Origin of the sequence: Streptomyces sp. NPDC052396 (assembly GCF_044593195.1) — a bacterium.
Taxonomy (GTDB): Bacteria; Actinomycetota; Actinomycetes; order Streptomycetales; family Streptomycetaceae; genus Streptomyces.
In genome coordinates, this window is the sequence record NZ_JBIUAW010000010.1 from 57672 (window position 1) to 114608 (window position 56937).

The 56937-nt window shown below is 71.7% G+C and carries 46 protein-coding genes and 4 pseudogenes (2 of these 50 running past the window's edge); 20 read left to right on the plus strand and 30 right to left on the minus strand.

Features of this window, described 5'->3' with window-relative positions; all coding sequences use genetic code 11:
* Nucleotides 1-571 carry the 5' portion of a TetR/AcrR family transcriptional regulator gene (locus ACIHFE_RS25040; RefSeq protein WP_400109819.1) on the minus strand. The gene continues 65 nt to the left of window position 1, outside the view, so the window shows 571 of its 636 coding nt (coding positions 1-571); its start codon is at nt 569-571; the stop codon falls past the left edge of the window.
* A gap of 93 nt (nt 572-664) precedes the next feature.
* On the opposite strand from ACIHFE_RS25040, the gene ACIHFE_RS25045 reads away from it, so the two are divergent.
* Complete coding sequence (locus ACIHFE_RS25045; protein ID WP_400109820.1) at nt 665-1786, plus strand: Gfo/Idh/MocA family protein; 1122 nt, start codon at nt 665-667, stop codon at nt 1784-1786.
* Between the two features lie 338 nt (nt 1787-2124).
* Here ACIHFE_RS25045 and ACIHFE_RS25050 read toward each other — a convergent pair whose 3' ends face one another.
* Entirely contained in the window at nt 2125-2352 is a 228-nt protein-coding gene (locus tag ACIHFE_RS25050) for a nuclear transport factor 2 family protein (protein WP_400109822.1), read from the minus strand.
* 96 nt (nt 2353-2448) lie between these two features.
* Nucleotides 2449-2895, minus strand: coding sequence for a MarR family winged helix-turn-helix transcriptional regulator (locus ACIHFE_RS25055; protein WP_400109824.1), 447 nt, complete (start codon nt 2893-2895; stop codon nt 2449-2451).
* Nucleotides 2896-2953: 58 nt separating this feature from the next.
* Here ACIHFE_RS25055 and ACIHFE_RS25060 point away from each other — a divergent pair, with 58 nt between their 5' ends.
* The gene (locus tag ACIHFE_RS25060) at nt 2954-3361 is read left to right on the plus strand and encodes a VOC family protein (protein ID WP_400109825.1); all 408 of its coding nucleotides are present in this window, start codon (nt 2954-2956) and stop codon (nt 3359-3361) included.
* A 511-nt stretch (nt 3362-3872) separates the two neighbouring features.
* Nucleotides 3873-4355 (plus strand): nitroreductase family deazaflavin-dependent oxidoreductase, encoded by a 483-nt coding sequence (locus ACIHFE_RS25065; RefSeq protein WP_400109827.1) that lies wholly within the window; start codon nt 3873-3875, stop codon nt 4353-4355.
* 34 nt (nt 4356-4389) lie between these two features.
* Here the strand turns inward: ACIHFE_RS25065 and ACIHFE_RS25070 are convergent, their stop codons facing one another.
* Nucleotides 4390-4578 carry a hypothetical protein gene (locus ACIHFE_RS25070; protein WP_400109829.1) on the minus strand — a complete coding sequence of 63 codons (189 nt, stop codon included), beginning with the start codon at nt 4576-4578 and terminating at the stop codon, nt 4390-4392.
* A gap of 428 nt (nt 4579-5006) precedes the next feature.
* On the opposite strand from ACIHFE_RS25070, the gene ACIHFE_RS25075 reads away from it, so the two are divergent.
* The 3 genes and pseudogenes from ACIHFE_RS25075 to ACIHFE_RS25085 form a co-directional block, all read left to right on the plus strand.
* The gene (locus ACIHFE_RS25075) at nt 5007-5462 is read left to right on the plus strand and encodes a ricin-type beta-trefoil lectin domain protein (protein WP_400109831.1); all 456 of its coding nucleotides are present in this window, start codon (nt 5007-5009) and stop codon (nt 5460-5462) included.
* A gap of 69 nt (nt 5463-5531) precedes the next feature.
* Entirely contained in the window at nt 5532-6029 is a 498-nt protein-coding gene (locus tag ACIHFE_RS25080; protein ID WP_400109832.1) for a hypothetical protein, read from the plus strand.
* Between the two features lie 136 nt (nt 6030-6165).
* Nucleotides 6166-6333: pseudogene (locus ACIHFE_RS25085) on the plus strand (DUF4440 domain-containing protein); the annotation flags it as partial.
* Nucleotides 6334-6512: 179 nt separating this feature from the next.
* On the opposite strand, the gene hemC reads toward ACIHFE_RS25085, so the two are convergent.
* On the minus strand, nt 6513-7445 hold the full coding sequence (gene hemC, locus ACIHFE_RS25090; RefSeq protein WP_400109834.1) for a hydroxymethylbilane synthase: 933 nt from the start codon (nt 7443-7445) through the stop codon (nt 6513-6515).
* A gap of 317 nt (nt 7446-7762) precedes the next feature.
* On the opposite strand from hemC, the gene ACIHFE_RS25095 reads away from it, so the two are divergent.
* From ACIHFE_RS25095 to ACIHFE_RS25115, 5 genes and pseudogenes are all read left to right on the plus strand, one after another.
* Entirely contained in the window at nt 7763-8197 is a 435-nt protein-coding gene (locus ACIHFE_RS25095; RefSeq protein ID WP_400109836.1) for an SRPBCC family protein, read from the plus strand.
* The gene (locus ACIHFE_RS25100) at nt 8194-8664 is read left to right on the plus strand and encodes an EVE domain-containing protein (protein WP_400109838.1); all 471 of its coding nucleotides are present in this window, start codon (nt 8194-8196) and stop codon (nt 8662-8664) included. Before ACIHFE_RS25095 ends, ACIHFE_RS25100 begins: the two co-directional genes overlap by 4 nt.
* A complete protein-coding gene (locus tag ACIHFE_RS25105) occupies nt 8651-9115 on the plus strand; it encodes a MarR family winged helix-turn-helix transcriptional regulator (protein ID WP_400109840.1) in 465 nt (154 codons plus the stop codon). The genes ACIHFE_RS25100 and ACIHFE_RS25105 overlap by 14 nt, the downstream gene beginning before the upstream one ends.
* Nucleotides 9116-9744: 629 nt before the next feature.
* Nucleotides 9745-9948 (plus strand): hypothetical protein, encoded by a 204-nt coding sequence (locus tag ACIHFE_RS25110; RefSeq protein ID WP_400109842.1) that lies wholly within the window; start codon nt 9745-9747, stop codon nt 9946-9948.
* Nucleotides 9949-10414: 466 nt separating this feature from the next.
* Nucleotides 10415-10657: pseudogene (locus tag ACIHFE_RS25115) on the plus strand (transposase); the annotation flags it as partial.
* Here the strand turns inward: ACIHFE_RS25115 and ACIHFE_RS25120 are convergent.
* Together ACIHFE_RS25120 and ACIHFE_RS25125 are read right to left on the minus strand one after the other, a co-directional pair.
* The gene (locus tag ACIHFE_RS25120) at nt 10651-11451 is read right to left on the minus strand and encodes an alpha/beta fold hydrolase (RefSeq protein ID WP_400109844.1); all 801 of its coding nucleotides are present in this window, start codon (nt 11449-11451) and stop codon (nt 10651-10653) included. The pseudogene ACIHFE_RS25115 and the gene ACIHFE_RS25120 sit on opposite strands and share 7 nt — an antisense overlap.
* Nucleotides 11452-11521: 70 nt before the next feature.
* Entirely contained in the window at nt 11522-11884 is a 363-nt protein-coding gene (locus tag ACIHFE_RS25125) for a MerR family transcriptional regulator (RefSeq protein WP_400109846.1), read from the minus strand.
* A gap of 75 nt (nt 11885-11959) precedes the next feature.
* On the opposite strand from ACIHFE_RS25125, the gene ACIHFE_RS25130 reads away from it, so the two are divergent.
* The 3 genes from ACIHFE_RS25130 (at nt 11960) to ACIHFE_RS25140 (ending at nt 15735) form a co-directional block, all read left to right on the plus strand.
* Nucleotides 11960-13174 (plus strand): MFS transporter, encoded by a 1215-nt coding sequence (locus tag ACIHFE_RS25130; protein WP_400109848.1) that lies wholly within the window; start codon nt 11960-11962, stop codon nt 13172-13174.
* 677 nt (nt 13175-13851) lie between these two features.
* Nucleotides 13852-14343: a hypothetical protein gene (locus ACIHFE_RS25135; RefSeq protein ID WP_400109849.1), complete on the plus strand. Its 492-nt coding sequence runs from the start codon at nt 13852-13854 to the stop codon at nt 14341-14343.
* A gap of 162 nt (nt 14344-14505) precedes the next feature.
* A complete protein-coding gene (locus ACIHFE_RS25140) occupies nt 14506-15735 on the plus strand; it encodes a protein-glutamine gamma-glutamyltransferase (RefSeq protein ID WP_400109851.1) in 1230 nt (409 codons plus the stop codon).
* A 126-nt stretch (nt 15736-15861) separates the two neighbouring features.
* Here the strand turns inward: ACIHFE_RS25140 and ACIHFE_RS25145 are convergent, their stop codons facing one another.
* Nucleotides 15862-15996 (minus strand): hypothetical protein, encoded by a 135-nt coding sequence (locus ACIHFE_RS25145; protein ID WP_400109853.1) that lies wholly within the window; start codon nt 15994-15996, stop codon nt 15862-15864.
* Nucleotides 15997-16072: 76 nt separating this feature from the next.
* Here ACIHFE_RS25145 and ACIHFE_RS25150 point away from each other — a divergent pair.
* Nucleotides 16073-16306: pseudogene (locus tag ACIHFE_RS25150) on the plus strand (FAD-dependent monooxygenase); the annotation flags it as partial.
* 32 nt (nt 16307-16338) lie between these two features.
* On the opposite strand, the gene ACIHFE_RS25155 reads toward ACIHFE_RS25150, so the two are convergent.
* Complete coding sequence (locus ACIHFE_RS25155) at nt 16339-16737, minus strand: winged helix-turn-helix transcriptional regulator (protein WP_400109854.1); 399 nt, start codon at nt 16735-16737, stop codon at nt 16339-16341.
* A 183-nt stretch (nt 16738-16920) separates the two neighbouring features.
* On the opposite strand from ACIHFE_RS25155, the gene ACIHFE_RS25160 reads away from it, so the two are divergent.
* The 5 genes from ACIHFE_RS25160 to ACIHFE_RS25180 all read left to right on the plus strand — a co-directional run bounded on the left by ACIHFE_RS25160 (nt 16921) and on the right by ACIHFE_RS25180 (nt 20025).
* The gene (locus ACIHFE_RS25160) at nt 16921-17889 is read left to right on the plus strand and encodes an NADP-dependent oxidoreductase (RefSeq protein WP_400109856.1); all 969 of its coding nucleotides are present in this window, start codon (nt 16921-16923) and stop codon (nt 17887-17889) included.
* A gap of 28 nt (nt 17890-17917) precedes the next feature.
* Nucleotides 17918-18238 carry an NIPSNAP family protein gene (locus ACIHFE_RS25165; RefSeq protein ID WP_400109858.1) on the plus strand — a complete coding sequence of 107 codons (321 nt, stop codon included), beginning with the start codon at nt 17918-17920 and terminating at the stop codon, nt 18236-18238.
* A gap of 10 nt (nt 18239-18248) precedes the next feature.
* Nucleotides 18249-18692 (plus strand): heme-binding protein, encoded by a 444-nt coding sequence (locus ACIHFE_RS25170; protein ID WP_400109860.1) that lies wholly within the window; start codon nt 18249-18251, stop codon nt 18690-18692.
* Between the two features lie 103 nt (nt 18693-18795).
* Complete coding sequence (locus tag ACIHFE_RS25175; RefSeq protein WP_400109862.1) at nt 18796-19764, plus strand: alpha/beta hydrolase; 969 nt, start codon at nt 18796-18798, stop codon at nt 19762-19764.
* Nucleotides 19765-19896: 132 nt separating this feature from the next.
* A complete protein-coding gene (locus ACIHFE_RS25180) occupies nt 19897-20025 on the plus strand; it encodes an SDR family NAD(P)-dependent oxidoreductase (protein ID WP_400109864.1) in 129 nt (42 codons plus the stop codon).
* Here the strand turns inward: ACIHFE_RS25180 and ACIHFE_RS25185 are convergent.
* The 21 genes and pseudogenes from ACIHFE_RS25185 to ACIHFE_RS25285 all read right to left on the minus strand — a co-directional run.
* Nucleotides 20003-27919, minus strand: a complete 7917-nt coding sequence (locus tag ACIHFE_RS25185; protein ID WP_400109866.1) for an SDR family NAD(P)-dependent oxidoreductase — start codon at nt 27917-27919, stop codon at nt 20003-20005. The genes ACIHFE_RS25180 and ACIHFE_RS25185 overlap by 23 nt on opposite strands.
* Nucleotides 27920-28231: 312 nt before the next feature.
* Nucleotides 28232-29980: an ABC transporter ATP-binding protein gene (locus tag ACIHFE_RS25190; RefSeq protein WP_400109868.1), complete on the minus strand. Its 1749-nt coding sequence runs from the start codon at nt 29978-29980 to the stop codon at nt 28232-28234.
* Nucleotides 29977-30957 carry a dimethylarginine dimethylaminohydrolase family protein gene (locus ACIHFE_RS25195; RefSeq protein WP_400109870.1) on the minus strand — a complete coding sequence of 327 codons (981 nt, stop codon included), beginning with the start codon at nt 30955-30957 and terminating at the stop codon, nt 29977-29979. The genes ACIHFE_RS25190 and ACIHFE_RS25195 overlap by 4 nt, the downstream gene beginning before the upstream one ends.
* Nucleotides 30958-30995: 38 nt before the next feature.
* Nucleotides 30996-31886 (minus strand): GNAT family N-acetyltransferase, encoded by an 891-nt coding sequence (locus tag ACIHFE_RS25200; RefSeq protein WP_400109872.1) that lies wholly within the window; start codon nt 31884-31886, stop codon nt 30996-30998.
* Nucleotides 31879-32268 carry a DUF5990 family protein gene (locus ACIHFE_RS25205; protein ID WP_400109874.1) on the minus strand — a complete coding sequence of 130 codons (390 nt, stop codon included), beginning with the start codon at nt 32266-32268 and terminating at the stop codon, nt 31879-31881. The genes ACIHFE_RS25200 and ACIHFE_RS25205 overlap by 8 nt, the downstream gene beginning before the upstream one ends.
* Nucleotides 32265-32813, minus strand: coding sequence for an ankyrin repeat domain-containing protein (locus tag ACIHFE_RS25210; RefSeq protein WP_400109875.1), 549 nt, complete (start codon nt 32811-32813; stop codon nt 32265-32267). The genes ACIHFE_RS25205 and ACIHFE_RS25210 overlap by 4 nt, the downstream gene beginning before the upstream one ends.
* Nucleotides 32814-32850: 37 nt before the next feature.
* On the minus strand, nt 32851-33219 hold the full coding sequence (locus ACIHFE_RS25215) for a bleomycin resistance protein (protein ID WP_400109877.1): 369 nt from the start codon (nt 33217-33219) through the stop codon (nt 32851-32853).
* Between the two features lie 87 nt (nt 33220-33306).
* Nucleotides 33307-34209 (minus strand): aspartyl/asparaginyl beta-hydroxylase domain-containing protein, encoded by a 903-nt coding sequence (locus ACIHFE_RS25220; RefSeq protein ID WP_400109879.1) that lies wholly within the window; start codon nt 34207-34209, stop codon nt 33307-33309.
* 21 nt (nt 34210-34230) lie between these two features.
* Nucleotides 34231-35505 carry a coproporphyrinogen-III oxidase family protein gene (locus ACIHFE_RS25225; RefSeq protein ID WP_400109881.1) on the minus strand — a complete coding sequence of 425 codons (1275 nt, stop codon included), beginning with the start codon at nt 35503-35505 and terminating at the stop codon, nt 34231-34233.
* The gene (rfaE2, locus tag ACIHFE_RS25230; protein ID WP_400109882.1) at nt 35505-36968 is read right to left on the minus strand and encodes a D-glycero-beta-D-manno-heptose 1-phosphate adenylyltransferase; all 1464 of its coding nucleotides are present in this window, start codon (nt 36966-36968) and stop codon (nt 35505-35507) included. The genes ACIHFE_RS25225 and rfaE2 overlap by 1 nt, the downstream gene beginning before the upstream one ends.
* 5 nt (nt 36969-36973) lie before the next feature.
* Nucleotides 36974-37210: a phosphopantetheine-binding protein gene (locus tag ACIHFE_RS25235; protein WP_400109884.1), complete on the minus strand. Its 237-nt coding sequence runs from the start codon at nt 37208-37210 to the stop codon at nt 36974-36976.
* Nucleotides 37207-38835, minus strand: a complete 1629-nt coding sequence (locus tag ACIHFE_RS25240) for a carbamoyltransferase C-terminal domain-containing protein (protein ID WP_400109886.1) — start codon at nt 38833-38835, stop codon at nt 37207-37209. Before ACIHFE_RS25240 ends, ACIHFE_RS25235 begins: the two co-directional genes overlap by 4 nt.
* Entirely contained in the window at nt 38832-39971 is a 1140-nt protein-coding gene (locus tag ACIHFE_RS25245) for a glycosyltransferase family 9 protein (protein WP_400109887.1), read from the minus strand. Before ACIHFE_RS25245 ends, ACIHFE_RS25240 begins: the two co-directional genes overlap by 4 nt.
* Nucleotides 39972-40371: 400 nt before the next feature.
* Nucleotides 40372-40575: pseudogene (locus tag ACIHFE_RS25250) on the minus strand (MbtH family protein); the annotation flags it as partial.
* A complete protein-coding gene (locus ACIHFE_RS25255; RefSeq protein WP_400109889.1) occupies nt 40572-41873 on the minus strand; it encodes a hypothetical protein in 1302 nt (433 codons plus the stop codon). The gene ACIHFE_RS25255 and the pseudogene ACIHFE_RS25250, both read right to left, overlap by 4 nt.
* A complete protein-coding gene (locus tag ACIHFE_RS25260; protein ID WP_400109891.1) occupies nt 41870-42889 on the minus strand; it encodes a TauD/TfdA family dioxygenase in 1020 nt (339 codons plus the stop codon). Before ACIHFE_RS25260 ends, ACIHFE_RS25255 begins: the two co-directional genes overlap by 4 nt.
* The gene (locus ACIHFE_RS25265) at nt 42886-45357 is read right to left on the minus strand and encodes an AMP-binding protein (RefSeq protein WP_400109893.1); all 2472 of its coding nucleotides are present in this window, start codon (nt 45355-45357) and stop codon (nt 42886-42888) included. The genes ACIHFE_RS25260 and ACIHFE_RS25265 overlap by 4 nt, the downstream gene beginning before the upstream one ends.
* Nucleotides 45358-45371: 14 nt before the next feature.
* Nucleotides 45372-53084, minus strand: coding sequence for an amino acid adenylation domain-containing protein (locus tag ACIHFE_RS25270; protein WP_400109894.1), 7713 nt, complete (start codon nt 53082-53084; stop codon nt 45372-45374).
* The gene (asnB, locus tag ACIHFE_RS25275) at nt 53081-54988 is read right to left on the minus strand and encodes an asparagine synthase (glutamine-hydrolyzing) (RefSeq protein WP_400109896.1); all 1908 of its coding nucleotides are present in this window, start codon (nt 54986-54988) and stop codon (nt 53081-53083) included. The genes ACIHFE_RS25270 and asnB overlap by 4 nt, the downstream gene beginning before the upstream one ends.
* A 6-nt stretch (nt 54989-54994) precedes the next feature.
* Nucleotides 54995-56443 (minus strand): aspartyl/asparaginyl beta-hydroxylase domain-containing protein, encoded by a 1449-nt coding sequence (locus ACIHFE_RS25280; RefSeq protein WP_400109897.1) that lies wholly within the window; start codon nt 56441-56443, stop codon nt 54995-54997.
* On the minus strand, nt 56436-56937 hold the 3' portion of the coding sequence (locus ACIHFE_RS25285) for an NAD-dependent epimerase/dehydratase family protein (RefSeq protein ID WP_400109899.1). The gene runs 476 nt beyond the window's last position; the window shows 502 of its 978 coding nt (coding positions 477-978); its start codon lies off the right edge, out of view; its stop codon occupies nt 56436-56438. The genes ACIHFE_RS25280 and ACIHFE_RS25285 overlap by 8 nt, the downstream gene beginning before the upstream one ends.

A 56937-nucleotide genomic window follows, 5' to 3' on the forward strand; every position in this document is an offset into this window, starting at 1 on the left:
TGAGATTGCGCTCCCACTGCTGATCGCTTGCCTGGATGCCCAGCGTGTGCTCACCCGTCGCAGCGGCAGCGAACAGGAAGGGGATGTCCTGCCAAGCGATGTCCGCACGCATGACACCGCTTGACTGGGCGCGCTCCACGAGCCGCCGGATCCGTCCTCGCAAGTCCTCCAGGCGCTGGGCAAGGGCGTCGCCACAGGCGCCGCCGAGCGCCTCGCTGACGCCGCAGCTCTCGGCCCGCAGGCGCACATAAGCCGCCGCGAATACGCAAAGCCCGCTCCAGGGGTCCGGGTCCTCCAGAGCTTGATCGGCGACGTTCGCGATCTCGTCGAGGAGATCATCGAGGACCGTCTCGAGGAGCATCTCCAGGGAGGGGATTCGCCGATAGAAGGTGCCGACGCCCACACCTGCCCGGCGCGCGATCTCGTGCGCGGATACGCCAACGCCGATCTCGGCGACTGCGGTCCGAGCGGCCTCCACCAGACGCTCGAGATTGCGCCGCGCATCCGCGCGCGGGCGACGCCCCGACTCGTCGGCGAGCAGGCGATCCACTGTGCTGTGCGGCTGGCTCATGACCTGATCCTAGCCATAACTGGACCAATCTTGTCCGGTTAGCTAAGGTCTCAAGCGGACAAGATCTGTCCGCTTACGCGGGGAGTCGAAGTTATGCAACCGAAGAAGATTCGGGTGGGCGTCATCGGAGCGAGCCCCGAGCGGGGCTGGGCCGCTCGGGCACATGTGCCGGCCTTGATGGCGCTACCGGAGTACGAGATCAGCGCAGTCGGCACCAGCCGCCCTGAGAGCGCCCGTGCGGCAGCACGGCAGTTCGGAGCCGCACACGCCTTCACCGACGCCCGGCAACTCGCCGAGCATCCCGAGGTGGACTTGGTCGTCATCACCGTCAAGGTGCCCGCGCACGCAGAACTGGTCGAGGCAGCATTGGCCGCCGGCAAGCATGTGTACTGCGAGTGGCCGCTGGCCCGAACGACCGAGGAGGCCGACACCCTCACGCAATCAGCCCGCACCGCAGGCGTCCACCACGTGATCGGGCTGCAGGCGCGATTTGCCCCCGCGATCGCCTACGCCCGCGACCTGGTCGCAGGCGGCCATGTGGGACGCGTGACTTCAGCAACCGTTTACGCCGCCCGGGGCAAGGGCGCCGGGGGCCGGATCCCTGCCTGGGCGGCCTACACCCTCCAGCACGACAACGGCGCCGGGACACTTGAGGTCGCGGGCGGGCACACCCTCGACGCGCTACAGCATGTGCTGGGCAACGTCAGCGATCTCTCGGCCACCTTGTCCGTCCAACACCCCGTCTGCACCATCGCCGAAACTGGCGAGGTGGTCGAGGCGACAAGCCCCGATCACCTTCTCCTCAACGCGACTCTCACCGACGGTGCCGTCGTGTCGGCTCATATCCACGACACCAAGGGCACTGACGCCCGGACCCGACTTGAGATCTCCGGCACCAAGGGAGACCTGGCCATCACCTCCACCGCAGCGGGTGGCCCGGCAGGAATCCAGATCGGTGAACTGCGCCTGCTCGGGACAGACGTCTCGGACGGCACCTGGCGAGAGCTGCCGATCCCCAGCCGGTACCACTTGACCTCCGGGATCGGCCCTGCCGCGGAAGGCGTCAATGTAGCCCAGATGTACGCCCGACTGGCCCTCGATCTCCACACTGGCTCCCGCAGCGTTCCGGACTTCGAGGCCGGCCTGCGGCTGCACCGCCTTCTTGATGTGATCAGGCTCTCCGCGAGTACGGGCACCCGCCAGACCCTGGGCTGACCGACGCTGAAAGGCGAGGGGCGGTCGAAGCCGTGGACGTTCGACCGCTCCGTCGATCAACGGTATCGGTGACGAGAATTCCGCCATCATCGCCGCCCGACCAGACCTGGCCTGGGCGCTGTTGGAAAACGGTGAGCTGACGGCAGCCGACGAGCCCTACCTTCCAAAAGGGCATCCGCATCTGCAGTCGGCCCGAACCGAACGGGTTCGTACCCTGTGGACTTCGGGACGATACGAAGCCGTCGAGGCGGAGTCACGCGCGTCGCTCGCCATGCTTTGGCGGCATCCGCACGCCAAACAGCGCAGCGTACTGCGCGTCCGGTACGAGCTGGCGAGGCTCACGCACCAACGCGGCCGGTTCGAAGATGCGGCCACCGAACCGGGCTCGCGCTCCAGGCGGCGCGGTAGGCGTCGCGGATCTGGTCGCGACCCTCGAAGCGTGGCGGGAAGCCAGGTGCGGTGAACGGGAACTCGTGGACCGCGTCCGGGGCGTAGAGGTCCGCCAGGTCGTCGACAGAGAGCCGGGCCCGCGAATGGACCGCTTGCCCTCTCGCCCCTGTGCACACTCAAACTCATCAGCGGGCAACTTCGTGGCCGTCAGGTCGTCCGTTGCCAACGCCGAACACCTACTGCTCATCAGCTCGGATGGCAGATGAGCGAACTCACGCACTCAGGTTCGCGAAGACCCGTCCGAGCATCGTTGCCAGTTGCTCCCGCTCGGCCGCGGTCAACGGCGCCAGGAGTTCGTCCTGCACTGCCTCTGCCTCGGCGTTCAGCTCACCGAGCACCGCGCGGCCGGCCTCGGTCACGACGACCGTGACCCGCCGCCGATCGGCCGGGTCACGCGCGCGCTCGACGTAGCCGAGCGCGCCGATTTCCTCGACCACCTTCGTCACGTCGCTCGGATCGATGGCCAGTCGCAGCGCCAGGTCGCGCTGGGCGTGCGGCCCGAAGTCGGCGAGTGCGGCAAGTACTGCCATGTGCCACAGCCGCAGCCGCCGCGCCGCCAGCCGCTCGGCCAAGCGCTGCCGCGCGATCTTGCCGGTTCGGGACAGCAGATAGGTCGTGAGCGCGGTCAGGCTCGGCGGCTGCAGCGGGGTTTCGTCCATGGCAATACTATAGGTGCCAACCTATAGTAGGTGTAGACCTACTAATTGGAGGATCCCCATGGATGCCCTGCACCCTCGCCTGCTCGTGGACCGCTTCGCCGACAGCTTCGAGTTCTACGACGCCGTCCTCCCAGAACTGTTCGGCGCCCGGCTGATGAAGGGCACGGCCGCCGGCCCCTACGCCAACTGGGACGTCGACGACCAGGGGATCCTCGTGCTATTCGACCGCGCCGCCCTGGCCGCGGCCGTCGGGAACGCCGGCATGCCGACCTCCGCCCCTGTCGCACGGGACCGCGTCATGTTCGTCTGCCGCGTGGCCGACGTCGATGCGGGCCTGGCGCTGTGCCTCCGGCACGGCGGAACGCTGGTCGCCGAGGCGACGGACCGCCCCGAGTGGGGTCCCACTATGCGCACCGCGCACCTGCGAGACCCCGAGGGACACCTCATCGAACTCCAGTCCTATTAAGGTGGGTTTCGAAGGTGGATCACGTGTGGTGGTCGGCGAGGGGGCGCGGCTCGTCCGTCCGGTCGCGGCTCAGGGGCAGCCGGCCCGAGCAATGCGCCTCGCGCTGTTCGGCCACCCACTCCCCGCCCACCACCCGGCCGCACACCGCGGGTTGCCGGCCACCGCGTGTCGCCGCCTGGCTGCGAGAGCACCCGGGAGCGGAGATCGCCTGCCGGGACCGGGCCGGTTCGGCTGCCTGGCACGTCAGTTGATCTCGCCGCCGCAGGTCAAAGTCCTACCCGCAGACCAGATCAATGGAGACAGGACAACACCGACCGCAACCGTCCTGTCTCATTCGACCTTACTGCCGCGGTACGCGCTGACCTGCGGAGACACAAAGCCGGGTGCGGCACCGGAACCTTGCCAACTCACTGGAAGTTGTGGGCGGATCGAAAACGGCGCTCTCCCCTTCGCGCGAGGCTTGTGCTGGACTGTCCCGGCATAATCCGTACACGACGATGGGGTGCATGCGATGCCTCTTGAGGGCGAGTACGAGCCCAGTCCGGCGCAGTGGGTGCGCGAACAGGTCGAGCTGTATGAGAGTTCGGGTGGCACACAGGGCACAACGCTCTGGGACACGGGCCTGCCGGTCGTCATTGTCACGATGCGCGGCGCGAAGAGCGGCCGGATCCGCAAGATTCCGCTGATGCGCGTGGAACACGAGGGGCGGTACGCGGCGGTGGCCTCGAAGGGCGGCTTCCCGCGCCACCCGGTCTGGTACTTCAACCTCAAGGCCGACCCTCGGGTGGATCTCCAAGACGGACCCAAACGCCAGAGCATGATGGCCCGTGAGCTCACCGGGGACGAGCGGGCCCAGTGGTGGCAGCGCGCGGTCGCCGCGTATCCGCCGTACGCCGAATACCAGGAGAAGACCCACCGCGTGATCCCGGTCTTTGTACTCGAACCCGAGCACCTGGCCGAGCCGGCGAAGGCCCCGGCGCCGACGGGGAACTGAGCTGGGTGCGGCTCTTCTTGAGGGAAGTTCCCGGTCAATCGGTGAGCTGGTAACGGTGCCGGCCGGGGGTGGGGTGGCGACGGTGGTGCTCGCGTTCGGGGCAGTAGGCCCAGCAGGCGTCGAGGTCGCCGTTGTCGATGAGCGCGCGGAGTTCGAGGACGGCTTCGGCCCCGTCGAGGCCCCCGCGGGCTGATGCCGCGGCCAGGACCGTCCTGTCACGCACCGCTTGTCCTGGGCGGAGTGCTGCCGCAGCGCACCTTCCGAGGATGCCGGTGCGGCATCTGGCGTGGCCGGATCCGGCTTGGCCGTACCGGACTCGGTATCCCCCGGGCGCACGGTCGTCGATGTCCATGGGTGCCCAGCTCCAATTGGCCGTGCAACGCAGGCTGGTTGGAGTGTTCCAGCACATCTGGGCCGGATGACCGCCAAGCCGGAGGGCGTATCCGCCGTGACGAACGGATACCGGTGGCATCAAGACCAGGTGGCTCGCTGTGCGTTCCCGCACCGGAATGATCGCTTCACTGTGCAAACAGAGCCTCCGCACGGCGCCGTCGCTGCCGTAGGTTCCCTCATGGACCGGCGGATACCAGCCTGGTCTTTCGCCTGCAGGGCACCACACAACAATGGGGAACTGAATTGATTCGGAAGCGTATGGCGCGCACCCTGGGCCTGGCCCTTGCCGCACCGCTGCTGGTTGTGGCGACGAGCACAGCGGCGCACGCCGACGGTGATGTGAAGTGGGTCCACAACAACGGCGGTGGCTGCCTCACCGCCATGTCGGACCCGCCCCGCGGCTGGAAGGAAGTGGGCCTCTACCCTTGCTGGTTCGGTGCCGCGAATTGGCACGACGTCAATGTCGGCGGTGACGTCTGGATCGAGCGGATGGCCGATGTTCCCAGCGTCTGCCTGGCCGCCTACAAGGACCACGACGCATACGTCGAGGGCTGCTCCGACGGTGTCAACGACTATCAGCGCTGGCGGGAGCAGCGGGTCAACGGCGGCTGGAAGCTCCAGAACGTAGCGACCGGCGAGTGCCTCGACAGCGACAACACCGGTGTCTACACGCGCCCTTGTGGCGACGACAACACGTACCAGGTCTGGCGTTGACCGTCGGCGACACCGGCCGATGCCTCTGTCTGCGATCGCGATGAAACGAGAGGGACCACCATGTCGAAAATGACGCTGAAAAGCGGAATGGCCCGGGTCGCCACCATTGCGGTGACCGCTTCGGCGCTCGCGATGACGATGGCCACTTCGGCCTCGGCATCGACCCAGGATAATGTTGTCTCCTGGTGGAACGTTGCCACACACGCCTGCCTCAACTGGAAGGACAGCCACGGCAACCTCCAGCCCAAGTCAGGCGTTTGTGACAACGCGAACTCCCGCGGTTTCTCGCAGTGGAGAGAGACGCCGGTGGACGGAAAGTACTGGACATTCCGCCCTGCCAGCGGTGACGCGGCCAATATGTGCCTGACGTCCTACAACACCACCGTCTACCTGGAGAACTGCCAGGATGGCAACTGGTGGCAGCAGTGGGAGGAGATCCGGACAGATGCCGGCTGGAAGCTCAAGCACCGGGGCGCCGGCGATGTGGCCGGCTACTTCCTCGACACCGACGGCCTGCGTGTGTACACGGAGCCCGAGAACAACGGCGATTACCAGTTGTGGAAGTGACGGCATAGCCCCTGCCGACGCGTACGTCCGGCGCCCGCTGGGCGCGGTCGCAGGTTTCCCTGGCGGCGAATGAACTCCCCACGAAGGAAGAGTCATTCATAGCGTCCACCGGAATCGCTCAACGGTGTCCTCGGAGTCGCCGGTGAAGGTCAGCAAGATGTCAGGGGCTGTCCTGGCTCCGGGGATCGTTCACCTGACGTACTTCGCCGACAATCAGGGGCGCCGGGCATGGCGGAGTTCCTTGTGGCGTCTGACGGAGACAGGCTGGCGCATGTACTTTCACCAAGGCACTCCGGCCGGTTGAAGGAAGCCTGCCCCGCCATCGGCGAGGGCGGGCATTCCTCAACCATCAGTATCACGATGGGAGTTGCTGGGGCGCGATGCCGGGCCGTTGTGCCGCCTCGGTCGGCAACTGAGGGTGGTCTCGCCAGTGGGATGAGGCGGACAGGCCGGTGCGGACGATGGCGTTGAGCACGCGGCCGGTCACCCGGTGACTGCACGGGCAGCGTCCAGCAGGGGCCCGGCCCCGTGACGCAAGAGGTCTTCGGCGACGGCCCGCCCCAGGGGCTCCGGGTCGACGGCCGGGCCGGTGGCGGTGACGGCGATCTCGCGGGTGCCGTCCAGCGCGGTGACCCGGGCCGTCAGGGACAGGCTGCCGTCGCTGCGGATGCGGGCGTACGCCCCAAGGGGCAGGTCGCAGCCGGAGCGCAGGGCGGTGAGCACGGCGCGCTCTGCCCGCACTTGGGCGTCGGCCTCGTGGTTGCCAAGGCCGGTGAGGAGGTCGCGGAGCGCGGTGTCGTCCGAGCGGATCTGGATGCCGAGCGCACCCTGGGCGGGCGACGGGGTGAAGGGCTCGACGGGCAGCAACTGCGTGATGCCCTCGGCCCGGCCGAGGCGGCGCAGGCCCGCGGCGGCCAGAACCACGGCATCGAGACCGCCCGCCTTCGCCTTGGCCAGGCGGGGCGGGACGTTACCGCGGATCGGGACGAGCTGCAGGTCGGGCCGGGCGGAGAGGAGTTGGGCGATCCGGCGTGGCGCGCTGGTGCCCACTCGGGCGCCCTCCGGCAGGTTGGCGAGGGTGCTGCCGCACAGGGCGTCACGCGCGTCCTGGCGGCCGGGTGGCGGCAGCAGCAGCAAACCCGGTGTGGAGATGGCGGGTAGGTCCTTGAATGAGTGGACGACCAAGTCCACTTCCCCGGCCAGGAGGGCGGCTTCCTGCGCGTTGGAGAACGCCGCGCCTCCGGCCGCGCGGGAGACCTCGGCGAGGGTGGTGCGCCGGTCGCGGTCGGCGCTCTCAGTCACCGCCCGGTGCCGGAAGACGATGCGAGGGAAGCGGCGGCGCAGCGGTGCCAGGTACTCGGCGACCTGGGCGCGCGCCAGATGGCTCGCCCGGGACCCGACCGTGACCACGGTCATGCCCATCAACTCCTCCTGCCGGCGGCGTGGTTGGCCGCATCGTAGCCGCCCCACAACACACTGCTTTCCGGCGCTTGCCGGCCTTGAGCACCCGGAGATCCCGCGCTTGATGCGCCCCTGGCCCCGCGGCGCGGCGACGTCCGCAACGCCCCATGGAGCAACGAATCATCGCCTTCCATGCCCTGGACCTGTTCGACCAGGAGCGCCGAGGGCTGCCCCGACCGCGCGCCAATGCCACATCGATGACCCGCACCACCCGTTGCGGCACGGGGACAGAACACTTGACCTTGAAATGCTAAGCGCGCATACTATTCAACATGATGACTCTCGGAACCGCCCAGATCTCCTCCGCCGCAGCTCCCGCCGCCTTCTTCGCCCACTGGGCCGACATGGCCACGTGGCCCGAGTGGAACGCCGACACCGAATGGGCCCGCCTCGACGGCCCGTTCACGCAGGGTTCGACCGGGGCGCTCAAGCCGAAGGGCGGGCCCAGGACCAAGTTCGTCATCGATGTGCTGACCGAGAACGAGTTCACCGATGTGTCGCTGCTGCTCGGCGCCAAGCTGACCTTCCGTCACCTGGTGGAGACCGACGAGGCCGGCACCACGGTCGTCCGGGTGACCGCGAGCCTGGCCGGCCCGCTGGCGTGGATGTGGAACATGATCCTCGGCAAGGGGATCGGCGCCACCCTCCAGCGCGACCTCGATGCACTCAAGGCCGCCGCCGAGGCGAAGACCGAGGCCGTCGCATGAAGTACTGGCTCGGCGTCGTCTGCCGCGAGCACGTCGAACGCGGCAGGCGACTGGGCATCGCCCAGCTGGGACACGGCAGGAGGCCCCCGCTCGCGCGACTGAGCACCGGGGACTGGCTGATCTACTACTCGCCACGTACCCAACTGCGCGCGGGCGCCCCGCTGCAGGCGTTCACGGCGCTCGCCCAGGTGGCGGACGAGACAATCTGGCAGGCCGACGAGGGCGACTTCAAGCCCTGGCGCCGCCGCATGCACTACCACGCCACGACCGACACGCCGATCAGCGAGCTGCGCCACGCCCTGGACCTCACGGCCGGCCCGGACTGGGGCTACCAACTGCGCCGCGGCCTGATCGAACTGAGCGAGAACGACTTCACCCTTATCCGAGCTGCCATGGGCGGTGCAGCGGCGAACACCGCGACGGACGCCGCATCCCAGGAGGAGATCTTTCGGTATGACCGAGCGTGAACTGGCCACATCCTTCGACGACGCCGAGGAGAGCCCGGGATTGCTGCTCTGGCAGATCACCAATCGCTGGCAGGCCGCCCAACGGGCCGCGCTGAAGCCGCACAGCCTTACCCATGTGCAGTTCGTCCTGCTGGCCGCCCTCACCTGGCTTGGCGGCGACGGCCCGCTCACACAGAAGCAACTGGCCGACTACGCCGCGACCGACCCGATGATGACCTCACAGGTGCTCCGCACACTGGAGGCGGGCGGCCTTGTCGAGCGCCTCCCCCACCCGACCGATAAACGCGCCCGCGCTCTTCAGGTGACCTCGGCCGGCCGTGACCTGGCCAACCGGACGATCGGCGTCGTAGAGGAGTGTGACCGGCGGTTCTTCGAGCCACTGGGCGCACTCACCGCGCCGTTCATCCGCTCGCTCCAGCGCCTCAAGGCCGGCGGCGACGAGGCAAGCTGAGCCGCGTCAGCAGCCTCATCGCGCTCTCCGGCCGGGCACATAGTCCGCTGTGGTCGCGCCGATCCGGTCGACGGCGACCTTCGAACGCTCGAAGGCTCGCGGGGTCGTTCATGCCCGAAGCACCCATGCTGATCGTGTGTCCTTCCTGGGGTAAACGCTCTTCCGGCGTCCGTCAGCGGCCCGTATAAGCAGCCAGAGCGCGCCCGAACCGTAAGCCCCGGAGCAGCTCCGGCAGTTGGAACGAACGTCGGCTCAAATCTCAGCCGAAACCGTGCGCGTACCCGGGGAGCCGAGGTGATGCGGGATCCGGAGCATCGGTGTGTTGGCCACCTCGGTGTGCACGGTGAGCATGTGGGCGCCATGAGTACAGGCGAATCCCGATCAGGTGATCTACGGAGGGCGATGTCAAAGCACACACCAGCGCATGGGAGTTGGGCCGCAGCCCCGACGTTCGCGCCGTATGCACGCAGGGGGCGCCCCCTTGGCGCGCACGCGTGATCGAGCCACCGCACGCCGTGTCCGTTGCATCGCCGGGACCCTCGCCAGGCGAACACGTTCGGTTAAGCCGAAAGTACACTCCGTAAGGAATCGTGATTGCTCCTCGATTCCTCCGGAAAGGGGTCGTTTCCATGACCTTGTCCGTCGACGAAGCCCGCACCCTCAAACGAGCCCGCAGCGAAGCGCAGCCGGGCGCTGTGTGGCACGCTGTCACCGGTTTTGCCACCTGGGTGGACGCCGTCAACTTCGCCAATGTCAACCCCGCCCAAGGCGAGGGTGAGTTCATCGCCAGTCACAACACCGATGGAACAGTGGACGGCGCCTACTTCTTCTGACAGCGCACATCGAACGGGACGCCGCCGGCCCTGGGACCAGAAGACCGGCGGCGTCCGGTATGCCGAGACCTTCCAACTCCCCTTTCTCGACACCGACATCACCCGAACCCGCTGGCCACAGACAAGGCTTGGGTGACGGCCACCTCTTAAGAGGCCGAGAAATCGCAACTCCTCTTCACCCCCCGATCACCGCTGCCGCCTTCTAACGGTCGCCTCCGAGGGGACAGGCTGCGTAGCCGTGACGCCACTCAAGGAGCGAGGGCGCACGCGGCGTCGCGATCACCGCCGCCGCCTGGCAGCAGTCCCTCCGAGGCGGCAGACGCCCGCGGGCTCTCAGCGCCACTCACTCTCTGCCACCACCATCCAGACGGCATCCTCACCCGCCACCGATGCCGCAGCGGCTGCCCCGGACGGCAGCCCCTGTTGCACCCACCTCGGCCCCAACGCCGCCGGACACTTCGTCAAATACCGTCGCCTGCTGTGGAAGCGCGGCATCAAACCGTTGATCGCCCGACGCAGCGTCGCCCATGGCTCCGGACGGGGAAAGGTCCGGTGGGTCGTCGAGCGCGCGTTCGCCTGGCTGCACCGGTTCAAGCGACTCCGCACCCGCTACGAACGACGCGCCGACCTTCACCAGGGCCTGCTCGAACTCGCCTGCAGCATCATCTGCCTCCGGCGACTCCGGACGGCATGCCGAAACGCTCAGTAAGGGCGCGCGAGCCCGTCGAGCCAGTGCCCGACCAGGCCCCGTACGGTCTCGGCGCACTCCACCTGCGGGTTGTGCCCGGCGGCATCGAGCACCGTCGCCGCCATCCGGGGGTAGTGGTCGAGCAGGGCCAGCTGGTCGCGCCAGCCCACCAGGGCGTCCTGCCGGGTGGTCACCAGCAGATGGCGCCCGCGGTGCGCGGGGGTCTGGTGCTCCGGCCAGTGCGGCAGCAGAAAGTCGGTCTCCAGCTCGGCGGCGGCCGCCTCGTCGTGGGCCCGCCGGCCGGGCAGCACGTATCGCTCGAAGAGCTCCCACCTGGGTTTGTCCAGGCGGGCCATGACGTGGCCGAAGAGCTCGCGGTCGGCGGCCGGGAGGCGGTCGAGCAGCTCCTCGTCGCGCTCCAGTACCGTTTCCCCGGGCAAGGTCCGGTCGTCGCCCCAGCACACCACTGGCACCAGCAGGGCCGAGCCGAGCACCTGCTCCCCGTACCGCGCCGTCACCGCCCGGGCCAGCTGACCGCCGAAGGACTGCCCGACCACCGCGAACGGGCGGTCGCCCAGCTCGGCGTCGATCCATTCGAAGACGGCTCCGGCCAGGGCGGTCGCCGAGGTCGGGCCGGGCAGCCGGGGGCTGGCGCCGTGGCCGGGGAGGTCGAGGTAGAGGCGCCGCCAGCCGGGGCGGGCGGCGAAGGCGGGTTCGAGCGGGAGCAGGACGTGGTGGTCGACGGTGTAGCCGTGGATCAGGACGAGCGGAGTGCCGTCGCCGAATGCGGTGTGCCGGATGGCGGAGTCGGTCATGGCCACAACCTCCGACCTTGACACTCGTGTCAGGGTCAAGCGGCAGTTTCGAGCCAGTCCCGACCGGGGGTCAGGCGAGCTCTCTGACCACCGAGAGGTACTCCAGGATGGCGTCCCGGTTGCGGGTCAGGCACTGGATCCGGCGGGTCATCCGCTCCGTCTCGGACTCCAGGGTGTCGAGCATCTCCGGGGTGGCGTCCGCGAAGTGGATCGTCTGCGGGGTGTCCAGACAGGGCAGGATCTGCTTGATGATCCGGGTCGGCAGCCCCGCGTCCAGCAGCCCCCGGATCTGCAGCACCCGGTCCACCAGGTAGTCGTCGTAGTCCCGGTAGCCGTTCGCCTCGCGGCGAGGGGCGATCAGGCCCTGCTTCTCGTAATAGCGCAGCAGGCGCGGAGTGCTCTCCGTCAGCCGAGCCAGTTCGCCGATTCTCATGTGACTGCCCTCACATCCTGACCGGGCCGTCCCGGCTGGACCTTGACATCCATGTCAACGATAGACGATCGGCCCATGTCGACAAACGAACTCCGGTCCCCCACCTGTCCGATGGCGCCGCCCGCGAGCTCGGCCCGACTGCCCTGGCCGGCGCTGCTGGCCCTGAGCACCGCCGGGTTCCTCACCTTGATGACGGAGGCCCTGCCGGCGGGTGTCCTGCCTGCAATGAGCGCGGACCTCGGCGTCAGCCAGACAGGCGCCGGACAGTCCGTCACGCTCTACGCGGTGGGCTCCATCGCGGCCGCCATCCCGCTGACCGCCGCCACGGCCGGCTGGCCGCGCAAGCGGCTGCTGCTCCTGGCTGTCGGCGGCTTCGCGGCGGCCAACACGGTGACCGCCGTCTCCGGCAACTACCCGCTCACCATGGCCGCGCGCTTCGCGGCGGGCCTGGTCGCCGGGCTGCTCTGGGCTCTCTTGGCCGGGTACGCCCGCAGCATCGTGGCGCCGGAGCAGCGCGGACGGGCGATGGCGGTGGCGATGAGTGGCTCGACCGTCGCCCTCTCGGTGGGGGTGCCGGCCGGCACCGCGCTCGCCGATGCTGCCGGGTGGCGGGTCGCCTTCGGGCTGATGAGCGTGATCGCGCTGGCCCTGGTCGGCTGGATCGCCGTCAGCGTCCCGGCCGTTCCCGGCCGCGACGAGCACGACCGGCCGCCACTGCGGAGGGTGCTGCGGATCCCCGGCGTGGCAGCCGTCCTGGGCGTCACCGCCGCCTTCGTCCTTGCCCACAACCTGCTTTACACCTACGTCGCCGCACTACTCGAACCGCTGAACCTCGAAGGGCGAACCGACACCGTGTTGCTGGTCCTCGGCCTGTCCTCGCTGGTCAGCATCCTCGCCACCGGGGCACTGATCGACCGGCACCTGCGCACCCTGACCCTCGCCGCCTGCGGACTCCTCGCATTCGCCACCACCCTCGTCGCCGCCGCCCTGCTCACCTCGGCGTCCTGGCCCGTCTACGGCGCCGCCACGGTCTGGGGCTTCGGCTTCGGCGGCGCCGCCACCCTGCTGCAGACCGCCGTCGCCGACGCCGCGGGCACGGCCGCCGATCTCGCCCAGTCCCTCCTGGTCACCTGCTGGAACCTCGGCATCGCCGCCGCCGCATTCGCCGGCGGCCTCCTCCTCGACCACACCGGCCCGAACTATCTGCCCTGGTCGGCCCTGGCGCTGCTGGCCCTCGCCCTGACCGTCACGGCCACTGCCCGTCACCACGGCTTCCCGACCCGCCGATGACCTCGTTCGCGTGACGACCGCAGGGCGGGCAGGCTGCCGACGCCACGAGTGCTGCAGCACCATCTGCCTCCGGCGATACCGGACGGCAATGCCACGCCCCGCGTGGGCGCACCGACCCCCTCTCCGACAAGACCCGCGATTCCAGCGGCAGGGCATCGCCGACATGGTCACTGGATCTTCGGCAACACGGGCGGCTGCGCCTGACCGACCAGACCGTGATCGACACACGGGGTGTTCGGCGCCGCCTGTCGGCCTTCCTCTCCAGTGCGCACCCCGCGAGGTCACCGCCGTCGCCCACAGGCGAAGTTCCGCAGTCGCCAACCTGATACGCAGGAACGACACACCCGCACCTGACGGCGCCTCAGTCAAGTCGACACCGGCCCCGCCCCGGGACCACCGCCGCCGAACAGGACTCTTCACCCCGGTCCGCAACGGCGCAATTGAGCCCACCGCGGGATTCCCGTCAACATCGGCACCGGCCTCGCCGCTCGCCACACTCCAGGAGCGGGAGAGCACTGTCGCATCACATCTCCAAGCTGGACCAGATCGGATGCATGGCTGGATGTCGCCCCATGTGACAGGTTGGCCGGTTTTAAAGCCATGATGTTGCCGGGGAGTTAACACAAGTACATGATCACTGCTCGTATCGACCTGATCACTCATCCAGGAGCCGAGAAGTGATACGCAGAACCGCTCTCCGCGCCCTCACCACCGTCGCCGTGACCGCGGCCCTGGCCCTGCCCCTTACCCAGGGGGCCCAGGCGGCCACACCGAACACGGCCGCCCCGGCGACCACCACCCCGGCTGCCGTGGTCAACTCGGACGACGACAACCCCTTCCGCCGGATGGAACTGGACGGCCTGCGGGCCGACTTCCAGTTCATGTGTCCCACTGGCCACTGTGTGGGCTTCTGGTCCCTGGTCCTGACGAAGGACGTCGCCCAACAGGACTTCGATGGCGGCAAGTTCTTCGTCTACGCCCCGGCGACGGGTGAGTTCAGCTTCTTCCTCGACACGGACATCGCCGTGCGCACGGTCGACCACCCCGGCCAAGTCCGCCTGGTCGACATCGAGTTCATGCGCTCCCACCCGCGCGTCGAGGTCCGCTACGGCAACCCCGGCCAACCGGACCGGGCCCGCGTCGTCGCCTCGGCGACGACCCTGATGTAGCCGATCACCCGCCCCGCCCGACCCGGGCGACCGAGTCGCGCCCAGCACGCCCGGCGGCCACCACGGTCCTGACCGGCAACGGCCGCGCCGCCGGCGCAGCGGCTCGCCGCACTCGCATGCCCTCGTTCACGAGATTTCATCACAAGGGAGTCATTGATTTTCATGCGCAAGAGTCGGAGATTTTTCGCCTTCGCCGCTGCGAGTGCGGTCATATGCACCGCGGGATTAATGCCGTCGGTCAGCCAGGCCGCCGGCATCGGCAACGGGGAAGCGAAGCGGTCCTACGCCGAAACGCACGGCCTGACGGCGGACGATGTCGAGAACATCAATGCACTCAACGAAAGAGCCCTGGCTCTGGGCCGGCATGGCGTCGCGCCGTCCTTCCGGGCCCCCAGCTTTTCCGATGACAGGGAAACCCCTCCCGCCGAGCCGCTCGACAGAATGCCCGACTCATACCGGGCCTACGGGGGAAGGGCCACTACGGTCGTCAACAACTACATACGCAAGTGGCAGCAGGTCTACAGCCACCGCGACGGCAAGAAGCAGCAAATGACCGAGGAACAGCGAGAAAAGCTGTCCTACGGCTGCGTCGGCGTCACCTGGGTCAACTCGGGCCCCTACCCGACGAACAAATTGGCGTTCTCGTTCTTCGACGAGAACAAGTACAAGAACGACCTGAGGAACACCAGGCCCCGGGACGGGGAAACGCGGGCGGAGTTCGAGGGCCGCATCGCCAAGGACAGCTTCGACGAGGGGAAGGGTTTCAAGCGGGCACGTGAAGTGGCGTCCATCATGAACAAGGCCCTGGGAAACGCGCACGACGAGGGCACGTACATCGACAACCTCAAGACAGAACTCACCAACAACAATGACGCTCTGCTCCACGAGGACAGCCGCTCGAACTTCTACTCGGCGCTGCGGAATACACCGTCCTTCAGGGAAAGGGACGGAGGCAACTACGACCCGTCCAGGATGAAGGCGGTGATCTACTCAAAGCACTTCTGGAGCGGGCAGGACCAGCGGGGCTCCTCCGACAAGAGGAAGTACGGCGACCCGGACGCCTTCCGCCCCGACCAGGGGACCGGCCTGGTCGACATGTCGAAGGACAGAAACATTCCGCGCAGCCCCGCCAACCCCGGTGAAAGCTGGGTCAATTTCGACTACGGCTGGTTCGGTGCCCAAGCAGAGGCGGATGCCGACAACACCATCTGGACCCACGCCAACCACTATCACGCGCCCAATGGCGACCTGGGCCCTATGCACGTGTACGAAAGCAAGTTCCGGAACTGGTCTGCCGGGTACGAGGACTTCGACCGCGGAACCTACATGATCGCGCTCATACCCAGGAGCTGGAACACCGCCCCCGCCAAGGTGGAGCAGGGCTGGCCCTGACCGAACCGGGTAGGGGGGACCGGCTCACCCGGCCCCCCTACCCCTCCATCGGACAGGCCGTGGGCCGCGGCAGCCGCAGCATGACTCGCACCGGGCAGCGCCGAGGGCGGGATCGTCATAGTCCTCCTAGGAGGTACGGCCGCGCAGCACGCACCGGTCGTCGGTGATCAGGCAGTCGCACTCCCCCAACCGGACCGCGATGCCCAATTCCGGGCGCGATAGCGTCCGTTGCAGGGCCTCGAGACTGAAATGACTGGTCACCAGGGGCATCGTCGCCGAACTCGAACCCGACTTGTTCACCCCACCCGGCACCTGAGCCGCAGGGGCGCCGTCGCCCCCGTTCGCCGGGGAAGGCGCCAACCTCGCCATGCTCGACGGCGCCGAGCTCGGTCAGGCCATCGCCGCCCACCCCGGCGACACCGAAGCCGCCCTCACCGCCTACGAACAGGCGCTCTTCCCCCGCAGCCAGGCCGCGGCCGCGATGTCCGCCGCCAACCTCCGCACCTGCTTCCGCGCCGACACCCCGCAGGGACTGCTGGACCAGTTCACCGCCCAACACCGGGCGGGCTGACCCCCTGGCGGTTGGCCGTCGCCCGGTGGTTGTCAGGGCATGGGTTCGGCCCCCTCCCGGTCGGCCGACTCCGAACCGCCGATGTTGTCGATGTTCTCCTCGACCCAGGTGCGCAGCAGATTGAGTGGGACGGCGGCGCTCTTGCCCAGGGCGGTGAGGGCGTACTCGACGTGCAGCGGCACCGCCGGATAGACGGTGCGGTCGACCAGGCCGAAGTCCTCCAGGCGGCGCAAAGTCTGGGTGAGCACCTTGGGGCTGACGCCCTGGAGCCGGCGCTGCAGTGCGCCGAAACGTTGCGGTCCGTCCTCGAGTGCGCCGATGGCCAGCGCTGACCACTTGTTGGCCAGCAGGTCGAGCAGGGCTCGGCAGGGACACTGCGCGGCATAGACGTCGTGGTGCGAGTGCTGGCCGGTCGGGCAGCTGGTCGTCATCTGAGGGCGCTCCTCACCAGGTTCACCTGGTTCACCAGGATGGTTTCCAAAGGGAAGCAGTCTCCCTTGCTGGTAACTACACCCTCGGACGTAGCTTCATTCCCGTCGATGTTCCCGTCGACGTTCCCGTCGGCACGGAGGCCGCCAAAGGCCTTCCGCATGCTGCGATTCAAGGAGATGGCCATGTCCGCAGACATGATGCGCGCAGTCGTCCAGGACGGTTTCGGCGGCCCGGAGGTGCTCCGGGTCCGGCAGGTGCCCCGGCCCGAGCCGCTGCCGACGGAGGTGCTGGTGCGGGTGCACGCCGCCGGTGTCAACCCGGTGGACTGGAAGACCCGGGCCGGCAGCGGCATGGCGGGGGTGCTGGGGCAGCCGCCGTTTGTGCTCGGCTGGGACGTCTCCGGCGTGGTGGAGGCGGTGGGCTTCGGCGTCACCACCCTGAAGGTGGGGGACGAGGTGTACGGGATGCCGTGGTTCCCGCGCGCGGCCGGCGGCTACGCCGAGTACGTCACGGCCCCCGCCCGCCAGTTCGCACGCAAGCCCACCACCGTGGGACACGAGGAAGCCGCGGCCGTGCCGCTCGCAGCGCTGACCGCCTGGCAGGCGCTGGTGGACACCGCCGACCTCCAGGCAGGGCAGCGGGTGCTGATCCACGCCGCCGCCGGTGGTGTCGGCCACTTCGCGGTCCAGTTCGCCAAGCACCTGGGCGCGCACGTCCTCGCCACCGCCAGCGGCGGCCGTCACGCCTGGCTCAAGGAACTGGGCGCCGACGAGGTCATCGACTACACCACGGTCCGCTTCGAGGACGTCGCACGCGACGTCGACATCGTGATCGACCTGGTCGGCGACGTCCACGACAGGACGAGCCTGCGTTCGCTGGAAGTCCTGCGCCCGGACGGTCTGCTGGTCGCCATCCCGGCCGGCGTCTCCCCCGAACTGGCGGATGCCGCACGGGCCCGCGGGGTCCGGGTCACCCCGTTCCTGGTCGAGCCGGACGGTGCGGCCCTGACCCGCATTGCCGAGCTCATCGACGCCGCTGAGGTCGTGGCCGAGGTCGAAGACGTCTTCCCGCTGGAGCAGGCCGCCCTGGCCCACACCCGAGGTGAGAACGGCCGCACCCGCGGCAAGCTCGTCCTCCGCGCCGCGGCCTGATCCCCCTCCACCCGAAAGGAACATCCGCATGTTCTACGAGATCCGGCGCTACCAGAGCCGGCCCGGCCGCCGCGCGGAATGGATCCGCTATATGGAGGACGTGGTCATCCCCTTCCAGACCGCCAAGGGCATGATCGTCACCGCGTCCTTCACCGACGAGGAGGACAAGGACGGTTACGTCTGGATACGGCGCTTCGAGAACGAGGCCCAGCGCGAGACGCTGTACGCCGCGGTCTACGAGAGCGACCGGTGGACGAAGGAGATAGGGCCTGTGGTGTACGGCCTGCTGATACCGGAGAAGTCCGTCGTCACCCGCGTCACACCCACGCCCGCCTCACCGCTGCAGTAGGGGAGCTCTCATGACCACTGACACCGTCCCCACCACGTCGTCCACCGACTACTCGATCACCCGGGCCACGGCCGGCGCGTTGATCGCGGCCGTGCACGCGGCCGCGGCCCGGATCGGCTTCGAGGCAGCTGTCGCCGTCACCGATGCCGGGGGTCACCTGAAGGCGTTCGACCGCGCCGACGACACCCCGTTCCTCACCGCCGAGGTCGCCGTCGACAAGGCCTGGACCGCCGCGTCGTTCCGGACCGCCACCCATGTGTGGAACGAGTACCTGGCCGACCGTCAGGTCGCTCCCCTGGGCCACCACCCCCGCCTGCTGGCGGTCGGCGGCGGTTACCCGATCACCACCGGCGGCCGGTGCATCGGTGGCCTGGGCATCTCCGGCGGCACATACGAGCAGGACCAGCAGGCCGCGGAGGCCGCCCTGTCCTCCCTCGGCTTCGATCTGCCCTGACGGCCCGCCCGTTGCCGGCCAGTACTCCCCGTACCCGCTCTCCCGCCCGGCGCGACTCCGCACCGGAGCCGTCAACCAGCCCCACTTTCACGGAGGTTCAGCCATGACCGACCAGACCGATGCCGCGCCGGCCCTGGAGCCGGCCGCGGCCGAGTTCGCCGCCGCGACCGCCGAGCCGCCCTTCCTCTTCGACCTCGGCCCGGCCGAGGGCCGCAAGGCCGTCGACCAGGTCCAGTCCGGGGACATCGCCAAGCCCGCCGTCGACGAGGAGTGGCTCACCGTCCCCGGCGGTCCCACCGGCTCGGTACGCACGCGGATCGTCAGGCCCGAGGGCGCCACCGGCCCGCAGCCGGTGATCGTCTACCTGCACGGCGCGGGCTGGGTGTTCGGCAACGCCCACACGCACGACCGCCTGGTACGCGAACTCGCCGTCGGCGCAGGGGCCGCGGTGGTGTTCCCGGAGTACGACCTGTCCCCCGAGGCCCGCTACCCGGTCGCCATCGAGCAGAACTTCGCGGTCGCCCGCTGGGTCGTCACCGACGGCTCCGCCAAGGACCTGGACGCCACCCGGATCGTGGTCGCCGGCGACTCGGTCGGCGGCAACATGGCCGCCGCCCTCACGCTCATGGCCAAGGAGCGCGGCGGCATCCCGCTCGCCGGGCAGGTGCTCTTCTACCCGGTCACCGACGCCGCCTTCGACACCCCCTCCTACCACCGGTTCGCCACCGGCTACTTCCTGCGCCGCGACGCCATGCAGTGGTTCTGGGACCAGTACACGACCGACCCGGCCCAGCGCGCCCAGATCACCGCCAGCCCGCTGCGCGCCACGGTCGGCCAACTGGAGGGTCTGCCACCGGCGTTGGTCATCACCGCGGAGGCCGACGTCCTCCGCGACGAGGGCGAGGCCTACGCCGCGAAGCTGCGCCAGGCCGGCGTCCATGTCACCAGCACCCGCTACCCCGCGATCATCCACGACTTTGTGATGCTCAACGCGCTGCGCGGCACCAAGGCCGCCGAAGCCGCCCTCACCCAGGCCATCGACTTCCTGCGCCACGTCTTCGGCACCGCTTGAACCCACACCGGGCCCCGCCCTGGTCCCACGCCGACTCACCACAGCCGCGGTTCACCCCTTGCGTCACCTTCCGCTACCGGGCTTGCCTTGAGCAGGGAAAATCCGGAGCTCGCAGAACAGTGGGGAGTCGCCGTGGACGGGAACCGCTTCGCCGGCAAGGTCGTCGTCACCGGCGGCGGGTCCGGGATCGGCGTCGCCACCGCGTATCGCTTCGGGCGCGAAGGCGCCACGGTGATCGTTATGGACGGCCCGGCCCCATGAGCCAGGCACTGATCGTTCCGGCAGTGGTACGCGCCTCCTCCTCGAGGACGCTCCAGTGGTCGCCGACGACATCGGCGGTCGCGCACGGAGCGGGCCAAGCGGTCTGCCGCCAGCCCCCGCCCGGGGACGGGGGCCGGGTGGCGCGGATCAACAAGGTGGGAATCGGCATGGGTTCCGGGGTCCAGCCGCGGGCCAGGCGGCTGTAGGCGCCCAGGGCCGCCAGGGAGGTGTCGTCCACCACGGCATCGAACTGCTCGCCCAGTTCGAGGGCCGGGCGGGCGGGCATGGCCAGCAGCCACGGCCGGTCCTCGTCATCCGGGGTGACATGGTAGGTGTCGACGAGGACGAGACCGGCCAGCGGAGTCGCGGTGCCCGCCAGCCGGGCGGCCACGGAGTGAGCCGCACAGCCGCCCATCGAGTGGCCGACGAGGACGTAGGGGCGGTCCCCGAGGTGTTCCCGCACGGTGGCGGCGTGGAGTTCCGTGAGGGTCTCCCAGGTGCCGGGGACGGCCTCTCCTCGGTCCAGTGCGGGGTGCCGGAGTTCGAGGACGTCCCGCTCGCCCCGGAAGAAGGAAGCCAGGGTGGCGAAACCGGGGCGGCCCAGGCCGGGGGTGAAGGCGGGGAGGCACACCAGCGCGGGACCGTCGTCGTCCCCGCCCTCGGCCAGCCGGAGGGGGGCGAGCGCGTGGCGGGTGGCCTCGGTGGCGTCGAAGGCGGGCAGCGCAAGGGAGGCGGTGACGAGGAGATGCATGGCCGAGACGACATCGCCGGTCCCGCACACTCCTCGGTAGAGGGAGGCGAGCGTCCGGGGCGGTCGGGGCTCGGTTTTCTCCTCCGGCCCCGGTTCCCCCGGCAATGCCTCGTACAGGTGGTCGGCGAGTTCCCGGGCGCTCGGCAGGTCGAAGACGGCGGCCGCGCCCAGGGACAGGCCGGTACGGGCGTTGAGCCGGTTGCGCAGCAGGACGCCCGTCAGGGAGTCGAGGCCCAGCTCGGTGAGGGGGCGGTCGGGGGGCACGGCGGACGCGTCGGGGTGGGCGAGGACCTCGGCGGTCTCCTCGCGGACCAGTTCCAGCAGCGCGGCGCGGCGGTCGGGGTCCGGCAGCGCGTCGAGTCCTCGCCGCCAGGCCGCGGGCGTCGCGCTCCCGGAGTGCGCGGTGGGGCGGGCCGGTGGGAGCGGGGTGTTCAGGAGCGGCGGGGTGCCGCCGGGAGGGGCGGTGGGGTGCGGCGGGGCGAGCAGCAGCGGGGCGAGCACCGGGGCGTTCATGTCCAGGGCGGTGTCGAACAGGGCCAGCGCGCGGTCGGGAGGCATCGCCCGAAGGATGTCGTCTGCCGCCCGGCCGGGGCGGTCCGCGCGGGCCGCCGCCATCCCGTCCGGCCCGCCCCAGGGTCCCCAGGCGAGGGAGAGCGCGGGCAGGCCCACGGCGGTGCGGTGCCGGGCGAGGGCGTCCAGGAAGGCATTGGCGGCGGCGTAGTTGGCCTGGCCCGGGTTGCCCAGCAGCCCGGCCGCCGAGGAGAACAGGACGAAGTGCGACAGGGGCAGGCCCTCGGTGGCCTCGTGCAGGTTCCAGGCCGCGTCCGCCTTCGGTCGCAATACGGCGTCCAGGCGTGCGGGGGTGAGGGCCGCCAGGACGCCGTCGTCGAGGACTCCGGCTGCGTGCACCACGGCAGTGAGGGTGGACGCGTACCGGGTGATCACCTCCGTCAGCCGTTCGCGGTCGGCGGTGTCGCAGGCGAGCACGTCCGCACGGGCCCCGGAGCGTTCCAGCGCGGCCCGCAGCCGCTCGGCCCCTGGCGCCCGTGGGCCGCGTCGGCTGAGCAGGACCAGGTGCCGGACCCGATGCCGGGCGACCAGGTGCCGGGCGAGGAGCGCGCCGAGGCCCCCGGTGCCGCCGGTGATCAGCACGGTGCCGCCGCCCAGGGCACCGCCGCAGGCACGGTCCCCCGTCGCGGGCGTGAGCCGGGGAACGCGTACGGCGCCTTCGCGCAGGGAGAGTTGTGGCTCACCGGTGGCAAGGGCGGCGGGCAGGAGCAGCGGGGACGAGGGGTGGTCGTCGAGGTCGACCACGGTGAGCCGTCCGGGGTGCTCCGACTGCGCGGACCGCACCAGGCCCCACACGGCGGCGGCCGGCAGGTCCGGAGCGTCGCGGAAGGCGCCGCGGGTGACCACGACCAGCCGCCCGCCACCGTCTGCCGGACGGGACAGGTGCTCCCGCAGCACGCACAGGGCGCGTGCGGTGAGGACGTGCGTGGCTTCGGCGGGGCTCTTCGCCGCGGCCGCCGGTGGGGCGGCCAGGGAGACGACGGCCGGCCCGGGGCCCGTACCGGCTCCGGAGAGCGCTGTCCGGAGTCCCAGGTCGTCGGGTTGCGTCACGGTGAGCGCCGGTCCGTCGTCATGGACCGGTACACCGACCCAGTGCGGGCGGTACAGGGCCCCGGCTCCGTCCTCGGAGAGTGACGTCGGCAGCGGACGCGTGGTCACGGACCCCACCCGGGCCACCGGAGCGCCCGCGGGATCGGTGAGATGCGCGCTGACCTCGTCCGCGCCGACGGTGCGGACACGCACCCGCAGTGCCGTGGCGCCGATGGCGTGAACTGCCGTGTCTCGCAAGGTGAAAGGGAGGCGGGCGGGGCCGACGGAGCCTGCGGCGAGCAGGGGCGCGTGCAACGCCGCGTCCAGCAGGGCGGGATGGATGACGCAGCGTCGCGCTTCGGAGTGCAGCTCGGCAGGCAACCGCACATCGGCGAACAGCTCACCCGAACTCGGGCTCCGCCAGAGGGCGGTGACGCCCCGGAACGCCGCCCCATAGGCGTGTCCCGCCGTGGCCAGTCGCTCATAGGCGCCGGTGAGGTCCAGCGGAACGGCTCCTTGGGGCGGCCACGTCCCGTCATCGCCCTCGCGCTCCCGGGCTCGTGGTACGGGGCCGAGCCGTCCCGTGGCGTGGTGGGTCCAGTTACCGAGCGGGCCCGCCGTCCGGGGGCGGGAGTGGATGTCCACCGCGCGGTGTCCGGCGGCGTCCGGTTCACCGAGCTCCACCTGTAGCTGTATCCGTCCGTCCCCGTCGGGAAGGGCCAGCGGGGACAGCAGTACCAGCTCCTCCAGTCCGTCGAGTCCGCACATCCCGCCCGCGTGGAGCGCCGTTTCCGCGAACACCGCCGCGGGGACCAGGGTGCTCCCGGCGACGACATGGTCGCGCAGCCACGGCTGGTCCGTACCGGACAAGTCACCCGTGCACACCAGACGTTGGGTACCGGGCAGCGTGGCGGCCCCGGTCAGCAGTGGATGGGCGCGGCCGTCCGTGCGGGGTGCGGACGGCGCGGCGCCGCCGGGCAGCCAGTGGCGCCGGCGCTGGAACGGGTACGTCGGCAGGTCCACCCGCCGGGGGCCGCTGCCCTCGTACACCCGGCGCCAGTCGACCCGGATTCCCTCCACATGCAGCCGGGCCACGGCGGACAGCAGCGCGGCGGGTTCCGGGGCACCGCTCCGCGCGGTGGCGAGGAACACGGGTGCACGGCCGTCCTCTTGGGCGGACCCGGCGGTGGCCGCCGCGGTGAGCTGCGCTCCTGGACCCAACTCCGCGCAGACGGTGATGCGTTCGTCGTGCGTCAGCCGGTGCACGACATCGGCGAAGCGCACGGTCGCCCGGGCATGCCGTACCCAGTACGCGGCCGAGCGCAGCTCGTCCCCTGCGGCCGGGCGACCGGTCACGGCGGACATCACCGGGATGCGCGGCTCGTGGTGGGTCAGGCCGGCGGCGACGCGTTCGAAGGCGGCCAGGGCCGGTTCCATCAGCGGGGAGTGGAAGGCGTGGGCGACCCGCAGCCGGGTGGCGCGCCGGCCGCGGGCGGTGAAGCGGTCCGCGACGGCGAGTACGGCCGCCTCCTCGCCGGAGACGACGACCGAGTGCCGGGCGTTCACGGCGGCGACGGCCGCCCGGTCCGCGAGGTCGCCCAGTGCCGCAAGGGCCTCGTCCTCGGAGGCTTCCAGGGCCACCATCGCTCCGCCGCCGGGGAGTTGCTGCATAAGGCGTCCTCGTGCGGCGACGAGGGCGACGGCGTCCGGTTCCGTCAGGATGCCCGCGACATGGGCCGCGACGATCTCGCCCAGGGAGTGTCCGGCCAGGACGGCGGGACGGATCCCCCAGGATTCCAGCAGCCGGAAGAGGGCCACTTCGAAGGCGAACAGTCCCGCCTGGGCGATGCCCGTCCGGTCGCGGACGGCCGTGGCGTTCGTGGTGCCCTCGGGAGCCCACAGCACCTCCCTCAGCGGACGGAGGCCGTCGCCGAAGGCCGCGTCGAAACGGGCGCACAGGGCGTCGAAGGCCGCGCCGAAGACCGGGAACGTGCCGTGCAAGGCGCGTCCCATGCCGGGGTGTTGCACCCCCTGTCCGGTGAAGAGCACGGCGAGGCGGGCCGTGGGCCCGGTGGTGGTCCGGACCACCGCGCCCGCCAGGGGCGTGGGGCCGTCCGCCGCCAGGCTGTCCAGAGCATCCAGCAGAACAGCACGATCGCCGGCCTCCACAGCGGCGCGGCAGGAGAGCGCGGCGCGGGTGGTGGCCAGGGAGAAGGCGACGTCGAGTGGGGACAATCCCGGTTCCCCGCGCAGCAGTTCGGCGATCCGTCGGCTCTGGTCGCGGAGCGCGCCCGCGTCAGCACCGGACAGCAGCAGCGGCGGTACGAGGGCCACCGGATCGGCATCCCGCCCGGCATCGGCCCCGGGGACCGCCTCTTCCAGGATGACGTGGGCGTTGGTCCCGCCGATCCCGAACGCCGACACCCCGGCGCGGCGGGGCCGTCCGTCGGCCGTCGCCCACTCCCGGTCCTCCGTCAACGGCCGCACGCCGCCCGCATCCCAGTCCACCTGTGGTGTCGGCCGCGCGCAGTGCAGGATGCGCGGCAGCCGCCCGTGGCGCATGGCCATGACGGTCTTGATGACGCCGCCGACACCTGCCGCGGCCTGGGTGTGCCCGGTGACGGACTTCAGCGCGCCCAGCCACAGCGGGCGGTCCGCCGGGCGGTGCTGCCCGTAGGCGGCCTGGAGTGCCCGGGCCTCGACGGGGTCGCCGAGTGCGGTGCCGGTGCCGTGTGTCTCCACGGTGTCGATGTCCGCGGGGGACAGTCCGGCGTCGGCCAACGCCCGCCGGATGACATCCTGTTGGGCCGGGCCGCTGGGGGCGGTGAGCCCGTTGGAGGCGCCGTCGGAGGCGACGGCCGAGCCGCGCAGCACGGCCAGCACGGGGTGGCCGTTGCGCCGGGCGTCGGACAGCCGCTCCAGCAGGACCAGCCCCGCGCCCTCGCCCCAGCCGGTGCCGTCCGCCGTCGTGGAGAAGGGCTTGCAGCGGCCGTCCGGCGCCAGTGCGCGCAGCCTGCTGAAGGCGACGAACGACGCCGGAGTGGCCATCACGGTGACTCCCCCGGCGACGGCCAGCGCGCACTCGCCGGAGCGCAGCGCCCGCGCCGCCCAGTGCAAGGCCACGAGTGAGGACGAGCAGGCGGTGTCCACGGTCACGGCGGGCCCTCGGAGCCCCAGATGATGGGCGAGACGGCCGGACGCCACGCTGCCCGCCGACCCCAGCGCGAGGTGCGCCTCCAGCTCGTGGGGCCCATGGTGCAGGAGGCGTCCGGCGTAGTCGTCGTGCATGACGCCGACGAATACGCCGGTGTCGCTGTCCCGCAGGGTGAGCGGGTCGATACCGGCCCGCTCCCACAGCTCCCAGGAGATCTCCAGCAGCAGCCGCTGCTGCGGGTCGGTGGCCAGGGCTTCGCGCGGGGACATGCCGAAGAAGGCCGCGTCGAAGTCCGCGGCCCCGCGCAGGAATCCTCCCCGGCGGGTGACGGACGTGCCGAGGCGGTCCGGGTCGGGGTCGTGGATCCTCGCCACATCCCAGCCGCGGTCGGCGGGGAAGCCGGACGTCGCGTCGGTTCCGTCCGCGACCAGGTGCCACAGTTCCTCGGGAGAGGTGACATCGCCGTCGGCGCCCGGGTAGCGGCATGCCATGGCGACCACGGCCACCGGTTCCCCGGCCGTCGCGGTACGGGATGTTCCGGCTGCCGATGCGGTCTCCGGGTCGCCGAAGAGGGTGGCGTACAGGCTGCGGGCCACGGCGGCGGGGGTCGGCCGGTCGTACACCAGGGTCGTGGGCAGGGTCAGTCCGGTGGCCGCGGCGAGCCGGTCGCGCAGCCGTACCCCCGCGAGGGAGGTGAACCCCATTCCGGCGAAGGGCAGTTCCGGGACCACGTCCTGACCCGGCACGTCACCGGCTTCGGCCACCGCGTCGAGGACCAGGCGCAGTACGGCTTCGTGGCGTGCGGACGCGGGCAACGGCCGCAGCCGTTCGAGGAGTTCCGAGGTGGCCGTGGCGCGTAATGCCGCGGCCTCCTCGGCCGACTGCCCGGCCAGCGCCCGCCGTTGGACCTTGCCCGAGCGCGTCCGGGGCAGCTCGGTCGTCTCATGGAACTCGTGAGGCACCTTGACCGCCGACAGCCGTGCCCGGCACGCGGCACGGAGGGCATCGGTGTCCACGCCCTGGGGGCCGGGTACGACGAACGCGACGGGCACCTCGCCCAGCACGTCGTGCGGCCTGCCGACGACCGCCGCGTCCATCACCCCGGCGCAGTCCAGCAACACCCGCTCGACCTCGGAGGGGTTGACGTTCTCACCACCGCTGATGATCAGGTCCTCGACCCTGCCGGTGACGCACAGACCGCCGTCCCGGGTGCGGCGGCCGAGGTCTCCGGTGCGATACCAGCCGCCCCGCAGGGCCCGGGCCGTCTCGTCGGGGCGACGGTGATAGCCGGTCATCAACTGGGGGCCGCGGACCCGGATCTCCCCCTCGCCTCCGTCGGCGACGTCCTCGCCGGTCGCCGAATCGGTCACCCGCACCTCGACGCCGGGCACCGGCACCGGCAGCCCGTCGGGCCCCGCGCCGTCGAACGGGGCGACCGCGATCTTTCCGCAGGTCTCGGTGGAGCCATAGCCGTCGAGCAGCGGAACGCCCAACTGCCGCTCGACCTCCGAGCGCAGCTCCGGCGGGCAGGGCGCGCCCGCGCTCACGCAGCGGCGCAGCCCCGGCAGTGGCCGCCGGGATGTGTGGGACAGTTCGTCGAGCAGCAGCCGGTACGTTGCGGGCACACCGGCAAGGAGGGTGAACGGCCGCTCGGTCAGCGCGTCCGCCGGACGGGCACCGCGGTCGAGGAGGTAGGCGCCGGCCCCCACCGTGACCACCCCCAGCAGACACAACGAGTGGGCATAGGCGTGAGCCATCGGCAACGGCCAGAGCAGCCGGTCCTGCGGCCCCAGCCCCCACAGCGGGACGTAGGCCGCCGCCACCGACCACAGCGCGGCGCGCTGAGTGGACACCACGCCCTTGCCCGGCCCGGTCGTACCCGAGGTGTAGAGGATCCAGGCCGGTTCGTCGAGGCCGAGGTCGTCGCGCGGCGGGAGTCCGGGGTCGCTGCCGGCCAGTTCCCCGAAGGCGGCCGTGTCCACCGCCAGCGTCCGCAGACCCGGAGCGGCGTGTCCGAGCGCCGGCAGCAGAGCGGCCCCCGTGACCACCAGCGCCGGGGCGCAATCACCGACCAGGTAGGCCAGTTCGTCCTCCGTCGAGCCGGGGTCGAGCAGCACCCCCACGGCCCCCGCACGCAGCACGGCCAGCCAGCTCTCCACCAACTCCACCCGGTTGCCCACGCAGAGCGCCACCCGGTCACCGTGCCGTACGCCCATCCGCCGCAGATGACCCGCCAGCCGGGCGGACCGCCGCTCCAGCTCCCCGTAGGTCACACTCCGCCGGGCGTCCTCGTAGGCGACGCGGCCCGGCCCGCGTGCGGCGTGCTCCTTCAACGCGCCGGGCAGAGGCCGGATCAATAAGTCGCGCACCTGCTTCGCACCTTCGCCCATGAGGCCGCCTTCCCCCGAACCCGCACCGCGGTCGCCCCGGCCAACATACTCGGCCATGCGCGTGGACGTGCACCGAGGAAGCCGTTGAGGCGAAGGCGGGCGCTCCGCTGTGGAGGGGGGCACGAGCGGGGCGGTCCAGGTGCACGGGGCCGCCGGCAGGTCCTGACCCCGCCGCCGTTGCTCGCCTCGCGGGCAGCGACTCCCCCGGCGTCCTCTCGGCGGGCGACAGCTACCGGGCGGCCGGCGCCCGGCGGGCAGGGCGCCCCGGTCCGAACCCGGGTCAGAGCGCATCGGCAGTGACCACCGCATCCACTACACGGCGTCGCCGTCCGCCCCCGGCGCCGGGGCGATGCGGAGGGCGGCGACGAGGTCGCGGTAGAGGGCGTCCTCGCCGAGGAGTTGGGCGTGGGTGCCCAGGGCGCGGAGGCGGCCCTGGTCGAGGACGAGTATGCGGTCGGCATCGCTCACGGTGGACAGGCGGTGGGCGATGGTGACGACCGCGCCGCGGGTCGCCGTGCGGCGGACGACGTCGCGTACGGCGGCTTCGGTGAGGCCGTCCAGCTGGGCCGTGGCCTCGTCGAGGAGCAGGATGTCGGGGTCGCCGACGAGCGCGCGGGCGAGGGCGATGCGCTGGCGTTCGCCGCCGGACATCGTCGTGTCCGTCAGGACGGCGTCGAGTCCGTCGGGCAGGGCGCGCATCCTCGCGTCGAGGCGGACCTCGCGCAGTGCCGCCCACAGGGCGGCATCGTCGGCGTCGTGGTGGCGGCAGAGGAGGTTCTCCCGCAGGGTGCCGGGGAGCAGGGGGGCGTCCTGTTCGACGTAGGCCATGCGGGCTCGGACGGCGTCAAGTGGCCATTGCGAAAAAGGAGTTCCGTCCAGGGTCAGTTCGCCGTGCTGTGGCTGGAGGAAGCCGAGCAGGAGGGAGAAGACCGTTGTCTTGCCCGCGCCCGAGGGGCCGACGATGGCGGTGTGGCCGCGGCGCGGGATGGTGAAGGTGAGGTCGCTGAGGGCTGGGGGGCCGTCCGGGCGGTGGCGGGCCGTGACCTTGTGGAAGGCCACCACGGAGGGAGTGGGTGCGGTGAGCGGGGCGGGGGCGGGGGTCAGGTCTTCCGCCTCCAGGTGTTCCAGGGCGCGGATGCGCTCCGCCGCAGCAACGCCTGACTGGAAGTTGCTCACGGTGCGGGTGAGGCTGGTGACCGGGTCGAGGATCTGGAAGGCGTAGAGCAGGAAGGCGACCAGGCTGGAGACGGGGAGCACGCCCGTGGTCACCCGCCAGGCGCCGAGGGCGAGGACGACCAGGATGGCGATGTGGATACCGCCGGTCGCCACGGTCCAGGCGACGGCCTCGAAGCGTACGGCGCGGATGCTCTGGCGCGTCGACTCCTGCGCCTCGGCGAGGACCTTGGCGCACTGACGGCCTTCGGCGCGGCTCGCCTTGACGGTGCGGATGGCGCGCAGGGTGCCCTCCAGTACGCCGCCCAGGCGGCCCACCGCCGCCTGGGCCTCGCGCTGGGCGACCGCCATCGGCGGCATCAGCACGGCGACCACCGCGCCGATGACGGCGATGGCGCCGAGCGTGGTGCCGAGCAGGACCCCGTCGAGGGTGCCCATCAGGGCGAGGGCGCCGACCAGCAGGACGACCGCGTTGACGAGGTCGGCGATCGAGCTCGTCGCGGCCTCGCGCAGCAGGAGGGTGTCCGAGGTGACGCTGGTGACGAGTTCGCCGCCGGAGCGGCCTGCCAGCGCCGCGACCCGGGCGTGCAGCAGCAGCCGGACCATGGAGCTGCGGGCCTCGAGCACGATGCGTTCGGCCAGGCCGCCCAGCAGGATCCACTCCACCAGCGCGCACCCGGTGCCGACGAGGAGCAGGCCGACGAGCACGGCGATGGACGGGCCGACCGGCGCCCGTTCGTCCAGTCCGTCCAGCACGTGCTTGGTGACCATCGGGGTGGCCAGTTGGGCGAGGGTGGTGCCGAGGCCCAGCAGCAGGCCCAGTACCAGGGCGCGGCGGTGGGGGCGGACGAAGGACCACAGGACATCGATGTTGCGCGAGCGCGTCACAGCAGGGGGAAGGCGTAGGAGAAGCGGTTGAGGTGCATCATCATGCACGACAGCAGGGCCCCGCCCTTGTGGTACTCGGACAGGTTGAAGTAGGAGACCTCGAAGGCAAGCCGGGAGGCGATGTCCTCCAGCTTCCGGTTCTTGCGCACTTCGCTGTCGTATTCGTCGGTGCCGGCCTTGAGGTCGTGTATGTGCGAGGAGTTGAGGAGGACGTTGTCCAGGCGTACGGAATTGCAGATGCCCGTGTAGGCGTCGTCCTCGTCGATGTCGAGTATCTCGGTGCGTTTCTCGAGTTCGCGTATTTCCGCTTCGTCGTAGAGCGCGGTGCATACGAGGGTCTTCTGGTCGGTGAGCGGGAAGACCGAGCAGTCGAGGTGGTAGAGGTGGGGGTCGGTCATCCGGAGCTTGACGACCTCCATGCCGAAGGTCCGTTCCATCCAGTCGTATGTCTCGCGGTCGGAGCGCTGGCCGTAGCCGCCGACGTAGACGTTGTCGTGGAGGTGCTTGAGCTCGGCCTCGCCCTCGAACCGGGTGGGTGGGACGTGGGTTTCGTAGCCCATCGCCTTGAAGAACTCGGTGCCGACCGGGGTTTCCGCCTGGCGGGGCGGTGAGGTGTAGCGGGAGATGACGACGGTGTTCCGGTCCTCGAGGTGTTCCAGCACGATGCCGAGGTTGGCGGTGAAGACAAGGTCCTGGAGCCCGGTGGTGCGCGGTGTGGGCAGGAGTACCACGAGGGCTTCGGAGGCCACGTAGTTGTAGAGGTCGAGGAACTGGGCGAAGGCGCGCTGGGTGTCGGGTATCCGTTCCTCCGCGGTCAGTTCCTCCATCCAGACGTTGTTGGGGACCTCACAGGTGTAGGAGAAGGGGGCGTTCATGAGGAAGGCGGGCCGCCGGAGCTGGGTGGGATTGGCCGGCCGGTCGGCCAGTCCCTCCCATGGCTCGCTGGACGTCTCGGGTGGTCGTACTGCTTCTGACATCGGTGCGTCTCCTCGGTCGGGGCGGGAGGTGCTCTCGGTCAGGAAGGAACGGACGGTGCGGACACGGTGAGTTCGTGGCCTTCGGGGAGCCGGATGACGAATTCGCTCCGTCCCCAGGGCTGTTGGACCGGCCGGCCGTCGACTCGAGCGCCGGCGTCGACCGCCCTGCGGTGGACGGGCGCAGCGTCGGTGGCCACGTCGAGCCGGAGGCGGACGGCGGCGGGCCGGTGTTCCGCGGCCTCGATCCGGATCCGGGGGCCGGTGCTCCAGGGGCCGAGGACGGCCTCGGCGAGGAACGGCGGGTCGCCGAGGACGAAGGCGCTGCGGGCGCCGAGGGCCGTGCGCAGGAGCGCGAGCGTGGCGGACACGTCCTGCACCGGCAGGTCGGTGACCACGGCCAGGGTCGTCGTGGGCTCCTCCGTCCGGGACCGGCCCAGGACGACCACTTCGTGCGGGCGGTCGCGGTGGGCGTAGTGCTGGGCGAGGCGGCCGCGTTCGGTGAGGCCGATGCGTGCGGCCACGGCGCGGGAGCGGCGGTTGGTGGCCTCGATCCAGGCCTCCACGCGGTCCAGGCCGAGGGGGCCGAGGGCGTGGCCGGCCACGGCCGCGGCGGCCTCCGTCGCATAGCCGTGGCCCCAGGCGTCCTTGCACAACAGCCAGGTGAGTCCCGGTACTTCGATCTCGCCGAGCAGTCCTGCCATGCCCACGGCCTCGCCGTCCGCCGTCCTGACCGTCCACAGCCGGGCGTCCTCCTGGCCGGTGCATTCGGCGAGGTGGCGCGCGGTCTCGGCCGGGTCGGCGCAGGCCGGTCTGTTCCACCACCGCATTACCTCGTGATCGCCATAGGCGCGGTGAAGGGATGCGGCGTCGGCGTCCGGGTCCAGCGGAGTCAGGCGCAGGCGGTCCGTGCGTAAGGTGCCGTCAGTCATGGGCCCGCTCCCCCGCCTTCCAGCCGTCGTCGGTGAGCCGGGCGCGGCTGGCGCTCACATCGGTGACGGTCGCCGAGAGGCTGCCGTCGGCCGGGGCCGCGGCGGGCAGCATGACCTTGCAGCGGCGGGCCCAGCCCGTGCCGGAGGGATCGCGGCGGCCGAGGTAGAGGAACCGCTCGCCGCGCGTGCCGTGCACATACGGCCCGGAGAAGTCGGTGGTCCCGGAGGCGGTGCGCAGGGGGACGTCGAGCTCGTAGCGCGTGGTGGCGCCCGGGCCGGGCCGTCCGGGCAGCAGCGCTCCGGTCTTGTCCTGGAGTCCGCTCTCGCCGCCGTCGCCGGGCAGGTCGGGGGCGGTGAGGAGGATGCGTACGGTCGTGGTCATGGCATCAAGTCGAAGTCGTCGGGGGCGGAGAAGCCGAGTTCGTCGCGGCAGAACCGCTCCCACTCGGGCGTCACGGCGTCGAACACCACGTCCTCGCCGTGCCAGATGAAGCGGGTGACGGTGAGGTCGTGGTGGAGGTACAGCATGCCGTCCTCCCCCTCCTCACCGGGCCAGCCAGGATATGCGGCGAGTTCGGGCTGCGGGTAGGCCCGGCAGTACGGTTCCCAGGTGCGCGGCGGCGGGGGGTTGTGGCCGGCGTCCTCGGCGGCGCGCAGTTCCCGGGCCGCGTCGCGGTGGCCGGCGGCCACGGCGATCTCGTACGGGGTGCGGGCCTCGCGGCCCGTGGCGCCGGGTTCGGCTCCGGCCGCCAGCAGGGCCCGTACGGCCTCGGCGTCGCCCCGGCCCGCTGCCCAGTCCAGGGCGCTCCAGTCGTCGGCGTCCCGGGCCGCCGGGTCGGCGCCGGCGGCGAGCGCGGCGCGCAGGGCCGTCAGGTCACCGTCCCTGGCGGCTTCGGTGAGCGTCGGCCGTCCCGTGCTCTGTGCCATGGCTGCTGCTCCTCATCCCTGTCGTCATTCCGCGTCGTCATTCCGCCGCGGCGAAGTGGACACAGTTCCCGGCGGGGTCGCGGACGGCGAACTCGCGGCCCGCCGGGGAGTCGCCGACCTGTGTCATGGCCGGGCCGGAGGCGTTCGCGTAGTCGGTGGAGACCTCCGCGGCCCATTCCGTGTGCAGGGCGTCGGGGTCCGTGACCTCGATCCAGGCGGAGGTGTTGTCGGCGACGATCTGGTGCTCGGTGCGGCTGATGTAGAGCCGTACGTCCCCCCGGCTCACCCCGGCGAAATCCCCGTCGCCGAAATCCTTCCGGAAGCCGAGTGTGTTCACCCAGAAGGAGACATTCGCCGGGACATCGACGGCGGTCAGGACGGGGACAGCACCCGAGAATTTCGTCACGACGGCACCCTTTCGAGCTTTCGAACTTTCGAGCTTTCAGGATTTCGGAATTTCCGGGGAAATCAATACCCCGCATTGATCAATTTTTTAATCGTAGCACAGGCGTCCCTCCTTCAACTCGACTGAGGACGCGCCGACTTCGCGCAGATGGCGGTGGATCAGACTTGTCGTGTTCGGGTCCGCATAGAGCCTGACCGCATCCTGGTTGATTTCGATCCTGCTGATGCCCTGCTTGTTCATAAAGCCCACCACACGGTCGGCGAAGGAGGCCCGGTCGGCGAGGATCGCGTCGCGCAGTGAGTCGTCGAGTTCGGGATGGGTGACGTCCATGAGGAGCACCACGCGGGGCTCGGTTCCCTCGTGCCGGACCTCGTGTTCGAAGGAGTCGTCGAAGACGAGGCAGCGGCCCTCCTCCCAGTGCAGCCGCTCCTCCCCCACACGCAGGACGGGCCCCTCGGGCACCTTCAGGCCCAGGTGGGCCCGGAGCCGGGTGTTGGTGCCCCCGCAGTGGGGCACGATGTGCGTCCCCGGGTACAGCCAGGAGAGGGTGACAACGCCCGAGCCGGCGTACGAGGCCTCCGGGATCGCCTCGATCACGGCGGCGGTGACCGGGAAGCGGGAGCAGGCGTCGTCGAAGCGCTGGCCGGCCTCGTAGAAGGTGACCTGCTCCCACCGGCCCGCACCCAGCAGCCGTTCCTCGACCGGCAGGAAGCCCTGCCGAGCGGGGTCGGTGACGCGGTCGAGCTCGGCGCGCATGGCCGCGAAGTTCTCCTCCAGGTGAGCGGTGAACCAGAAGGCGGCGGGGTCGTGGACGGGGCGCGGCGGGATCGAGGGCACATAGTGCACGGGCCGCTGTGCCGGGTGGCGCCAGACGCCCTGTTCCACGGCGAGCCTGGCGCACCGGCGCGCGGCGTCGTGGTCGCCCTCCGCCTGCAGAGCATTGATCAACTCACTGTAGTGGGTACGGACTTCGCTGGACCTGCGGGTCATGGGCAGCTCCTCGGGCCGGGATCAGGCGCGTTCGGGGGGCAGACCGTGGGCCATGGTGTGGGCGAGGTGGGTGATGTAGGCACGGTGGATGGTGGCGCGGTCCAGCCGGAGGCTGTACGGGGTCTCGACGAAGCGGCCGCCGCACTGCTCGAGCAGGTCGAACCAGCGGCGGACGTACGGGGTGGCACGGACCTCGGCGAAGTCCAGTCCGGTCAGCCTGCGGAAGCGGGCGAAGTCGACCCCTTCCCTGGTCATCAGAGCGCCGCCGACGGGGGCGGTGAGCCGCTCCGGATCGTCGGCGGTGAAGCGGTGGGCGAAGGTGAACTCGCGCGGGGCGAGCAGGTATCGGGCGTATTTCTCGTTCTCGTTCCACAGCAGGTGGTGGCCGATGACGGACTCGGCTCCGCTGCCGAAGCCGATCTTGTCGCCGGCCAGGTCGTACTTGTAGTTGCCGTCCTGGTCCTCGTGGCACGCGTCGCGCACCCAGTACCCGTGGCAGTACTCGTGGTAGCCGGCCGCGCCCAGGACGTCCATGGCCAGCTCATAGGCGTCGATCATGCTGTGCCGGTCCTGGGCCTCGACGAATTCGCGGTCGAGTTGCATGGCCATGACGGTCTTCGGGGTCGCGCGGTAGGGGTAGACGGAGACGTGCGGAGGGTCGAGTGCGAGGACGGCGCGCAGGGTCTCCTCGAAGGAGGCGGGGTCCTCGCCGGGGAAGCTCGAGATCAGGTCCACGTTGAACTCGTCGATGCCGGCGGCCCGGAGCAGGGGGACGGCGGCCAGGGCCTGTTCGCGCGAGTGGGCGCGGCCGGCCTTGCGCAGCTGGTACGGGTTGAGGGACTGCACGCCGACGCTCATCCGGGAGACGCCGAGGCCGCGCAGGGTCTCGAGGGTGACGGGGTCGAGGTCGTTGGGCGTGGTCTCCACCGACCACTGGCGGAGCGACGACAGGTCGAAGGCGTCGTCCAAAGCACGGTGAACGGCGGTGAGTTCGGCGGGGGTGAGGCGGGTGGGGGTGCCGCCGCCCCAGTACATGACCTCGGGGCGGTAGCCGAGCCGGGTGAGCTGGGGCCCATAGAAGCGGATCTGGTCGCACAGGGCGGTCACATAGGGCGAGCGCTCCTCGGCTCCGCTGCGCAGGCGCCGGACCGGGATGTCGGTGACCCAGTCGCAGAAGTGGCACTTCGACGAGCAGAAGGGGATGTGGATGTAGAGGGCGAGGCGGGGGTCGCGCTCGTCCCCCAGGGCCTCGCGGATAGCGGTAAGCAACTGCCGTGGTCCCATGGGGTGGTTCATCACTCCCCCTCTCCTGCGCGGGACAGCGCGTGGATGCGCCGGATGATGTCGGTGGTCGAGGTGTCGGGGACGCTGGGCAGCAAGTGGACGACGCCGCCCAGACGTTGCACGAGGGGTGCCTCGGGCAGGGTCTCGAGGGTGTAGTCGCCGCCCTTGACGTACACCTCGGGGCGCAGGGTCTCGATGAGGGCGCGGGGGCTGTCGTCGTCGAAGGGCACGACGAAGTCGACGCAGCTCAGGGCGGCGAGGACGCGCATGCGCTCGGCGAGGGGGATGACGGGGCGGCGGGGGCCCTTGAGGCGGCGGACGCTCGCGTCGGTGTTGACGCCGACCACGAGCAGGTCACCCAGCTCCTTGGCCCGGCTCAGGCAGGAGACATGGCCGCCGTGGAGGAGGTCGAAGCAGCCGTTGGTGAAGACGACACGGCCGTCGCGGGTGGCGGGGTCGAGGAGCCTGCCGGGGAGCGAGCCCGGCGTACGGACCTTGTCGGTGCCGCCGAACAGCCGCCGCAGCTCGGCGGCGTCGCAGGTGCCGGTGCCGGGGGTGCCGACGGCGGTACCCGCGGCGGCGGAGGCGAGTTCGGCCGCGACGCCCGAGTCCGCGCCGGCCGTCAGGGCGAGGGTGAGGGCGGCGGTGAAGATGTCGCCCGCGCCGACGGTCGCGGAGGCGAGCGGGGCCCGCCGGCCGCGTGCGAAGGTACGGACCGGTGGCCGGCCGTGCTCGAACAGCATCGAGCCGTCGGCGTCCAGGGTGAGGGCGACCCGTTCGGCTCCCGTCAGCCGCAGCAGTGTGTCGCCGAGGGACGCGGGCCACGGCGTGCCGGGGGCCGGTGCGGTGGTGTCGAGAAGGCGCAGGGCCTCCTGGTAGTTGGGCTTGACGGCGCTGGCGCGCAGCGCGGTGAAGCGTTCGGGCCGCCGGGAGTCGACGACCAGCGTGGGCGGGCCCTGCTCGCGGTGTGCGGCGAGCCACTCGACGCCGGAGGACTGCCAGACGCCGTAGCCGTAGTCGGAGACGATGACCGCGTCGACGGTGGGCAGGAGGGATGCGGCGACCTCGGCGAAGTCAAGGGGGTGAGCGGCGGCGCCTTCGTCGAGGCGGAGCAGCATCTGTCCATCGGCCAGAACCCGGCGTTTGGTGACGGTGGTCCTGCGGGCCTGTACGCGGACGAGGTCCGTACCGACGCCCTCCGCTCGCAGGGCGTCCAACAACCGTCGGCCGCCCGGGTCGTCGCCCACCGCGGAGAGCAGCACCGGCTCGGCGCCGAGCGCGCGCAGGTTGACGGCGACGTTGGCGGCCCCTCCGCACTGGTGGCGTACGGAGGTCAGGGTGACGGCGGGTACGGGCGACTCGCGGCACAGGCCGGAGGTGGCGCCCCGCACATAGGTGTCGAGGATGACATCGCCGATGACGAGGACGCGCAGTCCGGCGATCCGGTCGAGGAGGGCGGAGAGGTCGGTGTGCACGGGCCTCACTCCCCCGCCCGCATCGCGTCGATGCGCTCGGCCATGCCGGCAACGGTCCGGGTCTCCAGCAGGACGCGGAGGGACAACTCGGCGTCGATGAGCTCCTCCACGCTGCTGATGATCCTCATGGCGTGGAGGGAGTTGCCGCCCAGGTCGGTGAAGTCGTCCTGGGGGCCGACCCGTTCGAGGCCGAGGACGTCGGCCCAGATTGCGGCGATCTCCTGCTCGAGAGGGTGGCTCATGTGTGCGCCCCCGTACGGCTGCTGAGGATCCGGCCGGGCAGGACGAGGTAGTCGAGGCGCGAACCCAGCAGGGTACGGATGGCGTCCTCGGGGGTCTCGACGATCGGTTCGCCCTTGGTGTTCAGGCTGGTGTTGAGGACCATCGGTACGCCCGTGCGCTCCTCGAAGGCGCGGATGAGGTCGTGGTAGGCGGGGGTGTCGCGCCGGTCGACGGTCTGGATCCTGGACGTGCCGTCGACGTGGGTGATGGCGGGCACGCCCGGCTTGAGGACGGGTGTGGCCCGCAGCATAAAGGGGCTGTCGGAGAGACCGAACCATTCGGCGGCGCGTTCCTTGAGGACGGACGGCGCGAACGGCCGGAAGTGCTCACGGAACTTCACCTGTGAGTTGAGCCGGTCGCGCATATGCGGGTCGCGGGGGTCGGCGACGATGCTGCGGTGGCCGAGCGCCCGCGGCCCGACCTCGCCGGCGCCGTCGTACCAGCCGATCACGGCTCCCCCGGCGACGAGTTCGGCTGCCTTGTCGATGTAGTCGCCGACCGCCTCGACGGCCAGATCGGCCGCGTGGGCGTCGACGGCCCGGCGGACGGCGTGGTCGGGGTACTCGCGGACGGAGTACATCAGCTCGGCGTTGGTGTGGTGGAGCCTGGGGTTGTCCAGGACGTGGTGCCAGTACCACAGCGCCGCGCCGATGGCGGTGCCGTCGTCGCCGCAGGCGGGGTGGAAGTGCAGGCGCTCGAAGTCAGAGACCTCGAAGGCCAGTTGGGTGGCTATGGCGTTGAGCGCGGTGCCGCCGGAGAGGCAGATGTTCGGCTCGATGCCGTTGCGGGCGCACAGGGGGCCGAGGTCGGCGAGGACGGCCGTCACCTGGCGTTCCAGGCCGAGCTGGATGTAGTGGGCGAGGGTGGCGTTGAGCGGGCGCCCGTCGACCTCCACGATGCGCGGGTGCCGGTCGGCCAGGGCCACGAGGGCGGCGAAGTCGCGGACGGTGTCGGGTACATCCTCGCCGGGGCCGTCCGGCCTGCCGTAGGGGGCGAGGCCCATCACCTTGCCGGCGCCGACGATGCTGGAGCCGAACATCAGGTCGGCGACATAGCAGTAGCCGATGTTGGCGTTGAACCAGGCGTCGAGGTCGCGGCGCAGCGGGTAGAGGCGGCTGCCCTTGCCCGCGAAGGCGCGGCAGCCGGTGGGGTCGATGGCCACGGCCATCGACGAGTCGAAGCCGGAGGTGTAGTAGGCGGTCGCCGCGTGGATGAGGTGGTGGTCGGGGTTGACGGTGCAGGGGATACGGCGGCCCCGGATGCTGACCTCGTCGTTGCGCTGGTTGACCCAGAACTCCGCCCAGGTGTCCTTGAGGTCCGAGCCATGCAGGCGGGCCACGTCAGGGGTGTCCATGTTGTGCAGGTTGCAGAGCATGACGTGGTCGACGTCGGCGAGGACGGCCCCTGCCTGGTCGAGCAGTTCGTCGAGGTCCTCCTCGCGCAGGCCGGGGTGTTTCTTGAGGCGGGAGAGACGCTCGGTGGTGACGTATCCGGCGACCCGTCCCTCCCGTAACAGCACGCCGGAGCCGTCATGGTTGAAGTTGATGGACAGGATGGTCCGCACCGCGGACGGGTCGGCGCTCATGGGGTACTCCTGATCGTCGCGGGGTGGGGCCGCACCGTCCGCAGCCGGTCCCGCACCGCCGACCGGACGCGTTCCACCGGGAGTTCGGCCAGACAGCGCGGGTACGGGCCGGCCGGGCCCCGGTAGGGCAGGACGCAGTCGTGCGCGCACCGCCGGTCGGCGAGGCGGTCCGGCGCGTGGTGCAGTCGCGCGCACGGCCATCGCAGGGAGACGCCGGTGTGGTGCGGGTAGATCCGCGCCCAGAGGTATTCGGTGCCGGTGGGCCCGTACAGGACGACGGTCGGGGTGCGGACGGCGGCGGCGATGTGTGCCGGGGCCGAGTCGTTGCCGACGAGCAGATCGGCGTCGGCCAGGATGCTCACGGCCCGTTCGAGGCCGGCGCCGGCCTCGACGCGGACGACGGCCCGGGGGTGCCGCGCCAGCACGGCATCGCGGAGCAGGCCGAGTTCGGGGCGCTCGGCGGCGTCGCCGAGGAGGCAGAAGGAGGCGGAGTGCTCGGCCGCGAGGAGGGTGCAGAGGCGGGCGTAGTGCTCGTGCGGCCAGCGCCGGTTCCAGTGCGGGGCGCCTCCGGGGTGGACCGCGACCAGCGGGCGGGGCAGGTCTGCCGTGGGGGCCACCGTGCCGTGGCGGCGCGGGAGTTCGGGCAGGACGTCCTCGGGGCGGGGGCGGTCGGGCAGGCCGAGGGCACCCGCCAGGCCGACGGCGTACTCGTACAGGTCCGGGGCGCCCCACAGGGGGCGTGGCAGGCGGATGGGGTGGGTGATGTGCTCGTCGCCGGGCCGGCCCTGCGGGAGGCCGATGCGGTGCGGGATGCCGGCGGCCCGGGCATGGCCGGCGTGCAGGCCGGCGCTGTCCGGGTCGACGACGCAGAGGGCGAAGCCGCGCCCGGCGAGGGTGCGGAGGAAGGCGTCGTCGGGTTCGCCTGGTTCGCCGGGGCAGGTGAGCAGGTTGTCGGCGAGGGTGTGGTCGGTGAGGGTCCGGCCGTGGCGGGAGGCGAGGTCCTCGCCCACGACGAGGGTGAGGACGGCCGCGGGGTGGGCCCGGCGGATCAGGGCGAGGCCGATGTTGCGCTGGAGGAGGTCGCCGAGCCCGGGGGCTCGGAGGTCGGCGAAGACGGCGATGCGGGCGGTGCTCACGCGGGTGCCCTCCCTTCGGTGCGACGGCCTTCGGTGCGACGGCCGGACCCGGTCATACGGTCACGCGCTCCAGGCGGCCCTGGCCCGTGAACGCGGTCAGGTCGATCCGGGCGCGGCACCGGACCGGCTCGAAGTCGAGGGTGAGGTCTCCCGCCAGACGGAGCTCGGCCGCGGTCGTCGTGGTCTCCTCCGGGTCGACGCGCACGCCCAGTTCCGTCCCGCCCCGGGTGGAGGTGAAGCGGACGAAGACATAGCCGCGCTCAACTGCCTGGCGCAGGGCCTCCGCTGTGCGCTCCGGGCGCAGGACGATCTCGACCGGCTGGTCCCCGGCGCACAGCCGGTCCACCAGGCTCGGTTCCTCCTCGGCGGGTTCGGGCGCCGGGGCGGGCTCCGCGTTCTCCGCGGCGCGCATGGCCTCGCGCAGGCTGCGGGGGCGCATATCGGTCCATACCTCATCGATGTGGCGCAGGCACTCGTCCTGGGTCCCGGAGACGCCGATGGCGTGCCAGCCGGCGGGGATCTCCTGTTCGGTGAGCCAGATCGAGTACTGCTCCTCGTCGTTGACGACGACGTGGTAGGTGGACTCGGCGGCGGGTGCGGTCATAGGTGGCTCCTCGGGGTGGCGGTATGGGCGGGCAGGGGGGCGTCCGGGTCGGCGGCTGCGGCCCGGAGCAGGTGGTCCATGCGTTCCAGCAGGTCCGGTGCGGGGCCGTGGCGGGGGTCCGCGTCGAGGACGAGGACGATGTCGTCGCCGAGTTCGCCGAGGGACAGGTCGAGGGCCGTGCCGTCCCAGCGGCTCGCGGGGACGGGTGTGGCGGCGCCGAGCAGGTCGGCCTCGCGGAACAGCTCGATCGACAGGCCCCGTTCGGCCAGGGTGCGTTCGCCGCGGGTGGCGGCGCTGGTCGGCGGGTGACGGCAGAAGCTGAGTGCCACGTTCCAGTGGGCGGCGGTCCTGGGCGGGGTGATGCGGCCCAGGGCGCGACCGAGTTCGACCACTTCGCCGTACGGGAGGTAGTGCACGACGGCGTCGAGGAATCCGGCCTGGGTGCGCAGCAGGACGTCGCGGAAGGAGGGCGCCGTCATGTCGCCGAGGTCGGCCCAGAAGACGAGGCGGTCCGTGAACGGACCTATGGCCGACCCGAGTTGGAGGTGCTCACGCAAGTCCACGATGGTGGCGAAGGCGGTCGGGCCGGTTGCGTCCGGGGCGCGCAGGCACCAGGCGGCCAGGGCCATGACGGGCAGGGAGCCGGCGCCGCCGAGCGGCCCGTCCTGTCCGGTGAGGTCGCGCCAGAGCGCACCGGGGATGCGCAGCCGGTGGGTCTCGGTGGCCCTGCCGCCCCCAACGGCGGCCGACGGGGCGGGCAGGGCGTCCAGGCGGCGGTTCCACCAGCGGCGCCGGGAGTCGCGGGCCCGGTCGGTCAGGGGGTCGAGGTCGAGGAGGGCGGTGACGTCCCGGTACTGCTCGGGCCGGAAACGGCCCGCGTAGGCCTGGCAGACGGCGCCCAGGACGGCGTAGAGGGACTGTGTGTCGAGGAGGAGGGAGTGCGCGGTGAGCGCGAGCACGACCTCGTCGTCATGGAGGCGTACGAGGTGGAAGCGGGCGCGGTGGCCGCAGGGGGCGGGCCGGTCGCGGTCGGCGCGCAGCAGGGCGACGCAGGCGGCATCGCGCCCGGCCGGGGCGACGCCGCGCAGGTCGACGTCGGCGGGGTCGGGGGCGTACGAGCCCATGCCCAGTTCGCCGTCGGTGAGTTCGGCGGCGAGGACGGGCAGGGCGGCGGTGACCTGCCGTACGGCGGCGGTGAGCCGTTCCTCGTCGATGTGCCCGGTGAGTCGCAGGCCCCGCACCTGCACGGCGTCGCGGGCGTACGGCCACAGTCCGCGCTGGACGAAAGTGGCGGTCATGCGCGCACCTCCTCCCAGGTCAGGGGCCGCGCCATGCCGACCACGACGCGGCGTTCGCCGGTGAAGGGCTCCCGGCCGTGCGCGGCAAGGAGGTTGTCGACGAGCAGCACGTCGCCGGTCTGCCACGGGCGGGCCACGCGTTCGGCGGCGTAGGCAGCACGCAGGTGCTCCAGCACGGAGGGTTCGATGGGGCTGCCGTCGCCGTAGTAGGTGTTGCTCGGCAGGTCCCGTTCGGCGAACTGGGCGAGCAGGGCCTCCCGAAACGCGGGCGGATGGCCGGAGATATGGAAGAACGCGGCGTGGTTGAACCACACCCGCTCCCCCGTGACGGGGTGGACGGCGAGGGCGGGGCGGACCTGGGTGGTGCGCAGCCCGCCGTCGGGCTTCCATATGACGTCGATGCCGCGTGCGGCGCAGTACGCGGCGACGGCGGCCTTGTCCGCGGTGCCGAAGGCGTCCTGCCAGCGCACGCCGAGGCCGTCGCCGTAGTTGCGCTGGTAGAGCACCCCGCGCTCGGCGAACGCGGCGACGACGGACGGCTCGAGCCGGGCCAGGACGCGCCGGGTGTCGGCGAGCGGGGTGGCACCTCCGGTACGGGCGGGGGTCAGGCAGCCGAACACGAGCCGTGCGGGGAAACCGAGTTGATACGAGTTCTCGTTGTGCAGGGCGATGGCCTGGTCCGCGGGGTGGTCGGTGGCCGAGTAGAGGCGGTGACCGAGTTCGGTGCGCGGCGTGGAGCGTTCCACGTAAGCCTCGGGCGTCCCCGCGAGCGCCTGCACGGCCTCGCCGAAGGTGTCCAGGCCGGTGCAGGCGCCCCGGAACAGGACGGCGCCGTAGCGGTGCAGCCAGCCGTCGACCGTGTCCGGGTGGGTGCGGGCCCATTCGGCCGGGTCGACGCCCTCGCGGGTGGCGGCGGCCTCCAGCGGCAGCCCGGGGTCGCCCGTGGGTGCCATCCAGGAAGCACTGCGGGCATCGACGGTGCGGCGACGGCCGGCAAGCGGGAAACGGCGGTTCATGGTGCCTCCGTACGGGGCCGGCCGCCGAGGAGGGCGTGGACGAACCGGTGCTGGTCACCGAGGGCGAAGAGGTCCCGCAGCGGGGCGGGGTCCATGGTGCCGACGGGGCACAGGCCGAGTCCGGTCGTGGCGGCGGTCTCCATCAGCAGCTGGGTCATCGCACCGGCCTCGAAGATGGTGAAGTCCCAGGAGAGTTCGGCGTAGAGCGGGGTGATGGCGTCCATCGCGGCGATCAGGTGGAGGGAGAAGGCCGCTTGCTGGAAGACGGCCCGGTTGATCTCGGCGTGGGCGGTGGCGTCCAGAGTGGCGGCGGGGTCGATGCTCACGAGGCGGTTGCGGGCGGGGTGGTGGTAGTAGCTGCCGGCGGGGAGCCCGGTGACGCGGTCGTCACCGTGGACGAGCAGATAGGTCTGCACGGGGTAGGCCGAACCGGCGGATGGATAACCGTACTTGGCCTCGCCGTCCTGACGGAGTTCGCGCAGTGCACCGAGGAGCTGCGCGACTTCGGACAGCGGAACGGGGTCGGGGGCGAAGCGGCGGTGGCTGCGGCGTGCGACGAGCCGGTGGTCGTCGGGGCCGGTCAGGGGGATGCCTTCGGTGTCGTCGTACGCGTGCCGGGTGCCGTGGTGGGCGTCCTTGAACGCTTGGCGAGCACCGATGCCAGTGATCAACGCCGCTTGTGCAGTCGAGCGCTGTCCGCCGAGGTGCTTGCCGACGATCACGGCGACGGAGGGGAAGCCGAGCAGCTCCTCGATATCGGTGTCGATGCCGAGCTCCTCCTCGAGGGCGGTGGCCAGGCGGACGAGCTCCATGGAGGTGGCCCCGGCGTCCAGCAGGTTCATGTGCGGTTCGACAGCGCTGAGTCCGAGGACCCGGCAGGTCACGCGCGTGACCGCGGCGAGCAGTTCGTCCTCGCCGCGCGTGGACGGCGCGGCCGTGGGTGTGGCAGGCGGCGCGGGGACCGTGGCCTCGGCGGCGATACGGTCCCGGTCCACGCGTCCGTCGGAGGTCAGCGGTAGGGCGTCGACGATCTCGATACGGCCGGGCAGGAGATACGGGGACACCTTGCGCCGCAGGTGGGCGAGGAGTTCGTCGGGGCCGGCCGTGGCGCCGGGCTGCAACCGTACGCTCGCCAGGGACTCCTGCCCCTCCCTCACGGGCACGACGACCGCGGAATGTACTGCCTCGTGCAGGGTGAGGGCGGACTCGGTGTCCTGGAGGTTCAGCCGGCGCCCGCGCACGGTGACCTGGGCTCGCTCGTCCCCGACGATATCGATCACGCCCTCGGGCAGCAGCCGGGCGAACTGGCTGCCGCGGACGAGCGTTTCACCGGTCTCGGGGTGGGCGACGGTCTCGTGGCCGCCCTGTTCGGCGGCGACGCCGCCGTGGTGGACGCGGCCGGCGACCCAGACCGGGCAGGGCTTCATGGCCTCGGAGAGGATGTGGACGCGCTGGTTGGGCAGGGGGGCGCCGATGGGCACCGAGCGCCATTCGGCGACGAGTTCACCGACCTCCATACAGGTGGTCCAGGGCCCGGACGGGGTGGCCGCGGCGAGGTGGGCAACAGTCGGCCCGTGCGGAGCGGCCGCGCGCAGCCGGCGGACGAAGGCGGGGTCGAGGCGTTCGCCGCTGAGCAGCAGCAGCCTCAGCGACTCCGGGAGCGTGGCGCCGCGCTCGGCAAGGTGGTCGAGCAGCAGGCCGAGGAGCGCGGGCGGCGAGTTCCAGACGGTGACGCCGTGGGTGCGCAGGGCGTCGTCGAGGGCGCGAGGGGTGCGCAGGTCGATGTCCTGGACGAGGACGACAGCGGCCCCGGCGAGGAGCGGGCCGAACAGGTCGTAGAGGGCGAGGGGAGAGCCGGCGGGCGAGAGGGCGAGCAGCCGGTCGCCGGGGCCGACGGCGAAGGCGCGGTTGACCTCGAGGGCGGCGGTGGCAACGGCCCGGTGACTGACGGCGGTGTCCAGCTCGTAGGCGGGATCGGCCGCGGAGCCCAAGGTCCGGGCAGATGCGAGAGGTTGAGGTCCGTCGACGGGCACGAGCTGCGTGCCGGACGGCCAGTCGATGCGCTCGGCCAGCCAGGACTGGGTGAGGACGGCCGCGGCCTTCGCCCGGTCGACGCGTTCCCAGCGCACGGGCCGGGCCGCGCCGGGGTCGACGGGCAGGCACACGGCACCGGCCCGGAGCGCGGCCAGTGCGCCGACGACCTGTTCCGCGCCGTACTCGACGGCGAGGGCGACGCGGTCGCCGGGGGCGACGCCTGCTGCGGTGAGGCGGGCGGCGACGGCGGCCACACGGGCGTCCAGTTCGGCATGGCTCAGCGTCATGCCCGGGGCGATGAGAGCAGGTTCGGCTGCGTACTGGCGTGCCGCATCCGCCAGTTGGGCGGCGAGGGTGTGCTCGGGCACCGGCGCGGTACGGGCGTTCATCGCCCGCAGCAGCTCGCGCTGGTCGGCGGGGAGCAGCGTCGACATGGGCCGGGCGCTGTTCAAACCGGTCCACCTCCCGTCTTCTCGTCGTCGGCGGCGAGCGAGGCGAGGAGCGCCTCGAAGGCCCCGAACATGGCCTCGATCAGTCCTGGCGGGAATGCGTCCGCGACGTAGTCCCATGTGCACACCAAGTGGCCGTCGTTCTCGCTCACCTGGTGGTCGAGCAGCACCTGCGGGGTCTGGCTGATGGCGTGGACGGGCCGGACCCGCCAGGCGGGCGCGGCGGTGTTTGTGGGTTCGGCGGGGCGGAGGGCGCTGGTGAAGACGACGGGCATCCGGGCGGCGTCGGGGGTGCCCCGGTCCCGTCGCAGCATGCGCAGGACCTCGACGCCGCTGACGACGCGGTGTTCGAGGTCCTGCCAGATGCGTTCCTGGAGGCGGCGGGACCGGTCGTGGAGGGTGTCACCCTCGCCGTCGACGGCGAGCAGGGTCGTGCTGGTGAAGTCGCCGACGATGTTCTCGACTCCGGGGAGCAGGGGCGGGCGGTGGAAGGTGGTGAGGTTGAGGGTGAAGCGGGGTTCGCCGCTCCATTGGGCGAGCACGTCGCCGAAGGCGGTGCAGATCAGTGCGGCGGGGGTGACGTCGGCGGCGGCGGAGCCGCGCCGCAGCCGGTCCCAGGCGTCGGGTGCGAGGCGGGTGGAGAGCCGGGCGAACCGGGGCGCGGCCAGTTCCTCGGGGCGGCGCAGGAGCGGCAGTTCCGGAGGCGGGGGCAGATCGGGCAGCCGGTCGCGCCAGTAGGCGAGGGCGCGCTCGCGCGGCTCGCCCGCGCCGTGGGCGCGGAGTGCGAGGACGTAGTCGCGGAAGGAGCATCCCAACGGCGGCAGTTGGGTGTCCGGGTCGTGGTAGAGGGCGAGGAGTTCGCGGGTGAGGATGTGGACGCTGTGGGCGTCGGCGGCGAGCAGGTCCAGGCTCAGGTGGAGGCGGGTGCGGACCTCGTCCAGGCGGTGGGTGCGCAGGTCGAACAGCGGCCAGGCGGAGGAGTCCCGTACCTCGTGGGACATCTGGTCGCGTACCCGGTCCAGTTGGTCCTGTGCGTCCGCCCTGCCGCGCAGGTCGGTGTGGGCGAGGACATAGGGCGGCACGTCGCGGAGCACCTGTTGCAGTCCGTCGGGGCGGACGACGAGCCGGAGGGCGTCGTGGCGGTCGATCAGGCGGCGGACAGCGGCTTCGAGGCGGGCGGGGTCGAGGTCCTCGACGTCGAGTTCCAGGTAGGTGTGGGTGGCGACGCCGCCGAGGGAGAGGGCGGCGTGGCGGCCGAGCCAGTAGGCCTGCTGGATGTCGGTGAGCGGGAACGGCTCGTGGCGGGAGGCGGGGTCGACGGCCGGGGCCGGGGCCGGGGCTTTCGACTCCCTGTCCTGCGCGGACAGTTCGGTGATCGTCGTGGCGAGGCCGCCGAGGGTGCGGGCGTCGAAGAGCCGGGCGAGGGGCACCCGGAGGGCGAGGCGGGACTCGATGCGGGTGATGAGGGTGATCGCCACGCGTGAGGTGCCGCCGAGGGCGAAGAACCCCGCGTCGGGGTCGGCCTCGGCCACACCCAGGAGCTCGCACCACAGCTCCGCTAGCCAGTCGGGTACGGGGGTGGCGGACGGCGCTGCGGGGCGGTCGGACTCCCGTGCGGATACGAGGTGTTGGAGCGCGGCGCGGTCGACCTTGCCGTTGGAGGTCAGCGGCAGCCGGTCGAGGAGCCGTAGCGTGGCGGGGACCATGTAGGCGGGCAGGCGGGCGGCGAGGGCCTGCCGGAGGGCGTCGGGGGTGTCGGCTTCGTCCGTGACGGCGAAGGCCACGAGGCGCTTCTCGCCCCGGGGCGCGCCGACGGCGATGACGGCGCCGGAGGTGACGCCGGGCAGCCGCTCCAGTACGGCCTCGATCTCGCCGAGTTCGACCCGGAATCCGCTGACCTTGACCTGGTCGTCCTGCCGGCCCAGGAACTCGAGGGTGCCGTCGGGCAGGTGACGGGCGAAGTCCCCGGTGCGGTAGAGGAGTTGTCCGGTGGCGGGGTCGGTGACGAAGCGGTGGGCGGTCTGTTCGGGGTCGCGCCAGTAGCCGCGGGCGACGCCGGTGCCGCTGATGTGGAGCTCGCCGGGGACCCAGTCGGGACGGGGGTACAGCCGGTCGTCGAGGACAGCGAGGCCCTGGTTGTCGAGGGGGGTGCCGTAGGGGATGCTGCTCCATCGCTCGTCCACCGCACTGATCTCGTACCAGACGGACCAGATGGAGCCCTCGGTGGCGCCGCCGAGGCTCATGACCGTGGCGCCGGGGGCACAGCGTGCGCGGATGCGGTCGGGCAGGGCGAGGGGTATCCAGTCGCCGCTGAACAGCACCGCCCGCAGGGTGCGCAGGGCGTCGGGGGCCAGGGCCTCGGCGTATTCGGTGAGGAGGGTGCCGAGGGCGGGGACGGAGTTCCACAGGGTGATGTGTTCGCGGCGTATCAGGCCGGCCCAGTGACCGGGGTCGCGGCGGCGCTCGTGGTCGGGGAGGACGACGGTGCCTCCGGCGGCGAGCACGCCGAACAGGTCGTAGATCGCGAGGTCGAAACTGAGCGAGGAGACCGCGAGAACGGCGTCGCCGGGTCCGACGGAGAAGCGGCGGTTGACGCATTCCAGGGTGTTGGCGGCGCCAAGGTGGTCGATCATAACGCCCTTGGGTTCGCCGGTGGAGCCCGAGGTGAAGATGGTGTAGGCGAGGTCGGTGAGGCCCTGGGCGGATTCCAGGGGGCCGGTGCCGGGGTCGAGTGCGGTGTCGTCGTCGACGGCGAGCACGGTGACGCCGACGGGCACGGCAAGGGTGTCGAGCAGCGCCTGTTCGGTGAGGACGAGCTCGGCCTCGCCACGGCGCATGAGGCGGACGAGCCGTTCTGCGGGCTGCTCGGGGTCGAGCGGCAGGAACGCCGCCCCGGACTCCAGGACGCCGAGGGCGGCAACGGCCTGCTGCCACCCCTTGCGGGCCACGACGGCGACGAGCTGCCCGGGGCGCGCGCCCAGGCGGCGCAGCGTACGGCCGATGCGCCGGGCGTGCCCGGTGAGTTGGCGGTATGTGAGGCGGATGTCACCGTCGACGAGCGCGGTCAGTTCGGGGTGGCGGCGGGCTGCGTCGCCGACCGCCTCGTGCAGCAGCCGGGTCGGCAGGGGTGCCTCGGTCGCCGCGATGCGCTTGCGCACTTCCGCTTGGGCTGCGGGCAGTTCGGGGCTGCCGGGGCGCTGCCAGGCGGTGGGATCGGTCGCGAGGCGGTTCAGCGCGTCGGTGTAGGCGGCGAACATGGCGTCGAGGACGCCGGGTGCGAACAGGTCCTCGACGGCGTCCCAGTTGAAGACCAGGGCGCCGTGGTCCTCGGCGACTTGGTGGTCGAGCTGGACCTGCGGGGTCTGGCTGACGCCATGGGCCGGTTCGCCCAGGGGCAGGGCGGCGTCGGGGGCGGTGTCGCCGACGACGGGCAGGTTGGAGGTGAAGACGACGGGGGTGACCGGGCGGGGCGGGGCGTCGTGGTGCTGGGCCCACTCGCGCATGACGGTCACTCCGCTGACGGCGGAGTGGTCCAGGTCCTCCCAGAGGCGGCTCTGGAGCCTGCGGGCCCGAACAGTGAAGTCGCCGGGCCGGCTGTGGTCGACCTCGAGCAGGGACAGGGAGGTGAAGTCGCCGACGACGGCGCCGATTTCGGGGTGCACGGGCGGGCGGTCGAAGACGGTGAGCATCAGCGAGTAGCGGGGGCGGGCGCTCCAGGCGGTGATCACTTCGGCGAACGCGGCCAGCAGTACGCCGGAGGGGCTGAGCCCGGCGCGGCGGGCACGCTCCTTGACGGCAGCCCAGCGGGTGGCGTCAAGGCGGCCCGAGCGGCGTACGAAGTGCGGGGGACCCTCGGCTGGGACAGCCAGGGGGAGTTCGGGGCCGGGCGGCAGGCCGGGCAGGCGCTCGCGCCAGTACCGTTCGGCCGTCTCGTGCCCGGCGGACGCGCGGAGTGCCTGCTGATGCAGGACGTAGTCCCGGAAGGTCGCGGTCAGAGGCGGGAACGTCCAGGCGGGGTCGGCGTAGCGGGCGGCGAGCTCGGTCATGACGAGGCCGAAGCTGTGGGCGTCGCAGACCAGTGCGTCCACGCCGATGTGCAGCAGGGCGCCGTCGATGCCGAGCGAGACGCGCACATCGAACAGCGGCCAGCGGTCGGCGGGCAGCACCTGGTGGGACATCTCCCGTCGCAGCGCGTCGCGTTCGCGGCGCTGCCCGTTCTCGTCCAGGGTGCGCAGGTCGCGTACGGCAGGCTGGTACGGCGGGACGTCGGGCAGTACGCGCTGGAGGCCGTCGGGGCCGATCACCGCGCGCAGCATGGGGTGGCGGTCGATCACGCCGCGCAGTGCGTGCGTGAACCGGTCGGTGTCGAGCCCGGGGGCCGCGATCTCCAGGTAGGCGTGGGTGGAGACGCCGCCGAGCGCGAAGCCGTCCTCCCGGCCGACGTAGTAGGCCTGTTGGACGTCGGTGAGGGGGAAGGGCTCGTGCCGTGCGGCGGGATCGGGCGTAAGCGCGGCCCGTTCTTCCGGGGCTTCGGGACGGGCGTCGTCGATCCGGGTGCCCAGTGCGGCGACGGTGGGGGCCTCGAAGACGTCGCGCAGCCCGAGCCGCACCCCGCACCGGGTGCGCAGTGCGGCTGCCGCGCGGGCGGCGAGCAGGGAGTGGCCGCCGAGGAGGAAGAAGTCGTCGTGGGCGCCGAGTGGGCCGTCCAGGCCGAGGAGTTCGGCGAAGACCTCGGCGACCGCGGTCTCGGAGGCGGTCCGCGGCGCGACGAAGGCGGCGCGGGCGGCGCCCGGGTCGGGTGCGGGCAGGCGGAGGTGGTCGGTCTTGCCGTGGGCGGTGACGGGCAGGGCGTCGAGGAGGGTGAAGGAGGTGGGTACGAGGTGAGCAGGGAGGCTGCGGCGCAGGAAGGCGGTCAATTCGGCTTCCGGCGCGGGAGCTTCGCGCAAGGCCGGGCCGGGCTGTACGTAGGCCCACAGCCCCGTGGCATCGGGGTTGGCGATGACGGCGGCGGAGCGGACGCCGGAGTGGGCCAGCAGGGCCCGTTCGACCTCGGCCGGCTCCACGCGGTGGCCGCGGATCTGCACCTGCCGGTCCACGCGGCCCAGGAGTTCCAGCCGCCCGTCGGCGCGCTGGCGGGCGAGGTCGCCCGTGCGGACCGCCCGGGCGCCGGGCGGCCCGTAGGGATCGGGCAGGAAGACGGCGGCGGTCGCCCCCGGGCGGGCGTGGTAGCCACGGGCCACGCAGGCGCCTCCGGCATGGAGCTCACCGGGCATCAGCGCGGGCAGCGGCCGGAGTTGAGGGTCGAGGACGCGGGCGCTGACGCCGGTGAGGGGGGTGCCGACGGGGCAGCGTGCCAGAAGGGCGGTTTCGGGCGTGACGAGGGCGGCGGTGGCGTCGGCGGCGGTCTCGGAGGAGCCGTAGAGGTTGAGCAGGGTACGGCCGGGCAGGCGGGCGTGGAAGCGCCGGGCGAGCTCGGGGTGGAGGGGTTCGCCGCTGGTGATCCAGGTACGCAGACAGGCCAGCCTCTCATCGAGGTTGACGTCTTCGTCCATCAGCATGGTCAGCAGCGAGGGCACGGTCACCATGCGGCTGACCCGGTGCCGTTCGAGGGCGGCGGTCAACTGGGCGGGGTCCCGGGCCTCGTCGGCGGGCAGCAGGACGAGAGGGACACCGGCCGACAACGGGCCGAAGAGCTCCCAGACGGCATCGACGAAGCCGGGTGCGGTACGGGCCACGGCGACGTCCCCGGCCGCGAAGGGGTGGGCGGCGCTCATCCACTCGATCCGGTTGACCGTGCCCCGGTGCAGGCCCATGACGCCCTTCGGGGTGCCGGTGGATCCGGAAGTGTGCACGAGATAGGCGAGGTTGTCGGGGTGCACGGGGAGATTCAGGTCGTGGCCCGGCTGCCGGGCCACGGCGGCGGCCTCGTCGCGCAGGAAGGCGGGGGTGACGACCACGGCGGGCCGGGCGTCGGCGAGGATCGCGTCCAGCCGCTCGGCGGGGTGGTCGGGGTCGAGGGGGACGTAGGCAGCGCCGGCCTTGAGGACGGCGAGGGCTGCGGTCACGGCGTCGGTGCCGCGCGGGAGCCGCAGAGCAACCCGGTCCTCGGCACGGACGCCGAGGGCGCGCAGATGGCGGGCGAGCCGGTTGGCGCGGGCGTTGAGGGCGCGGCAGGTGATCCGCTGGTCGCCCTCGACAAGGGCCACCGCGTCAGGTGTCTTGACGGCGCGGGCCTCGAACAGGCCGTGCACGGTGGCGGAGTCGCCCGGGGCGGAGAGGGGTGCGGGTACGGGCGGGGCGGGCAGGAGCCCGCAGGGCACGGCGGGATCGGCGGCGGCCTGTGCGAGGACGGCGCGCAGCTGGCCGGCGAGCAGGGACACGGTGGTGTCGTCGAAGAGATCGCGGTCGTACTGGAAGGCGATCTGCAGCCCCTCGCTGCGCTCGCGCACTTCGACGACGAGGTCGAACTGCGCGGTGCCGAGGTCGACGTTCTCGGCTGTGACGTCCAGCCCGGGCAGGGTGACGGCGGGGGCGGGGCGGTGGGCCACGCACACCACGTTCACGGGCGGTTCGGCGGCATTGGAACGGTCGGCGGGCAGGAGCTCGAGGGCCTTCTCCAGGGGCAGTTCCTGGTGGGCGTAGGCGTCGACGAGCCGTTCGCGGACGTGGCGCCACAGGTCGCGGAACGAAGCCCGTCCGTCGGTCTCGAAGCGCAGCAGCAGGACGTTGACGAAGTAGCCGATGAGGCGCTCGAGTTCGGGCCTGGTGCGGCCGGCGACGAGGGTGCCGAGGGCGAGGTCGTCCTGACGGCCGGTGCGGCGCAGGACGACGAGCAGGGCGGTCAGGACGAGCATAAACGTCGACCCGCCCTCGCGGTGCCGCAATTGATCGAGCTCCTCGGTCAGTCCGCGCGGCAGCAGCAGGGTGTGGTTGGCGCCCTCGCCACGCCGGGCGGCGGGGCGGGGCCGGTCGGTGGGCAGGTCGGTACGGGGCAGTTCGCGCAGAGCGTCGGACCAGTACGCCTCGAGGGCCGACAGCTCTGCTCCGCCCAGCCGGCTGCGCTGCCAGTGCGCGTAGTCGCCGTACTGGACGGGCGGCGGAGGCGTGCTGTCCGGCCGCCCGGCGCGCAAGTCCCGGTAGCTCACGACGAGTTCCTCGAGCAGGATGCCGTTCGACCAGCCGTCGGTGACGGCATGGTGGACGGCGAGCAGGGCGACGTGCTCCTGCGGGGCCAGCCGGAAGAGGGTGACCCGCAGCAGGGGCCCCTGGGCCAGGTCGAAGGGGCGGCGGGCCTCCTCGCGCATCAGCCGCGCGGTGTCGTCGGGCCGCCCGGTGAGGTCGACGAGGCGGACGGGGACGTCGGCCGGGGGGTGGACAACCTGGGTGAGGCGGTCGCCGTCGAGCCGGAAGGTGGTGCGCAGGACTTCATGGCGGCGGACGATGCCGCGCAGCGCGCCGCGCAGGGCGGTGAGGGACAACGGGCCACGGAGGCGCAGAGCGGTGCCGTAGTTGTAGGCGGAGGGCAGCAGGCCGGCGAGCAGCCACATGCGTTCCTGGCCGTACGAGGGCGGGGGCTCCGCGTCGCCGCGAGGACGAAGGGACGAACCCTGGCGGGTGGTCCGGGTACGCAGGATCTCCTCGAAGGCCGCGCGGCGTTCGGGAGAGAGAGCGTCGATGCGGGCGGCCAGCTCGTCCCGGTCGGTGTCGGTCACCGTGGCTTCCCTTCCCCCTGTGCGGTGGTGAGGCCGAACTCCTCGGCCAACGCCACCGTGCCGGCGACGAGTTGCAGCAGGTTCTCTCCGGTGGCCCTGCGGCCCGGTGGCGCGTCGGCGAGCCGGTCCAGCAGGGTGCGCACGGCGTGGGGTTCGAAGAAGGGGTTGTCGCGCAGCGCGGCGTCGTCGGTGTGCTCGCGCAGGGCGGCGAGCATGCTGTCGTCGTCGACGACGGGGGGTGCGAAGAATCCCCGTTTGGCGCCTTCGGCGACCTCGCGCGGGAGCCGGTCGTGCAGGGCGGCCCGCAGTGGGTATTTGCCGGCGCCGTCCCGGTCGTACCAGGCCAGCGGGGTGTGGCGGACGACATCAAAAAGGTGGTGGTCGAAGAAGGGCATCCGGACCTCGACGGCCTGTGCCGCGTCGAGGCGTTCGGCGGCGAGGAGGTAGCCGGGCAGGCGGCTCTTGGCGAAGAGATAGGCGGCCTGGTGCACGGGGGCACGTCCGTCGATCCGTGCGGCCCCGTCGGCGAGGAGAGGCGCGGCGGCGTCGGCTGCGGCGAGTTCGGCGGCGAACTCCGGGCGCAGCAGTGCGGTGAGGGGCTGGACGACGGTGAGGTGGCGGTCGACGATCCAGGTGGGCAGAAAGCCGAGGGTGCCGAGGAGGCCGCGCAGGTACGCGGGCAGCACCCCGTCGAGCCGGGCGTAGCCGCGGGCGGCGCGGGCCCGGGCCTCGCCGGAGAGGCTGAGGGCGAGATCCTTGCGGAACTGGGGGTAGCCGAGGAACAGTTCGTCGCCGCCCTCCCCCGCGAGGACGGCGGTGAACCCCTCCTTCTTGATGTGTGCGCTGTGCAGGTGGCGGGCGATGCCGTGCGCGTTCTCCTGGACCATCTCGCCGGCCCGTACGACGTCGCGCAGGTGGTCGGCGAACCGGGCGCGTTCGGAGGGGACTTCGCGGTGGGCGATGCCGAGTGCGGCGGCGGTGCGGCGGGCGACGGGGCTCTCGTCGTAGGCGGGGTCGTCGAAGCGGACGGTGAAGGCGGTGATGCCGCCGGGGCCGGTGTGGTGTGCGGCGCAGGCGGCAACAGCGGTGGAGTCGATGCCGCCGCTGAGGTGGCAGGCGAGCGGCACATCGGCGACGGTGCGAAGCCGTACGGCCTCCTCGAACTGCTCGCGGACGGCGGCCAGATGCTCCTCGGGCCGCAAGCTTCCCGTGGCGAGTTCGTCGCCGGGCGGGTAGTCGAGGTCCCAGTAGGGCGCGATACGGACGCCGTTCACATCGGCGGTCAGGGAGCAGCCGGGCGGGAGTTGCCGGATGCCGGTGAAGAGGGTGCGGTCGGTGGGCAGGCCGAGCTGGAGGTGGGCGGCGAAGGCGGCGGTGTCCCAGCGGGTGGGGGCGCCGCAGGCGAGCAGGGCCTTGATCTCCGAGGCCACATACAGCCGTCCGCCCCGCTCGGTGTAGTAGAGCGGCTTGACGCCGAAGCGGTCGCGGGAGGCGAAGAGGGTGTCGTGGCGCTCGTCCCAGAGCACAAACGCGAACTCCCCGCGCAGCCGTTCCAGGGCCCGCTCGCCGCCGTCGCGCAGGTAGAGGTGCAGGGCGATCTCGCTGTCGCTGCCGGTGCGGAAGCGGCAGCCGGCGGACTCGAGTTCGCGGCGGATCTCCCGGTAGCCGTAGAACTCGCCGTTGGCGACGAGCTGTACGGCACCGTGCGGGCCCGCGACCGGCTGGTGCCCGGCGGCGGGGGCGATCACGGCGAGGCGGGTGTGGCCGAGCGCGGCACGGCCGGCGGGCGACACCCAGGTGCCCTCGCCGTCGGGGCCACGTGGCCGTAACTCGGCCATGGGCGCCGCGAGTTCGCTGCCGTCGAGGCCGCCGTCGGCGGAGTGGATCGCGACGATGCCGCACATATTGCCTCACTCCCCCGCTTCCGGGCGGGGCATGACGAAGGTGAGCGCCGCGAGGGTGTCCGTGCCGTCGTTGCGCAGGACGGCCCGCGCGGTGGCGTCGTGGACCAGGCACTGCGCGGTGCCCCAGGCCACGGGGGCGCCGTCGAGGCGCACCCGGCCCCCGTCGGGGACCCTGAGCCCGTACAGGACGCGCAGCGTGCCGTCGCCGGCACCAGGAAGTTCGCGGTGCTCGCCGGGTGGCAGGACGAGGAGTTCGGCGCGTCCGTCGGCCACGGTGGCCTCCGGGATCGCGGAGAGCAGGGCGGTGGCCAGCGGGTGGGCCTCGTACGCGGCGGCGGTCCAGGCACCGTCGGCGTGGAGGACGACGGATGAAGCAGCGGCGTCGTCGAGTTCGGCGAGCACCTTGGCGCGGCCGTTGTCCAAGACGTCGGCGAACCAGAAGTCCGCCGGGTCGAGGGTTGCCGCAGGGCGTCGTGCCATGACGGCGCGGAGCTTGTCGGCCTCCGCTTCCCTCTCGCCTTCGGTGCGCAGGAAGAGGGCGTGGTCGGCGAAGGACTTCTCCCTGGTCATCCGGTGCCGCTGGTAGGTGGCGTCGAAGGGGGCCTTGTAGTCCTGGTAGTGGCAGTGCTCGACGAGGACGCCGGGGACGGGGCGGAGCCGGTCCAGGCGTTCGGCGATGTCGAAAACCCATTTCTCGACCTCCCACTGCTGGAAGACCGTGGGGGTGAAGTAGCCGAGGGTGTCGTACCAGGGCCGGGTGACCATGGGGAAGTCGCAGGAGCCCTCGGGGTATTGGCCCGCGTCGAAGTAGAGGCAGAGCACCCCGTCGGGGTGGAGGGCGGTCAGTTCGGTGAGGCGGGCGTCGAGGGCGGCGTCCCAGCCGTGGTCGATGTAGAGCTGGTCGTCGTTGGCCATCATCAGCACGTCACCGGCCGCCTCCTCGGCCAGCCGGTTCCAGGCGCGCGGGACGCCGACGGGAGGGCCGACGCGCAGGACACACCGTCCGATGCGGCCGAAGCGCCACCGGGCCCGCTCGAACAACGCCTGGTAGGCGGCGAGTTGGGGATCGTCGGAGTCGACGTAGAACAGCGCCTCGATACGGCCGGGGGCGGCGGCGGTGCGGGCGACGCTGTCAAGGAAGCGCTCGACGTTGCCGACGCGCTCGCGGGTCGGGCACAGCAGGGACAGGACCCGGGGCGGGGTGGCGGCGTGGTACGCGCCGGAGAACGGGAAGCGCAGCCGGGAGATCCGGCGGCGGGGTGCGAGCCGCAGCGCGTGGTCCAGGCTCTGGCGGGCGCGCAGGCTGGCGTTGACGACGCCCACCACCCAGGCGTCCGCGCCGTCGGCCGTGCGCAGGGCGCGGGTGGCGATGTCCTGGAGGTCGCGTCCCCGGAAGCGGGCGGCGTGCCCGAGCAGCAGCCGGCCGAGGTCCTTCAGCGGTGCGCGGTCAGCCATCGGCGCTCTCCTCCCCTGCCGCGACCTGCTGGGCGATCCACGGGTATGTACGCTCCAGGCCGGCCTGGAGCGTGGTGCCGGGCTCCCAGCCGAGGAGCTGCCGGCAGCGGGTGTTGTCGGAGCTGCGTCCACGTGGCCCGACCGGCCGGTCCGGGGCGAAGGCGCAGCGCACCTTCTTGCCGGCGACGTGGGCGATCCGGTCGACGAGGGAGGCGATGTCGATGCGTTCCTCGGAGCCGATGTTGAGGGGTTCGGTCACCTCGGAGCGGGCGAGGCGTATCAGGCCTTCGACGCAGTCGTCGATGTAGCAGTAGGAGCGGGTCTGGGTGCCGTCGCCCCAGACCTCGATCTCGCCCTCGTCGCCGTCCAGCCGGGCGACCTTGGTGCAGAGCATGGCCAGTGACTTGGCGCGGGGGCCGTCGAACTCGCCGACGGGGCCGTAGATGGCGTGCAGCCGGGCGATCTTGATGTCCATGCCGTGGCTCTTGCGGTAG

Coding starts and splice junctions, on each gene's coding strand:
- ACIHFE_RS25045 (WP_400109820.1), top strand. CDS start 665: ATGCAACCGAAGAAGATTCGGGTGGGCGTCATCGGAGCGAGCCCCGAG.
- ACIHFE_RS25055 (WP_400109824.1), bottom strand. CDS start 2,895: ATGGACGAAACCCCGCTGCAGCCGCCGAGCCTGACCGCGCTCACGACC.
- ACIHFE_RS25060 (WP_400109825.1), top strand. CDS start 2,954: ATGGATGCCCTGCACCCTCGCCTGCTCGTGGACCGCTTCGCCGACAGC.
- ACIHFE_RS25065 (WP_400109827.1), top strand. CDS start 3,873: ATGCCTCTTGAGGGCGAGTACGAGCCCAGTCCGGCGCAGTGGGTGCGC.
- ACIHFE_RS25075 (WP_400109831.1), top strand. CDS start 5,007: ATGGCGCGCACCCTGGGCCTGGCCCTTGCCGCACCGCTGCTGGTTGTG.
- ACIHFE_RS25080 (WP_400109832.1), top strand. CDS start 5,532: ATGACGCTGAAAAGCGGAATGGCCCGGGTCGCCACCATTGCGGTGACC.
- hemC (WP_400109834.1), bottom strand. CDS start 7,445: ATGACCGTGGTCACGGTCGGGTCCCGGGCGAGCCATCTGGCGCGCGCC.
- ACIHFE_RS25095 (WP_400109836.1), top strand. CDS start 7,763: ATGATGACTCTCGGAACCGCCCAGATCTCCTCCGCCGCAGCTCCCGCC.
- ACIHFE_RS25100 (WP_400109838.1), top strand. CDS start 8,194: ATGAAGTACTGGCTCGGCGTCGTCTGCCGCGAGCACGTCGAACGCGGC.
- ACIHFE_RS25105 (WP_400109840.1), top strand. CDS start 8,651: ATGACCGAGCGTGAACTGGCCACATCCTTCGACGACGCCGAGGAGAGC.
- ACIHFE_RS25110 (WP_400109842.1), top strand. CDS start 9,745: ATGACCTTGTCCGTCGACGAAGCCCGCACCCTCAAACGAGCCCGCAGC.
- ACIHFE_RS25120 (WP_400109844.1), bottom strand. CDS start 11,451: ATGACCGACTCCGCCATCCGGCACACCGCATTCGGCGACGGCACTCCG.
- ACIHFE_RS25125 (WP_400109846.1), bottom strand. CDS start 11,884: ATGAGAATCGGCGAACTGGCTCGGCTGACGGAGAGCACTCCGCGCCTG.
- ACIHFE_RS25130 (WP_400109848.1), top strand. CDS start 11,960: ATGTCGACAAACGAACTCCGGTCCCCCACCTGTCCGATGGCGCCGCCC.
- ACIHFE_RS25140 (WP_400109851.1), top strand. CDS start 14,506: ATGCGCAAGAGTCGGAGATTTTTCGCCTTCGCCGCTGCGAGTGCGGTC.
- ACIHFE_RS25155 (WP_400109854.1), bottom strand. CDS start 16,737: ATGACGACCAGCTGCCCGACCGGCCAGCACTCGCACCACGACGTCTAT.
- ACIHFE_RS25160 (WP_400109856.1), top strand. CDS start 16,921: ATGTCCGCAGACATGATGCGCGCAGTCGTCCAGGACGGTTTCGGCGGC.
- ACIHFE_RS25165 (WP_400109858.1), top strand. CDS start 17,918: ATGTTCTACGAGATCCGGCGCTACCAGAGCCGGCCCGGCCGCCGCGCG.
- ACIHFE_RS25170 (WP_400109860.1), top strand. CDS start 18,249: ATGACCACTGACACCGTCCCCACCACGTCGTCCACCGACTACTCGATC.
- ACIHFE_RS25175 (WP_400109862.1), top strand. CDS start 18,796: ATGACCGACCAGACCGATGCCGCGCCGGCCCTGGAGCCGGCCGCGGCC.
- ACIHFE_RS25185 (WP_400109866.1), bottom strand. CDS start 27,919: ATGGGCGAAGGTGCGAAGCAGGTGCGCGACTTATTGATCCGGCCTCTG.
- ACIHFE_RS25195 (WP_400109870.1), bottom strand. CDS start 30,957: ATGTCAGAAGCAGTACGACCACCCGAGACGTCCAGCGAGCCATGGGAG.
- ACIHFE_RS25200 (WP_400109872.1), bottom strand. CDS start 31,886: ATGACTGACGGCACCTTACGCACGGACCGCCTGCGCCTGACTCCGCTG.
- ACIHFE_RS25205 (WP_400109874.1), bottom strand. CDS start 32,268: ATGACCACGACCGTACGCATCCTCCTCACCGCCCCCGACCTGCCCGGC.
- ACIHFE_RS25210 (WP_400109875.1), bottom strand. CDS start 32,813: ATGGCACAGAGCACGGGACGGCCGACGCTCACCGAAGCCGCCAGGGAC.
- ACIHFE_RS25220 (WP_400109879.1), bottom strand. CDS start 34,209: ATGACCCGCAGGTCCAGCGAAGTCCGTACCCACTACAGTGAGTTGATC.
- ACIHFE_RS25225 (WP_400109881.1), bottom strand. CDS start 35,505: ATGAACCACCCCATGGGACCACGGCAGTTGCTTACCGCTATCCGCGAG.
- ACIHFE_RS25235 (WP_400109884.1), bottom strand. CDS start 37,210: ATGAGCCACCCTCTCGAGCAGGAGATCGCCGCAATCTGGGCCGACGTC.
- ACIHFE_RS25240 (WP_400109886.1), bottom strand. CDS start 38,835: ATGAGCGCCGACCCGTCCGCGGTGCGGACCATCCTGTCCATCAACTTC.
- ACIHFE_RS25255 (WP_400109889.1), bottom strand. CDS start 41,873: ATGACCGCCACTTTCGTCCAGCGCGGACTGTGGCCGTACGCCCGCGAC.
- ACIHFE_RS25260 (WP_400109891.1), bottom strand. CDS start 42,889: ATGAACCGCCGTTTCCCGCTTGCCGGCCGTCGCCGCACCGTCGATGCC.
- ACIHFE_RS25265 (WP_400109893.1), bottom strand. CDS start 45,357: ATGTCGACGCTGCTCCCCGCCGACCAGCGCGAGCTGCTGCGGGCGATG.
- asnB (WP_400109896.1), bottom strand. CDS start 54,988: ATGTGCGGCATCGTCGCGATCCACTCCGCCGACGGCGGCCTCGACGGC.
- ACIHFE_RS25280 (WP_400109897.1), bottom strand. CDS start 56,443: ATGGCTGACCGCGCACCGCTGAAGGACCTCGGCCGGCTGCTGCTCGGG.